58 protein-coding genes (1 of these 58 cut by a window edge) are annotated in these 55844 nt (G+C 64.3%); 29 read left to right on the forward strand and 29 right to left on the reverse strand.

The window, feature by feature from the left end; all coding sequences use genetic code 11:
• Positions 1-123: 123 nt before the first annotated feature.
• Positions 124-945 (reverse strand): phytanoyl-CoA dioxygenase family protein, encoded by an 822-nt coding sequence (locus FJ953_RS06000; RefSeq protein WP_140623538.1) that lies wholly within the window; start codon positions 943-945, stop codon positions 124-126.
• A gap of 91 nt (positions 946-1036) precedes the next feature.
• Between FJ953_RS06000 and FJ953_RS06005 the strand changes: the two genes are divergently transcribed.
• Together FJ953_RS06005 and ubiA are read left to right on the forward strand one after the other, a co-directional pair.
• On the forward strand, positions 1037-1948 hold the full coding sequence (locus tag FJ953_RS06005; RefSeq protein ID WP_140623540.1) for a LysR family transcriptional regulator: 912 nt from the start codon (positions 1037-1039) through the stop codon (positions 1946-1948).
• Positions 1949-2016: 68 nt separating this feature from the next.
• The gene (gene ubiA / locus FJ953_RS06010) at positions 2017-3000 is read left to right on the forward strand and encodes a 4-hydroxybenzoate octaprenyltransferase (RefSeq protein ID WP_181165178.1); all 984 of its coding nucleotides are present in this window, start codon (positions 2017-2019) and stop codon (positions 2998-3000) included.
• 75 nt (positions 3001-3075) lie between these two features.
• On the opposite strand, the gene FJ953_RS06015 is transcribed toward ubiA, so the two are convergent.
• The 3 genes from FJ953_RS06015 to FJ953_RS06025 all read right to left on the reverse strand — a co-directional run bounded on the left by FJ953_RS06015 (position 3076) and on the right by FJ953_RS06025 (position 6240).
• On the reverse strand, positions 3076-3642 hold the full coding sequence (locus FJ953_RS06015) for a DUF6101 family protein (RefSeq protein ID WP_140498020.1): 567 nt from the start codon (positions 3640-3642) through the stop codon (positions 3076-3078).
• Positions 3643-3824: 182 nt separating this feature from the next.
• Positions 3825-5255: an FAD-binding oxidoreductase gene (locus FJ953_RS06020; RefSeq protein ID WP_140623542.1), complete on the reverse strand. Its 1431-nt coding sequence runs from the start codon at positions 5253-5255 to the stop codon at positions 3825-3827.
• Between the two features lie 10 nt (positions 5256-5265).
• On the reverse strand, positions 5266-6240 hold the full coding sequence (locus FJ953_RS06025; RefSeq protein ID WP_181175004.1) for an L-threonylcarbamoyladenylate synthase: 975 nt from the start codon (positions 6238-6240) through the stop codon (positions 5266-5268).
• 161 nt (positions 6241-6401) lie between these two features.
• Here FJ953_RS06025 and FJ953_RS06030 point away from each other — a divergent pair, with 161 nt between their 5' ends.
• Entirely contained in the window at positions 6402-6851 is a 450-nt protein-coding gene (locus FJ953_RS06030) for a hypothetical protein (protein ID WP_140498011.1), read from the forward strand.
• Positions 6852-6939: 88 nt separating this feature from the next.
• Here the strand turns inward: FJ953_RS06030 and glyS are convergent, their stop codons facing one another.
• The 3 genes from glyS to FJ953_RS06050 all read right to left on the reverse strand — a co-directional run bounded on the left by glyS (position 6940) and on the right by FJ953_RS06050 (position 11278).
• A complete protein-coding gene (glyS, locus tag FJ953_RS06035) occupies positions 6940-9240 on the reverse strand; it encodes a glycine--tRNA ligase subunit beta (RefSeq protein ID WP_140623546.1) in 2301 nt (766 codons plus the stop codon).
• Between the two features lie 307 nt (positions 9241-9547).
• Positions 9548-10216 carry a DUF559 domain-containing protein gene (locus FJ953_RS30760; RefSeq protein ID WP_246674727.1) on the reverse strand — a complete coding sequence of 223 codons (669 nt, stop codon included), beginning with the start codon at positions 10214-10216 and terminating at the stop codon, positions 9548-9550.
• A gap of 141 nt (positions 10217-10357) precedes the next feature.
• A complete protein-coding gene (locus FJ953_RS06050; protein WP_181165179.1) occupies positions 10358-11278 on the reverse strand; it encodes a glycine--tRNA ligase subunit alpha in 921 nt (306 codons plus the stop codon).
• Positions 11279-11488: 210 nt separating this feature from the next.
• On the opposite strand from FJ953_RS06050, the gene FJ953_RS06055 reads away from it, so the two are divergent.
• Positions 11489-11950, forward strand: coding sequence for a GNAT family N-acetyltransferase (locus tag FJ953_RS06055; RefSeq protein WP_140498002.1), 462 nt, complete (start codon positions 11489-11491; stop codon positions 11948-11950).
• 62 nt (positions 11951-12012) lie between these two features.
• Here the strand turns inward: FJ953_RS06055 and FJ953_RS06060 are convergent, their stop codons facing one another.
• From FJ953_RS06060 to FJ953_RS06080, 5 genes are all read right to left on the reverse strand, one after another.
• Complete coding sequence (locus tag FJ953_RS06060; RefSeq protein WP_140580743.1) at positions 12013-13785, reverse strand: tetratricopeptide repeat protein; 1773 nt, start codon at positions 13783-13785, stop codon at positions 12013-12015.
• A gap of 159 nt (positions 13786-13944) precedes the next feature.
• Positions 13945-14412, reverse strand: a complete 468-nt coding sequence (locus tag FJ953_RS06065) for a DUF1284 domain-containing protein (RefSeq protein ID WP_140497994.1) — start codon at positions 14410-14412, stop codon at positions 13945-13947.
• 8 nt (positions 14413-14420) lie between these two features.
• A complete protein-coding gene (locus FJ953_RS06070) occupies positions 14421-15002 on the reverse strand; it encodes a biotin transporter BioY (protein ID WP_140497991.1) in 582 nt (193 codons plus the stop codon).
• A 105-nt stretch (positions 15003-15107) separates the two neighbouring features.
• Complete coding sequence (locus FJ953_RS06075; protein ID WP_140580741.1) at positions 15108-15776, reverse strand: GntR family transcriptional regulator; 669 nt, start codon at positions 15774-15776, stop codon at positions 15108-15110.
• A 106-nt stretch (positions 15777-15882) separates the two neighbouring features.
• On the reverse strand, positions 15883-16899 hold the full coding sequence (locus tag FJ953_RS06080; RefSeq protein ID WP_140497986.1) for a polyprenyl synthetase family protein: 1017 nt from the start codon (positions 16897-16899) through the stop codon (positions 15883-15885).
• Positions 16900-17064: 165 nt separating this feature from the next.
• Here FJ953_RS06080 and FJ953_RS06085 point away from each other — a divergent pair, with 165 nt between their 5' ends.
• The 7 genes from FJ953_RS06085 (at position 17065) to FJ953_RS06115 (ending at position 21401) form a co-directional block, all read left to right on the forward strand.
• On the forward strand, positions 17065-17289 hold the full coding sequence (locus FJ953_RS06085) for a DUF2007 domain-containing protein (protein ID WP_135901951.1): 225 nt from the start codon (positions 17065-17067) through the stop codon (positions 17287-17289).
• On the forward strand, positions 17289-18089 hold the full coding sequence (locus FJ953_RS06090; protein WP_140623550.1) for a methyltransferase: 801 nt from the start codon (positions 17289-17291) through the stop codon (positions 18087-18089). The genes FJ953_RS06085 and FJ953_RS06090 overlap by 1 nt, the downstream gene beginning before the upstream one ends.
• An 87-nt stretch (positions 18090-18176) precedes the next feature.
• On the forward strand, positions 18177-19040 hold the full coding sequence (locus tag FJ953_RS06095; RefSeq protein ID WP_140623552.1) for a S49 family peptidase: 864 nt from the start codon (positions 18177-18179) through the stop codon (positions 19038-19040).
• A gap of 137 nt (positions 19041-19177) precedes the next feature.
• The gene (locus FJ953_RS06100; protein ID WP_140623553.1) at positions 19178-19363 is read left to right on the forward strand and encodes a hypothetical protein; all 186 of its coding nucleotides are present in this window, start codon (positions 19178-19180) and stop codon (positions 19361-19363) included.
• A 50-nt stretch (positions 19364-19413) separates the two neighbouring features.
• Positions 19414-20292: a 4-(cytidine 5'-diphospho)-2-C-methyl-D-erythritol kinase gene (locus FJ953_RS06105; RefSeq protein ID WP_140623555.1), complete on the forward strand. Its 879-nt coding sequence runs from the start codon at positions 19414-19416 to the stop codon at positions 20290-20292.
• Positions 20279-20833 (forward strand): molybdenum cofactor biosynthesis protein B, encoded by a 555-nt coding sequence (moaB, locus tag FJ953_RS06110; protein ID WP_140564282.1) that lies wholly within the window; start codon positions 20279-20281, stop codon positions 20831-20833. Before FJ953_RS06105 ends, moaB begins: the two co-directional genes overlap by 14 nt.
• Before the next feature lie 211 nt (positions 20834-21044).
• Positions 21045-21401: a hypothetical protein gene (locus tag FJ953_RS06115; RefSeq protein ID WP_140623556.1), complete on the forward strand. Its 357-nt coding sequence runs from the start codon at positions 21045-21047 to the stop codon at positions 21399-21401.
• Positions 21402-21549: 148 nt separating this feature from the next.
• On the opposite strand, the gene FJ953_RS06120 is transcribed toward FJ953_RS06115, so the two are convergent.
• Positions 21550-22074 carry a glycosyltransferase gene (locus tag FJ953_RS06120; protein WP_140514953.1) on the reverse strand — a complete coding sequence of 175 codons (525 nt, stop codon included), beginning with the start codon at positions 22072-22074 and terminating at the stop codon, positions 21550-21552.
• Positions 22075-22224: 150 nt separating this feature from the next.
• Here FJ953_RS06120 and FJ953_RS06125 point away from each other — a divergent pair, with 150 nt between their 5' ends.
• Together FJ953_RS06125 and FJ953_RS06130 are read left to right on the forward strand one after the other, a co-directional pair.
• Positions 22225-23379 carry a PA0069 family radical SAM protein gene (locus tag FJ953_RS06125; RefSeq protein WP_140559479.1) on the forward strand — a complete coding sequence of 385 codons (1155 nt, stop codon included), beginning with the start codon at positions 22225-22227 and terminating at the stop codon, positions 23377-23379.
• A 142-nt stretch (positions 23380-23521) separates the two neighbouring features.
• Positions 23522-24217: a ribonuclease HII gene (locus FJ953_RS06130; RefSeq protein WP_140514759.1), complete on the forward strand. Its 696-nt coding sequence runs from the start codon at positions 23522-23524 to the stop codon at positions 24215-24217.
• Positions 24218-24468: 251 nt separating this feature from the next.
• Here FJ953_RS06130 and FJ953_RS06135 read toward each other — a convergent pair whose 3' ends face one another.
• The 7 genes from FJ953_RS06135 to FJ953_RS06165 form a co-directional block, all read right to left on the reverse strand.
• Positions 24469-24960, reverse strand: a complete 492-nt coding sequence (locus FJ953_RS06135; protein WP_140514758.1) for a F0F1 ATP synthase subunit B — start codon at positions 24958-24960, stop codon at positions 24469-24471.
• Positions 24961-24970: 10 nt separating this feature from the next.
• Positions 24971-25570: a F0F1 ATP synthase subunit B gene (locus tag FJ953_RS06140; protein WP_140497966.1), complete on the reverse strand. Its 600-nt coding sequence runs from the start codon at positions 25568-25570 to the stop codon at positions 24971-24973.
• Positions 25571-25664: 94 nt separating this feature from the next.
• The gene (locus FJ953_RS06145) at positions 25665-25889 is read right to left on the reverse strand and encodes a F0F1 ATP synthase subunit C (protein WP_140497964.1); all 225 of its coding nucleotides are present in this window, start codon (positions 25887-25889) and stop codon (positions 25665-25667) included.
• Positions 25890-25973: 84 nt separating this feature from the next.
• Entirely contained in the window at positions 25974-26732 is a 759-nt protein-coding gene (locus tag FJ953_RS06150) for a F0F1 ATP synthase subunit A (protein WP_140497962.1), read from the reverse strand.
• Between the two features lie 87 nt (positions 26733-26819).
• On the reverse strand, positions 26820-27218 hold the full coding sequence (locus tag FJ953_RS06155; RefSeq protein WP_140498124.1) for an AtpZ/AtpI family protein: 399 nt from the start codon (positions 27216-27218) through the stop codon (positions 26820-26822).
• A 256-nt stretch (positions 27219-27474) separates the two neighbouring features.
• A complete protein-coding gene (locus tag FJ953_RS06160; protein WP_140559353.1) occupies positions 27475-28656 on the reverse strand; it encodes a cell wall hydrolase in 1182 nt (393 codons plus the stop codon).
• 100 nt (positions 28657-28756) lie between these two features.
• Positions 28757-30085, reverse strand: coding sequence for an MFS transporter (locus FJ953_RS06165; protein ID WP_140559352.1), 1329 nt, complete (start codon positions 30083-30085; stop codon positions 28757-28759).
• Between the two features lie 115 nt (positions 30086-30200).
• Here FJ953_RS06165 and FJ953_RS06170 point away from each other — a divergent pair, with 115 nt between their 5' ends.
• Positions 30201-31121, forward strand: coding sequence for a LysR substrate-binding domain-containing protein (locus tag FJ953_RS06170; protein ID WP_140623558.1), 921 nt, complete (start codon positions 30201-30203; stop codon positions 31119-31121).
• Positions 31122-31197: 76 nt separating this feature from the next.
• On the opposite strand, the gene der is transcribed toward FJ953_RS06170, so the two are convergent.
• Both der and FJ953_RS06180 read right to left on the reverse strand, forming a co-directional pair.
• Positions 31198-32631, reverse strand: coding sequence for a ribosome biogenesis GTPase Der (gene der / locus FJ953_RS06175; RefSeq protein ID WP_140497954.1), 1434 nt, complete (start codon positions 32629-32631; stop codon positions 31198-31200).
• Between the two features lie 3 nt (positions 32632-32634).
• Positions 32635-33300 (reverse strand): tetratricopeptide repeat protein, encoded by a 666-nt coding sequence (locus FJ953_RS06180; RefSeq protein WP_140623560.1) that lies wholly within the window; start codon positions 33298-33300, stop codon positions 32635-32637.
• Between the two features lie 190 nt (positions 33301-33490).
• Between FJ953_RS06180 and FJ953_RS06185 the strand changes: the two genes are divergently transcribed.
• Positions 33491-34504 carry a polysaccharide deacetylase gene (locus FJ953_RS06185; protein WP_140624016.1) on the forward strand — a complete coding sequence of 338 codons (1014 nt, stop codon included), beginning with the start codon at positions 33491-33493 and terminating at the stop codon, positions 34502-34504.
• A 36-nt stretch (positions 34505-34540) separates the two neighbouring features.
• Here the strand turns inward: FJ953_RS06185 and sbmA are convergent, their stop codons facing one another.
• The 3 genes from sbmA to FJ953_RS06200 form a co-directional block, all read right to left on the reverse strand.
• Positions 34541-35800 carry a peptide antibiotic transporter SbmA gene (gene sbmA, locus FJ953_RS06190; RefSeq protein ID WP_140497950.1) on the reverse strand — a complete coding sequence of 420 codons (1260 nt, stop codon included), beginning with the start codon at positions 35798-35800 and terminating at the stop codon, positions 34541-34543.
• 115 nt (positions 35801-35915) lie between these two features.
• Complete coding sequence (locus tag FJ953_RS06195; RefSeq protein WP_140559351.1) at positions 35916-37076, reverse strand: YbfB/YjiJ family MFS transporter; 1161 nt, start codon at positions 37074-37076, stop codon at positions 35916-35918.
• A 76-nt stretch (positions 37077-37152) separates the two neighbouring features.
• Positions 37153-37353: a hypothetical protein gene (locus tag FJ953_RS06200; protein ID WP_140497946.1), complete on the reverse strand. Its 201-nt coding sequence runs from the start codon at positions 37351-37353 to the stop codon at positions 37153-37155.
• Between the two features lie 90 nt (positions 37354-37443).
• Between FJ953_RS06200 and FJ953_RS06205 the strand changes: the two genes are divergently transcribed.
• The 3 genes from FJ953_RS06205 to FJ953_RS06215 are packed head-to-tail and all read left to right on the forward strand — an operon-like array spanning position 37444 to position 40066.
• Positions 37444-38436, forward strand: a complete 993-nt coding sequence (locus FJ953_RS06205) for a LysR substrate-binding domain-containing protein (RefSeq protein WP_140623562.1) — start codon at positions 37444-37446, stop codon at positions 38434-38436.
• On the forward strand, positions 38433-39689 hold the full coding sequence (locus FJ953_RS06210) for an aminopeptidase (RefSeq protein ID WP_140623564.1): 1257 nt from the start codon (positions 38433-38435) through the stop codon (positions 39687-39689). Before FJ953_RS06205 ends, FJ953_RS06210 begins: the two co-directional genes overlap by 4 nt.
• Positions 39690-39712: 23 nt before the next feature.
• Complete coding sequence (locus tag FJ953_RS06215) at positions 39713-40066, forward strand: DUF488 domain-containing protein (protein WP_140514740.1); 354 nt, start codon at positions 39713-39715, stop codon at positions 40064-40066.
• A 186-nt stretch (positions 40067-40252) separates the two neighbouring features.
• Here FJ953_RS06215 and FJ953_RS06220 read toward each other — a convergent pair whose 3' ends face one another.
• From FJ953_RS06220 to FJ953_RS06230, 3 genes are all read right to left on the reverse strand, one after another.
• A complete protein-coding gene (locus tag FJ953_RS06220; protein WP_140623566.1) occupies positions 40253-40606 on the reverse strand; it encodes an ArsC family reductase in 354 nt (117 codons plus the stop codon).
• Between the two features lie 217 nt (positions 40607-40823).
• Positions 40824-41177, reverse strand: a complete 354-nt coding sequence (locus FJ953_RS06225; RefSeq protein WP_140497937.1) for a nuclear transport factor 2 family protein — start codon at positions 41175-41177, stop codon at positions 40824-40826.
• Positions 41178-41307: 130 nt separating this feature from the next.
• Entirely contained in the window at positions 41308-41793 is a 486-nt protein-coding gene (locus FJ953_RS06230) for a 2'-5' RNA ligase family protein (RefSeq protein WP_246674729.1), read from the reverse strand.
• Between the two features lie 420 nt (positions 41794-42213).
• Here FJ953_RS06230 and FJ953_RS06235 point away from each other — a divergent pair, with 420 nt between their 5' ends.
• From FJ953_RS06235 to FJ953_RS06255, 5 genes are all read left to right on the forward strand, one after another.
• Positions 42214-43371, forward strand: coding sequence for a fumarylacetoacetate hydrolase family protein (locus FJ953_RS06235; RefSeq protein ID WP_140623570.1), 1158 nt, complete (start codon positions 42214-42216; stop codon positions 43369-43371).
• A 271-nt stretch (positions 43372-43642) separates the two neighbouring features.
• On the forward strand, positions 43643-44578 hold the full coding sequence (locus FJ953_RS06240; protein WP_140497931.1) for a substrate-binding domain-containing protein: 936 nt from the start codon (positions 43643-43645) through the stop codon (positions 44576-44578).
• Between the two features lie 119 nt (positions 44579-44697).
• Entirely contained in the window at positions 44698-45684 is a 987-nt protein-coding gene (locus tag FJ953_RS06245) for an ABC transporter permease (RefSeq protein ID WP_140558252.1), read from the forward strand.
• Positions 45685-45687: 3 nt separating this feature from the next.
• The gene (locus FJ953_RS06250) at positions 45688-46479 is read left to right on the forward strand and encodes an ATP-binding cassette domain-containing protein (RefSeq protein ID WP_140497927.1); all 792 of its coding nucleotides are present in this window, start codon (positions 45688-45690) and stop codon (positions 46477-46479) included.
• A 116-nt stretch (positions 46480-46595) separates the two neighbouring features.
• Positions 46596-47618: a LacI family DNA-binding transcriptional regulator gene (locus FJ953_RS06255; protein ID WP_140623572.1), complete on the forward strand. Its 1023-nt coding sequence runs from the start codon at positions 46596-46598 to the stop codon at positions 47616-47618.
• Between the two features lie 335 nt (positions 47619-47953).
• Here the strand turns inward: FJ953_RS06255 and FJ953_RS06265 are convergent, their stop codons facing one another.
• Positions 47954-48547: a TetR/AcrR family transcriptional regulator gene (locus tag FJ953_RS06265; RefSeq protein WP_140497923.1), complete on the reverse strand. Its 594-nt coding sequence runs from the start codon at positions 48545-48547 to the stop codon at positions 47954-47956.
• Between the two features lie 246 nt (positions 48548-48793).
• Between FJ953_RS06265 and FJ953_RS06270 the strand changes: the two genes are divergently transcribed.
• From FJ953_RS06270 to FJ953_RS06295, 6 genes are all read left to right on the forward strand, one after another.
• A complete protein-coding gene (locus tag FJ953_RS06270) occupies positions 48794-49042 on the forward strand; it encodes a hypothetical protein (protein ID WP_140497921.1) in 249 nt (82 codons plus the stop codon).
• Positions 49036-52212, forward strand: a complete 3177-nt coding sequence (locus tag FJ953_RS06275; RefSeq protein WP_140624018.1) for a multidrug efflux RND transporter permease subunit — start codon at positions 49036-49038, stop codon at positions 52210-52212. The genes FJ953_RS06270 and FJ953_RS06275 overlap by 7 nt, the downstream gene beginning before the upstream one ends.
• Before the next feature lie 15 nt (positions 52213-52227).
• Positions 52228-53382, forward strand: coding sequence for an efflux RND transporter periplasmic adaptor subunit (locus tag FJ953_RS06280; RefSeq protein WP_140559343.1), 1155 nt, complete (start codon positions 52228-52230; stop codon positions 53380-53382).
• 175 nt (positions 53383-53557) lie between these two features.
• Positions 53558-54250, forward strand: coding sequence for a GntR family transcriptional regulator (locus tag FJ953_RS06285; protein ID WP_140623574.1), 693 nt, complete (start codon positions 53558-53560; stop codon positions 54248-54250).
• A 29-nt stretch (positions 54251-54279) separates the two neighbouring features.
• Positions 54280-55386, forward strand: a complete 1107-nt coding sequence (locus tag FJ953_RS06290; RefSeq protein ID WP_140623576.1) for a mandelate racemase/muconate lactonizing enzyme family protein — start codon at positions 54280-54282, stop codon at positions 55384-55386.
• On the forward strand, positions 55383-55844 hold the 5' end (the start) of the coding sequence (locus tag FJ953_RS06295; RefSeq protein WP_140623578.1) for a mandelate racemase/muconate lactonizing enzyme family protein. The gene runs 723 nt beyond the window's last position; 462 of the gene's 1185 nt are visible here — the first part of the coding sequence; it begins with the start codon at positions 55383-55385; the stop codon falls past the right edge of the window. The genes FJ953_RS06290 and FJ953_RS06295 overlap by 4 nt, the downstream gene beginning before the upstream one ends.

Raw genomic sequence — 55844 nt, forward strand, 5'->3', positions numbered from 1 at the left:
CCGCTATTGCTCTCTGGACGACGGGTCAAGGCATCCGGGCGCTTTGGTCGAAATTGCGCACGGGAACGTTACCCCTGCCCAAAAATCGGCGGCGGAGACCGTCGCCGATTTCTGGAAAGCGCTTCAGCCCTGGAAGACGACCGGGAACCAGTCCTCGCGCAGCTTCTGCCCCGGCTGCATGCCATGGCCATGATAGGGCGGGGAGGTGCGCCCCGGCCGTTCGACATAGTGGGCGTCGTCGCCGACCCAGCGTAGCGAAAGCGCCCGCCGCCGCGCCGCGGTCAGGTTGCCGCGCGCGCCATGCGCTGTCCTGAAATCGAACAGGATGGCATCGCCCGGCTCCATTTCCCATTCAAGCACCTCCAGCGAGGGGTCCGTGTCTGGATCCGGCACCGGCAGGTAGTCGCCCTCGTCGGCATAGAAATTGCTGTCGTCGAGCCAACGCACCGGCAGGATCATCTTGTCCCATTTGTGCGAGCCGGCAATCAGCCGCAGCGTTGCCTCCTTTACAGGGTCGATAGGGATCCAGAAGCTCACCGTCTGCCGGCCGTCGACGAAATAATAGGGGATGTCCTGATGCCAGGGCGTCGGCTTCTGCGTGCCCGGTTCCTTGACAAGGACATGATCGTGGAAGAACTGCGCCGTGCGCGACCGCATCACCGCGGCCGCCAGTTCGGCCGCCGGCGATTCGCGCACCAGCTTGACGAATTCTGGAATGCGTTCCCAGTTGCAGTAGTCGTCGAAGAAGCTGCCTCGCCCATTGGCGATATCCGACGCGGTGGCGCTGCGGTTTTGCATGTTCCGCTCGATGCCGGCGGCAATCGTATCTACCCAGTCCTTGAAAGCGCCGCGGATGCAGACGGCGCCGTCGCGCTGGTAATCCTCAATCGACTTCGCATCGATCAAGCCTGTGTCGATCGCGCGAGGTGCGGTCTGGAAAGCCATGGCGTTCTCCTTTCAGGGATCGATGCCACTATCGCAAGCCACATTCATTCAGTAAAATAATAACTTCTCATCCGTCATATAGGGTTACTCTATGAGCTTGACCCTCACGCAATTGCGCTACCTGGTTGCCGTCGCTCGCCACGGCAGCGTTACCGGCGCGGCCAGGGTATTGAACGTTTCACAGCCGTCCATTTCGGTGGCGATCGACGCGGTCGAACAGGATTTCGGCCAGAAACTCTTCGTGCGCCAGCGCGGAAGCGGCGTTTCGCTGACATCCTTCGGCCGCGCCGTGCTGGCCAAGGCGAAACAGGTCCTTGCCGAGACGGACGAGCTCATCGGTCTCGGCTCGCGCAAGTCGGCGCTCGGGGGCGAACTGGTGCTCGGATGCTTCGAAGATCTGGCGCCTTATTTCGCGCCGGCCCTGATCCGCGCCTTCTCGGAACGCCATCCTGAGGTTGCAGTGATCGTGCGCGACGAGACCTTCGAGACGCTCGGGCGGCGCCTCGGCGATGCCGCCGTCGACCTCGGGCTCACCTATGATCTTGGGCTGCCTTCGCATTTCGCCCGCATCCTGCTGCATGAGCTCAGGCCGCACGCGCTTTTGCCGGCTGGACACGCGCTGGCGGATCGTCCCGATGTCAGCCTGGCCGATCTGGCCGCCTATCCCCTGATCACGACGGACCAGCCGCATAGCTGGCAGCACATGCTGGACCTGTTCCGCAGCCGTGGCCTGTCGCCGGTCGCCGACAGGCAGACAAGCTCGTTCGAACTCCAGCGCAGCATGGTGGCCAACGGCTTCGGCGTCGCCGTCAGCTACACGAGGCCGCATGGCGACCGCAGCTATGACGGCTTGCCTCTCGTCTGCAAGCCGCTTTCCGATCCGCTGCCCATGCAGCGCATCATCCTCACCCATGACACGCACCAGCGCCTGCCCAATGCCGTGCTGGCCTTCGTCGACGTGGCAAAGAGCTGGTTCTCCACCCGCGACATCTTCGCCTCCTGAAGCGCTGACGAATGCCACTGCCCTGCTCGCCGCTTGACGGTTTGCGCGGCTGCTGCCACTCCATCGTCATGGAAACGGTTCAGTCGAAAGCAGCCCAGGGCCGCGTAGCCGACGCGCCGAACGGCCATTGGGTCTACCGCGTGCTGCCGCGGCCGATATGGCCCTATGCGCAACTTGCCCGATGGGACAGGCCGATCGGCTGGCAATTGCTTCTGTGGCCGTGCTGGTGGTCCGCGGCTCTCGCGGCCAGCGCCTATCCGCGCCCGGGCGATCCGCTGCTTTCGCTGCTGCCGGCGCCCTTGTATCTCGTGCTGTTCCTGGCCGGCGCCATCGCCATGCGCGGCGCCGGCTGCACCTACAACGACCTGGCCGACGAGGACATCGACAATCAGGTCGAGCGCACGCGCTCGCGGCCGCTTCCGTCGGGCAAGGTCACGCGGCGTGGGGCGTGGCTGTTTGTCATCCTGCAGGCACTGGTCGGACTTGCCGTGCTCTTGCAGTTCAACAGCTTCGCCGTCCTGCTCGGCGTCTGCTCGCTGGCCATCGTCGCCATCTATCCATTCATGAAGCGGATCACCAACTGGCCGCAACTGGTTCTCGGCCTTGCCTTTTCCTGGGGCGCGCTGATGGGATGGGCGGTTGAGTTCGGCGACCTCGACGGGCCGGCCGTCATGCTCTATCTCGGCTCGATCCTGTGGGTGATCGGCTACGACACGATCTATGCGCACCAGGACAAGGAAGACGACGCCATCGTCGGCGTACGCTCGACCGCGCGCCTGTTCGGCGACAATACCAAGTCGTGGCTGGCCGGGCTTTACGGCGGCGCGCTTGTCTGCTTCGCCATCGCCTTCGCGTCAGCGCAGGCCCCTGTCGTGGCTCTGGCCGGACTTATCGCCGCCGGCGCCCACATGGCGCGGCAGATCCTGGTGCTGGATATCGACAATCCGGATCAATGCCTGCGGCTGTTCAGGTCGAACAACCAGGTCGGCTGGCTGATCTTCCTCGGCCTCATCGGCGGCGCGCTGTGGGTGGCGCTGAAGCCACTGGTGTAGTTTTCTTTTCCTTCTCCCCGTTTACGGAGAGAAGGTGGCGCTAGCCGGCGCCAGCCTTCCAGACAGAATTTCAGCCTATTCGCGCGCGATGATCTCCTCGCCGCCGATCACCAGCCTGAGACCGAGGTCACCCGCCCTGCGGCGGGCGAGGAAGCGCGGGCGGCGCATGGTCGAAACGCGGCCCTTGCGGCGGTCCTGCGGCGGCAGCGTCTTGATGGCGGCGCCGAGCGATTCCTCCAGCGTGCGGGCGATGCCGTCCGATTCGATCAACAGCATCGGCAGGCGATAGGCGTCGGCCCAGGCGCGCCAGTCGGCGGCGACGTCGTCGAGATCGTCGGCCACCAGCAGCGGCACCGACAGCATCGGATCATTGTGCAGGAGTTCCAAAGTCACCGTGACGTTACCTTCCGGGTCCTCCATCGCGCGGGCGGCAACGCCGCGGAACGCATTGGCGGGCAGAGCGATGATCGCCGGTACGCCGCTCATCTCGAGCAGGCGGCGGATCACGGCGCCACGGTGGTCGATGGTGAAGGTCACGTCGCCATAGTCGTCGCGCGTGGCGTAGCTTACCACCTGCGGCAGGCGGAATGGGTCGAGGCGCATGTTGCGTCCCGCCCAGACTGGCTTCAGTCCAGTGTTCATTGAATGCCTTCCTGTTTCTCCTGAGAGCCGGTGTCCGGTTCTCTCCGGGCCAGTTTTCCCGGCCTCGTTATGGGGAAACAGTAGCGCGGCCTCCTTACCGCCGCGCTTAAGAAAGTCGGTTAAATTTTGCTGATCACGGGGATGGTTATCGGAATGCGACCGAGCGCTTGAATCCGAAAGGATCAGATAACCTTACCAGGATTCATGATGCCGGCCGGGTCGAAGGCCTGCTTGACCCTGCGCATCAGGTCGATCGCCATCGGCGGGGCGGTGGCGATCAGTTCGTCCCGCTTCAACTGGCCGATGCCGTGCTCGGCCGAGATCGAGCCGTGGAAGGAGCGCACGACGTCGTGCACGGCCTTGTTCATGGGGTGGTAGAGATCGAGAAACGCCTGGTCGTCGCCGTCGATGGGCCGCGAGATGTTATAGTGGAGATTGCCGTCGCCCATATGGCCGAAGCAGACCACGCGCGCTCCGGGGCTGACCGAAGCCACCGCGCCGGCGGCCTCTTCGATGAAACGTGGGATCGATGCCACCGGGACCGAAATGTCATGCTTGATCGAGGCGCCCTCGGGCTTCTGCGCGTCGGGCAGCACCTCGCGAAAATTCCAGAAGGCATCGCCTTGCGCAAGGCTGGCCGCGATCACCGCATCGCCGACGATTTCCTGTTCCAGCCCGGCCCCGAGCACGTCCTCGATCAAGGCCCTGGCATCTTCTGGTGAACGGCCGGACGAGATCTGCATCAGCACATACCACGGCCAATCCTGCGCCAGCGGCCGCACCACGCCCTGGGCATGCGCCAGCGTGAAATCGTAGGGCCGCTTGCCGATCAGTTCGAAGGCGGTGAGCGCGGCGCCGGCGCGGTCCGTCGCCAGGCTGAACAGCGACAGCGCCGCCTCGGCCGACGGCAGGCCGACGAACGCGACCTCGCGACCTTTCGGCTTCGGGAACAGTTTCAGCACGGCGGCGGTGATGATGCCGAGCGTGCCTTCGGCGCCGACGAACAGGTTCTTGAGGTCGTAGCCGGTATTGTCCTTCTTCAGCTTGCGCAGATCGTCGAACACTTCGCCGGTCGGCAACACCACCTCGACGCCGAGGCAGAGCTCGCGTGCATTGCCATAGGCCAGCACGCCGGTGCCGCCGGCATTGGAGGAAAGATTGCCGCCGATCTGGCAGGAGCCCTGCGCGGCCAGCGACAGCGGAAACAGCCGGTCTGCGGCATCGGCCGCTTCCTGCAACGTCTGCAAGATGACGCCGGCCTCCGCCGTCACGGTGTTGGACAAGACATCGATCTCGCGGATGCGGTTCAGCCGCGACAGGGACAGCACGATTTCGCGGCCGGACCTGTCCGGCACCTGGGCGCCGACCAACCCGGTATTGCCGCTTTGCGGCACGATTGGCGTTGCCGTCTCGGTCGCCAGCCGCATGATCCGGCTGACCTCCTCGACGCTGCCTGGCCGCAGCACGAGCGATGTCGCGCCATGCCATAGCCCGCGCCGTTCGGTGGTGTAGGGTGCTATATCGCGCTGGTCGCGCAACGCGTATTTTTCGCCTACGATCGCCGCGAAGCGGTCGATGAGAGCGGTGTCGGGAATCTCGGCGATGTCGGTCATGTGCGCGAAACTATGTTGGTGGCAAGCTGTTGTCACGCGGCGCGGCGGCACGTGAAAGCCGATCGTTGATCGCTTCGCCTAGCCCGTCGAAGGGAACGGGTTCGACGGCGATGATCCGCGCGCCGCTGCGATCGAGTTCCTGCATGTAGGCGAAAAGATTGCTCGCCGCTTCGCGCAGGTCGCCAGCCTCGGACAGATTGAGGCAGGCGGCCGCGTTTTGCCAGCCTTCAGCGCGACGTTTGCCGAAGGCCAGCAGCGCCTCGGCTTCGCCGACGGTCCCGGCGTTGAGCCGCACCGCGGCGCCAGGCGCATAGTGCGAGGCAAGCATGCCCGGCGCCTCGACACCGGCGTCGACGCCGCGCAACAACTCCATGCCGACGACCGCCTCGATTTCCTGGGCGGCAATCCCGCCGGGCCTCAGCAGACGCAATTTTCCCTCTTCGGCCTTGACGATGGTCGATTCCAGCCCGACCGGCGTCGCCCCGCCATCGACGACCAGCTTTATGCGTGCGCCGAGATCAGCCGCCACGGCTTGCGCCGTCGTCGCGCTGATCCTGCCGGAGGAATTGGCGCTGGGAGCCGCAAGCGGCCGGCCGAGCCTTGCAATCAGGTCGCCGCCAAAGCCCCTCGGCATGCGCAAGGCGATCGTGTCGAGCCCGGCGCTGACCAGCGGATGAATGCCGTTGCCGGGCCGCTGCGGCAGCACCAGCGTCAAAGGACCCGGCCAGAACGCAAGCGCCAATTTCCTCGACAGCGGATCGAACAAAGCAATGCGCTCGGCCATCGCCATATCGGTGACATGGGCGATCAGAGGGTTGAAGCGCGGCCGCCCCTTGGCCTCGAAGATGCGCGCCACGCCGATGCCGTTGGTGGCGTCGCCGGCGAGCCCATAGACGGTCTCGGTCGGAATGGCGACCACATCGCCGCTTTCAAGCAGCGCCAATGCCCGTTCCATCGCCTCGCCGACGGCAAGAATTTCAGCCACTCTGGTCACCTCACGAATGCCGGCTGCGTAGTACGATGGCGTCCAAGGGGCAAGCCCGGCCCTTGGCGATTTAACAATCCCTAAAATGCTACGGTTCCGCGAAAGCCGGCATCAATTCCGACCCGCTATCGTGCGGCTTCGGGTAATGGGGAGCTTTCATCGTGTCTGTGCGTATTTGGGGAACGCTTGCTATCACGCTGGCGGCGATGGCCGGCGGGGCCCAGGCCTCGTCACTGGTCTTTCCCGGCGCGCCGTCCGCAACGCCGTCCATTGTCACGCTGGAGGCAGCCGATGCTGCCAAGGCAGGCGATATGCGGTCGGTCACCGCGCTCGGTGAACCTGACGTCACCTATGAAAAAGTGGCAGCGATCCCGAACGCGCCTGAGGCGCGGCACGGCTTCCTGCAAAACCCGATGATCATTCGCGGCGGTATTGTCGGCAGCGCCTTCTCGACGCCCACGCAGGCCAAGGCGCCGGCCACTGCCCCTGCAACCGCCACCGCTTCAGCGGCACCAGCGGCGAATGGGCAGGAGACCCCGGCGACATCACCGGCAGCCGCGCCGGCGGCGGCAGCGCAGCAGCCCGTCCCTGGGGTCGGCAAGCTCAAGTAGCGGCTGTCTTGACGTCGGTCCGGCGCCCGGCACCATTGCCGGACGGCCGCTTTTGCGCCGTGGACGAGTGTCGCCGCCTGAAGTCCCTCTAGCCCGCGATCTTGGAGAAATCCGCGACCTGGTCGGTGGCCGCGCGGATGCGGGCGAGCAGCGCCAATCGATTGGCGCGCACGGCCTGATCCTCATCATTCACGAGAACGCGTTCAAAGAATGAATCAACCGGTTCGCGCAAAACGCTAAGCGCAAGCATGGCGGCGGAAAAGTCTTCGTTTTGAATCGCTTCGCCGGCTTGCTTCTCGGCCTGATTCACCGCCGCGAACAGCGATTTCTCGGCATCCTCGCGGAACAGCGCGGGCTCGACGGTTTCGGCGATCGCCGTTTTCTTCTTCTCCTCGGCAGCCAAAATATTGGCCGCGCGCTTGGTGCCGGCAAGCAGGTTCTTGCCGTTCTCGGTGTCGAGGAAAGTGCCGAGCGCCTCGACGCGGCGTACGATCTGCAGCAGGTCATCCGACTGCGGCGTGATGACAGCGTCGATCAGGTCGTGGCGAGCGCCCTGATCGCGTAGGTAGACTTTCAGGCGGTCGTGGAAGAAGGCGAGGAGGTCTCGGACCTGATCCGTACTGCCAACCGTGTAATTCATGGAGGCGCTGCCGAAGATCGTCGTCAGCCCCAGTCGAATGCGGTTCTCGACCAAAATCCTCACCACGCCGAGCGCAGCGCGACGTAGCGCGTAAGGATCCTTCGAGCCTGTCGGCTTTTCATCGATGGCCCAGAAACCGACAAGCGTATCCAGCTTGTCGGCGAGCGCGACGGCGATCGACACCGGATCGCTCGGCACGTAATCGGACGGCCCCTGAGGTTTGTAGTGTTCCTCGATGGCCGCAGCCACGGATGGGTTTTCGCCTTGCAGCAGCGCGTATTTGCGGCCCATGGCGCCCTGCAATTCCGGGAACTCTCCGACGACTTCGGTGGTCAGATCGGCCTTGGCGAGAACCGCGGCGCGAGCGGCGAGCGCGGGATCGGCGCCGACGAGCGGCGCCAGTTCCTCCGCCAATCGCCTGATCCGCACCACGCGCGCGCCCTGCGTGCCAAGCTTGGCGTGGAAGGTCACATTGAGGTGGTCGAGGCGCGCGGTGCGCTGGTCGAGCGGCTTCTTCAGGTCGAGCCCGAACTTTTTCGCCGACGCCTCGAGCTCGGCGAGATCAGGCAGATCGCCTTGGTCGGTCGTCCAGAAATAGAGCGCGTCGGAGAGGCGCGCGCGCACCACCTTGCCGTTGCCGTGGACGATCTCCTTGCCGTCGTCACTAGCCTCGATGTTGGCGGTGAGGATGAAGCGGTTGGAAAGTTCGCTGATCTCCCCCCTTGAGGGGGAGATGCCCGGCAGGGCAGAGGGGGTCGTCTCACGTTGAGCGCCGGCATCCTCTGTGCGCGAAAGGGAGTCGCGTCCCGTCGTGCCGACCCCCTCTGTCGGCTTCGCCGACATCTCCCCCTCGAGGGGGGAGATTGGGCGCGATGTCACAAAGCACTTCTGGTTGGCGCGGATGGTCAGGCGGATCACCTCGGCCGGAATGGCCAGGAAAGCCTCTTCGAACGCGCCCATCAGCACGACAGGCCATTCGACCAGCCCGGACACCTCTTCCAGAAGCCCCTCGTCCTCGACCAGATCCAGCCCGTTGGCGAAAGCGAGATTGCGGGCATCGGCAAGGATGATCTCCTTGCGCCGGTCTGCGTCGAGCACGACCTTGGCCGCTTCCAGCTTGCTTACATAGTCGTCGAAGCGGCGCACGGTGATTTCGCCGGGCGCGTGAAAGCGGTGGCCGTAAGTGACATTGCCCGAACGGATGCCGTCGATCTCGAAATCGACCACGACCGGCTCCTCGGTTTCCGGACCGAAGGTGCACAGGATCGATTGCAGCGGCCGCACCCAGCGCAGCGAGCCGGGCTTGGCCGAGGCCGGCCCCCAACGCATCGATTTCGGCCACGGGAAATTGCGGATGATGCCAGGCACCAGTCCGGCGATGATCTCTTCCGCCGCCCTGCCCGGCTTCGAGACATGGGCGACGTAGAAATCGCCTTTCTTCGGGTCGGAATGGACGTGTGCCTCGGCGACCGAGGAAAGCCCGGCCTTGCGCAGGAAGCCCTGGACCGCCTGTTCCGGCGCTGTCGTCGACGGCCCCTTGATCTCCTCGCTGATGTCCTTCGAGCGCGCGGTCAGGCCCCTGATGTCGAGCGCCAGTCGCCGCGGTGTCCAGTACTCGCGCGCCGCCTCGTAGGTCAGCCCTGCCTCGACCAGGCCGTCGGTCAGCATCTTCCTCAGATCGCCAGCCGCCTTGCGCTGCATGCGGGCCGGGATTTCCTCGGAGCGAAGTTCGAGCAAAAGGTCCGGCATCAGAGTGTCTCCGCCCGCATGCCATTTTCCTGTTCGCGCGACCTCGCGCCTCCGGCGCTGCGGGCGCGCGGCTGGGCCGGGATTTCCTCGGAGCGAAGTTCGAGCAAAAGGTCCGGCATCAGAGTGTCTCCGCCCGCATGCCATTTTCCTGTTCGCGCGTCCTCGCGCCTCCGGCGCTGCGGGCGCGCGGCTGGGCCGGGATTTCCTCGGAGCGAAGTTCTAGAAGCAGGTCAGGCATGGATAGCTCCTCACCCTCCCCTCGATGGGGAGGGTCGGCGCGTCAGCGCCGGGGTGGGGTGGCGGCGTCTCAATCTCTGGCGCCTTCGGCGTCTGGCGGGCGAAGGTCTGGTTTTCGTTCTTCCACCGCCGCATAGATCGTATCGAGCACGGAATCCAGTTCGTTTTTGATTTCGTGGTTCCAGAAACGGATGACACGATAGCCCTGACTTTCGAACCATTTTGTCCGAACTTCATCGTGTCGTTGCTGGCGATCGAAACTGTGGTGAGCGCCGTCCACCTCGATGATCAGCTTCAGGCGGTGCGAGATGAAATCAGGGAAGTAAATACCGACCGACGCCTGCTTGCGGAAATGAGTGCCTTCCACCGGGATGCGCCATAGGTGCCGCCACAAAATGCGTTCCTCGTCGGTCATTGCCGCACGAAGCCGTTGCGACGACCGCAGTTTGAACCGATCGAGTTTCGGCATGAGAAGTCGCGCTGTCACTCCCACCCGCCGCTTCGCGGCGACCTCCCCCATCCAGGGGGAGGTAAAGAGGCCATAGCAACTCGGCTGGCCGCTGTCACCCTTTCCAGAAATTTTGGGCGTCCTGTCGGGACGGGATGATCCCACTCGTCCTTGGATCAAAGATTTCCATGAACCGAACGCAGCGCTGAAGCGACCCACGCTCAGGCAGAGAGCTATTGGCTGAACGACCATGAAAACGGCATCCAGACTTTTGCAAATCCTGGCGCTCATCGCCTGCTTCACCGCTCAGGCCCATGGCGCCTTCTCGATGCCGGGCGTGCGCCAAGCATTGCGTATAATGGCCGGCCCGAGCGGCCAGATTCTATCGCCGATCAACGCTTCCCTCGATTTGATGAGGGAGGGTGCCTGAGATCAGGCCGCCAACCCGCCGGCCTGCGTCTTCAAGAACGCCTCGCCACAGGCTTTCGCCAGATTGCGCACGCGCAGGATGTAGCTCTGCCGCTCGGTGACGGAGATCACGCCGCGCGCGTCGAGCAGGTTGAAGACGTGACTGGCCTTGATGCACTGGTCGTAGGCGGGAAACACCATGCGGTGCACAGGCAGATTGTCGTTCGATGCGGGCGCACCGGCATCGAGCAGTGCCTTGCATTCGGCCTCGGCATCGTCGAAGTGGCGCAGCAGCATCGTCGTGTCGGCGTATTCGAAATTGTGACGCGAATATTCCTGCTCGGCCTGCAGGAAGACATCGCCGTAGGTGACCTTGTCGGCGCCGTCGCGGCCGTTGAAATTGAGGTCGTAGACATTGTCGACGCCCTGCACATACATGGCCAGCCGTTCCAGACCATAAGTGAGCTCGCCCGCAACCGGCGCGCATTCGATGCCGCAGACCTGCTGGAAGTAGGTGAACTGCGACACCTCCATGCCGTCGCACCAGCATTCCCAGCCAAGGCCCCAGGCGCCCAGCGTCGGGCTTTCCCAATCGTCTTCGACAAAGCGGATGTCATGCAGCAGCGGGTCGATGCCGATCGCCGCCAAAGAGCCGAGATAGAGCTCCTGCAGATTGGGCGGATTGGGCTTCAGGATCACCTGATACTGGTAGTAGTGCTGCAGCCGGTTCGGATTCTCTCCGTAGCGGCCGTCCTTGGGGCGGCGCGAAGGCTGGACGTAGGCGGCGTTCCAGCGCCTCGGTCCAAGCGCCCGCAGCGTCGTGGCCGGATGGAAGGTGCCGGCACCGACCTCCATGTCGTAGGGCTGGAGGATCACGCAGCCATAGTCCGCCCAGTAATTGTGCAGAGTCAGGATCAGCCCCTGAAAGGAGCGGCTGGGATGCATATGGGCGGGGATTTCAATCGTCACGGTGGCCTCGGCTGCAAGGGCTGACTTGCGGCCCCGTCCTAGAGACACGGCGGCGAAGCGTCAAGCAAGGCGCGGGCGTCGCGAGGCATGTCGAAAGCTTTGCGAGCGGCTGGCCCATTGCCGGCGATGAGCACGTGCCTTCTGGTGAACGCTCACAACTCCGCCTCGCCAGACAACAGGTCAGCCATGCCCAACTCCATCACCGTCCGCCCGGTCACGCGCCAGGATTTCGCGCAATGGCTGCCGCTGTGGGACGGCTACAACGCGTTTTACGGGCGCTCGGGCGAGACGGCGCTGGCAAGCGAGATCACCGCCATGACATGGTCGCGCTTCTTCGACGCCTATGAGCCGGTGCATGCGCTGGTTGCCGAAAGTGAAGGACGGCTCGTCGGCCTCGTGCACTACCTCTTCCACCGCAGCACCACGGCGGTCGCGCCGAACTGCTATCTGCAGGATCTTTTCACCGACGAGACCTTGCGCGGCAAGGGCATCGGCCGGGCTCTCATCGAGGGCGTCTACGAGCGGGCGCAGGCGGCCGGTTCGGGCCGGGTCTACTGGCTGACGCACGAGACCAATCACACCGCCATGAAGCTCTACGACAGGATCGGCGAACGCTCGGGCTTCGTCGTCTACCGCAAGCTGTTCTGACACGGCTGCCAACGAAAACGGAGCCCGACAAGGGCCCCGTTCGCGAGCAACATCATTTCATCTTAGCCCTTCGGCGCAGCCGGTGCCGGCTTGACCTTGGGGGTTTCCTGCGCCGTGTTGGACTCGATCGGCGGCAGTCCCTTCATCAGCTTCTGCTGCAAGGCGGCAAGCACGTCGGGATCCGGCTTCAGGTCGCGCGCCTGGTTCCACTGGAAGGTGGCTTCCAGCTTGCGGCCGACGCGCCAATAGGCGTCGCCGAGATGGTCGTTCAGCACCGGATCTTCCGGCTTCAGCGACACCGCGCGTTCCATTTCGCGCACCGCGTCATCGTACCTGCCGAGGCGGAAATAGGCCCAGCCCAGCGAGTCGACGATGTAACCGTCGCTCGGCCTGAGATCGACGGCCTTCTGTATCATCGCCAGGCCTTCCTTCAGGTTCATATTCATGTCGACCCAGGAATAGCCGAGATAGTTCAGCACCTGCGGCTGGTCGGGCTGCAATTCCAGCGCCTTGCGGAAATTCGGCTCGGCCTTCGGCCATTCCTTCAGCCGCTCATAGGCGATGCCCCGCTGGTAGAAGATATTCCAGTTGGCGGCGGTCGGCGTCTTCAGCGCCTCGACGGCCTTGTCGTAGAGATTGGCGGCGGAACGGAAATCCTCCTTCGACGAATAGACCCCACCAAGCGCCAGATAGGCGCGCATGTCGTTGGGATGCTTATCGACGAAGGCCTTCAGATGCGTGATCGCCTCGTCATGGCGATCGAGATCGGCCAGGTTGAGGCCAAGCTGTAAGTCCGAAAGCTCCTTCAGCGGCGAGGTATCCGGTATCCGTCGGTAGAGCGCGATGGCCCCCTCGCCGTCCTTCAGCTGTTCGGAAACGGCGGCAAGCTGCACCAGGGCGGCATCGCTGTCGGGTTTCAGCGCCAGCGCATATTGCAGATAGAGCCTGACGAAAGGCTCACCGCCGCCGCGATTGAGCGCGGTTGCCAGATCGAGCAATATCTCGGAGGCGCCGTCGGATGGGCCGGCTATGAAGGGCGGGATCTTGTCGCCCTTGCTGATCCTGTCGCGCAAGGCGACAATTTCCAGCTTGCCCGGCGAAAACGCCTCGGCCTGGTCGAGCACCGATACCGCCTTGGCCGTGTCGCCCTTGCGGGCCAGGAACGAGGCATAGGCCTGCGCATTGCGCATCCATGTTTCGGGAGCCGCGCTGCCGGCGGCGGTGTCCTGCATGGTCGCGGCATAGATCGCGTCGGCCTTCTCAGGCATGTTGGACACGTCGGCGATCAGCGCGCGGTGGAAGGATTTGAACAGGCCGAACCAGTCCGGGCCCTGCAGCTTGTCGATGGATGCCATCGCCTCGCTGGGGTCGCCGGCGCCCTCTTGGGCCCAGCCGGACATGACGCCGGAGATCAGCCGGTCGAGATCGGATTCCAGCGACAGCTTCAACCAATACTGCGCCTTGGAAAAATCCTTCTTGTGGAAGGAATCGACCGCCAGCGCCAGGCGCGAGAACCGTTCGACGTCGGGAACTTCCTTGAGCTTGTCGGCATAGACAAGGGATTCGTCGAAGCGGCCTTGCGCGATCAGCGACAGCATCAGGCTCTGCTGCAGGCCCGTATCGCTTGGATCGAAGGCCAGGGCCTGCTTGTAGTAGGCAATGGCATTATCCAGGTCGTTGTCACCCTCGGCGATCCGGGCAGCCAGATAGGCTCCCGAGAAAGATGTGATCTTCACCGGTTCGGTGGTCTGCTTGGCATAGGCCGGCAGCGCCGAAATCGCCATGCCCGTCACAAGTGCCAGCCTTGTCAGCCAGCGCGCACGTCCCTGCTGCATCGTATCCCTTTCAGCCAGGCGCCATCTCCGCGTCAGCGGGATCGACGTAGATTCGATCTTTCGGAGAAAAGCATGGCCTTTTTGGGGTCACGCTTCAATCCGCCTCGAATTCACAATCGGGTCACCCGATTAACAAACCATGCCGGCAAAGAACGGCTTTCAGCCCGAAACCGGCGCATCGGCGTCAGGAGTGCCCGGAAGACCGGAGGGCCGCAGGCGCGCGCCCTGATATCCGCCTGACGCCACCGCGCTGCACAGGCCGCTCCATTCACAGCCTCGGCAGGCCTCGCGCGTGAGGCCGGCCGAGAAGGCCTGCCGCATCCGCGCCAGCATGTCCGCACCGGGATCGAGGCGCGCACCGGCCCGGATTGGTCGCCCGAGCAAGGCGCCGGCATCGTGGGCGGCAAGCCGGTCCCGCTCGGCGGCGCTGTCCCGCAGGCAATGTGGCTCCTGTTCATCCAGCAACGGTGCGCAGATGTCGTCCGGGCCGGACACGACCAGTATGTCCTCGCCCCGGCCAAGGCGCTGCGCGATACCGTCGTAGTTGGCCGTGAATGCGGGGCTGTATCCCTTGCCCACATAGGTGAGCAGGCAAAGGAGGTGATGAGCGCGCAGCCTTATCGTCACGGCTGGCGCTATTTCGCCTTGCCGCGCGGGAGCGCCATCAGCGTGGCGGCGCCAAGCGCCGACTTGAGCAGGCCACCGAGGACAAACGGCAGGAAGCCGAAGGCAACAGCCTTTTCGGCGCCGATGATGACGGCGAGCCACGCCGTGCCAAGGGCTAGGCACAGCAGGTTGCCGAGCAGCATGGCGGCAAAGGCAAGCACGACCCTGCCGCCGTTCCAACCGCGCTCCGCCAGCCAGCCGACCAGTGCGCCGACAACCGGGAAGGCGAAGAGATAGCCGCCCGTCGGGCCAATAAAATGTTGTACGCCGGCAGCCCCGCCGGCCAGAACCGGGAAGCCGACCGCACCCTCGGCCAGCCAGGCGGCGATGGTGATCGCGCCCAGCCGCCAGCCGTAGAGCGCGCCGACCAGCGTCACGGCAAAGGTCTGCATCGTCACCGGAACCGGCACCATCGGCACCTCGATGTAGGAGGACAGCGCCAGGAACAGGGTGCCGAGCACGACGGCGCCCGCCTGCCAGCCGAGCGATCGCTCCTGAAGCCGGAGCGGGCTGAAGGACGGTTTTGCGGACGAGAACGCGATGTCGGTCATAGGGGCTCCCTTGGTCGATCCAAAATTATAGATAATTTTTGCCTTCGATCTATTATCGAAGCCACAATTTTCGGACGATGGCAAGGCACGCCTTGCGCAAGGCGGTTAGCCCACGATCGCGAAGGCCTCTCGCGTGGTGCCGGAGGCTGTCCTGACCGGCTTACGGCCAATCCATTGCACGTGCCGCCCCAATGTCGCCGCGGCCGATTCGGTGTTGCCCTGCCGCAAGGCGGCCAATATCGCCCGGTGGTCCTGGCCGGTACGGGTCTCCCATTCCGAGCGCCATGCGGCGAACAGGAAACGGGCGCTTGCGGCGTGCAGGTCATCGATGGTGGCGAGAAGACGCGACATGCCGCATGGCGTCAGGATCAACCGGTGAAAGGCGCGGTTGGCTTCTTCCCACGACCTGACGTCCCGGGATTTGTCGCCGGCCTTGCTGGCCTCCTCGGCCCGATCGAGAATAGCGGAGGTCAGATGCGGCGCCGCGTGGCGCAGCGCCAGCACTTCGAGCGCCGCCCGCATTTCGGCGACCTCCTTGACCTCGCCGAGGTCGAAAGCCGCCACGCGCACGCCGCGGCGCGGTTCGCTGACGGCGAGGCCTTGCGCCTCGAGGCGGCGAAAGGCCTCGCGCACGGGCACATGGCTGGTATTAAACTCCTCGGCGACATGGTCCTGCCGCAACCGGGCGCCCGGCTCGATCGCGCCCGAGATGATGCGATCCGCCAGAACCTTGCCGATGCGCACCGCGATGGTGTCGTCCGTGCCCTTTGCCATGTTTTATAGATAATTTGCAGCCGGGCAGCTTGTCGAGGCGGCGGAGAAGGATTCACGGATTTCTCCCCAGCACGAGCCAGAGGAGAGCTGCGTGAAAGGCAGCGGCTCAGTTCACCCGGCTGATGCAGAAGTCGATGACGTCGATCAGCGCCGATTTCTGCGGCGTCGCCTCCAGCGGCGCCAGCGCGTCGCGGGCGATCTCGCCGAAATGACGGGCGCGCCCGATCGTGTCGGCGATCGCGCCGTGGTGGGTCATCAGCCCGATCGCCTTTCCGAGGCCGGCGTCATCGGTGACATTGTCCTCGATGGCCCGCTTCCAGAAGGTGCGCTCGGCCTTGCTGCCGCGCCGGTAGGCGAGAATGACCGGCAGCGTCACCTTGCCCTCGCGAAAATCGTCGCCGACATTCTTGCCCAGATCCTTGCTGGTGCCGCCATAGTCCAGCGCATCGTCGATCAGCTGGAAGGCGAGCCCGAGATTCATGCCGTAGGAGCGCAAGGCGGCGCGGTCGTTGCGCGTCGCCTGGGCGATGACGGGGCCGACCTCGGCGGCAGCCGAGAAAAGGGCCGCGGTCTTGGCCTTGATGACGGCGAAATGCTCGTCCTCGGTGGTCTCCAGGTTCTTGGCGGCGGCAAGCTGCATGACCTCGCCCTCGGCGATGATCGAGGCCGCGCTCGACAGGATGTCGAGCGCCTCCAGCGAACCGACATCGACCATCATGCGGAATGCCTGGCCAAGCAGGAAGTCGCCGACCAGCACGCTCGCCTGGTTGCCCCAGATCATGCGGGCCGTCTTCTTGCCGCGTCGCATGCCGCTCTCGTCGACGACGTCGTCGTGGAGCAGCGTCGCCGTGTGCATGAACTCGACCGATGTAGCGAGCTTGACGTGGCCCTCGCCGGCATAGCCGAACATCTGTGCGGCGGCGAGCGTCAGCATTGGCCTGAGCCGCTTGCCGCCCGACGAGATCAAGTGGTTGGCGACCTCCGGGATCATCTCGACATCGGATCCGGCCTTCGACAGGATCAATTCGTTGACGCGCCCCATGTCAGCCGCCGTCAGGTCGATCAGATCCTTGATGGAGGCGGGTTCCCGCTTTCCGTTTTCGATGTTGAGAACGACACCCACGACAAACTCTCCCGTCTGATGTAACGCGTGCGACGGCACCCTTAGTTCCGTTACGGACTCTAGGGCGGCGAACGCGGCCACGGCAAGTGGCGAATTGGCGCGGCTTCTCTGGTTTCGGGCCTCGCATGCGTTTACATGAACGCGGCAAACTGAGAGTTTCGTCAGATGATAGAGCTCATTCGCACCAACGACGCGGTCATCATCTCCTTCGTCGAATCGCTGATGCGCGATGCCGGCATCGGCTGCTTCGTGGCCGACCAGAATATGAGCGTGCTCGACGGCTCGCTCGGCATCCTGCCGCGGCGCGTCATGGTCGACGCCGACAAGGCCGACGCGGCGCGGCGCATCCTGACGGATGCCGGCATCGCCAACGAGATCCGCCAAAAATAATGTCCGCCGCGCCAGCCGCCCTCGCCCCGGACACGCCAGCCCACACGGTCGATGCCTTCCATCGCGGCCGGTTCTGGCTGGTGCAGCCCAAGCATGGCGGCCATCGCGCCGGCATGGACGCCATGATGCTGGCGGCTGCCGTGCCGTCCTCCTTCGGCGGGCGTCTCGCCGATTTCGGCGCCGGCGCCGGTGCCGCGGCACTTGCCGTTCTGGCGCGCTGCCCGACGGCCCGGGCCGTGCTGGTCGAACGCGCGCCGGAAATGGCGGCTTTCGCCGCGGCCACGCTCGCGCATCCCGGCAACACTCACCTCGTCGACCGCGCTTCGGTGCTCGTCGCCAATGTCGCGCTTTCGGGCCGCGCCAGGACGGCGGCCGGCCTCGGCGACAATGATTTCGATTTCGTCATCATGAATCCGCCCTTCAACGCCGCGCAGGACCGCGCCACGCCCGAGCGCTTGAGAAAGGAAGCGCATGTCATGGAGGACGGGCTGTTAGAGGGCTGGATCCGCAGTGCCGCAGCAGTGGTCAGGCCGCGCGGCGGGCTTGCCGTCATCGCGCGGCCCGAGCAACTCGGTTCGCTTCTCGATGCGATCGCGGGCCGTTTCGGCGACGCCGAGATGCTGGCCGTGCATCCCCGCCCCGATGCCGCGGCGATCCGCATCATCGTCAGGGCAACGCTCGGGGCGCGCGGCAAACTCGCTATCCGGCCGCCTTTGATGCTTCACGCGCAGACGGGCGACGGCCCGTCGGAACGGACGGAGATGATCAACAACGGCCTCGCCTCCTTGTTCGGAGATTGAACACAACCTGGCCGCGATGGCCGCGGCATTGCCGTTGGCCTTGAAATTCCTACATGCTGGCAACCCATCGAGCGGAGATCGACCTCAGTGAAACGCCTTTTCAACCGCCTGCTGCCGAAATCCTGGCGTTCCACGGTCGTCACCATTCCGGTTATCCGGTTGCACGGCACCATCCTGGCGGGCGGCGGCCCGTTCCGTCCCAGCCTGTCGCTTGCCTCCACCGCCGGGCTGATCGAAAAGGCGTTTTCCTTCGATGCGCCTGCCATCGCCGTCTCCATCAATTCGCCCGGCGGCTCGCCGGTGCAGTCGCGGCTGATCTTCAAGCGTATCCGCGACCTGGCGATCGAGAAGAACAGAAAGGTGCTGGTCTTCGTCGAGGACGTCGCTGCCTCGGGCGGCTACATGATCGCGGTCGCCGGCGACGAGATTTTCGCCGATCCATCATCCATCGTCGGCTCGATCGGCGTGGTCTCGGCTTCGTTCGGCTTCCCGGAGCTGATGAAGAAGATCGGCGTCGAGCGCCGCGTCCATACGGCAGGGCAGAACAAGTCGGTGCTCGATCCGTTCAAGCCCGAGAAAAAGGAAGACATCGAACGGCTGAAGGCGCTGCAGCTCGAAGTGCACGAAACCTTCATCGATCTGGTCAAGGAGCGGCGCGGCACCAAGCTCAAGGACGATCCCGACCTGTTCACGGGCCTGTTCTGGACCGGCAAGCGCGGCCTGGAGCTTGGGCTTGTCGATGCGCTCGGCGACATGCGATCCGTGCTCAAGACGCGGTTCGGGGCGAAAACCCAACTCAAGCTGATCTCGGCGCCGCGCGGTTTGTTCGGCCGCTTCGGGCTGTTCGGCTCGAGCAAGGGATTTTCGGCGCCCGATATTGCCGCCGCTGTCACCGGGGGCGTGATCGATGCGGCGCAAGAGCGCGCTTTGTGGGCGCGCTTCGGGCTTTGAAAACCCGGCAAAACCGTCTAGCATGAACCTCGAAGTTCCATGCATGTCGTTTTTCTCCAGAAACCGCCTTTGGACGACATGCGCCAACCGACCCGACCGGCCGCCCTTCGCCGGCCCAGCGTGGGAGGAGTTTTGATATGCCGCAGATCATTTTCTTCGCCGCCGTCGGGATCGCCGCTTATTTTGGCTACCGCACCTTCATCCGCGAGGCCGAGCGCGTAACCGCCAAGGTGCGGCGCACCGAAAAGCAGACGGCAAACGGCGCGATGGGGACGCTGGTGAAGGATCCGAAGACCGGCGAGTACCGGCTGGCCAAGGACTGATCCTCATTTCACTCGCAATCGAGAGCCTGGAATCCGGCCAGCGCGTCCGGATGTGGCCGGCGCCCGCCAAGATAAACCTCGCTCTGCATGTCACCGGCAGGCGCGATGACGGGTATCATCTGATCGAAAGCCTGGCGGTGTTCACGCGCTTTGGCGACAGGATCGAGATCGCGCTTGCCGAGCGAGACGATTTCAGCGTGTCCGGCCGCTACGCTCCGGATGTTCCCGTCGACGGCAGCAATCTGGTGCTCAGGGCGCGTGACGCGCTGCGGCAGGCGGCCGGTCCTCGCGGCACGCCGCCGGTCTCCATCAAGCTCGAAAAGAACCTGCCCGTCGCTTCCGGCGTCGGCGGCGGGTCGAGCGATGCGGCAGCAGTTCTGCGCGGGCTTGCGGCAAGCTGGCAACTCGACATCGACGATGCCGCGCTGGCGCGGATCGGGCTTTCGCTCGGCGCCGACATTCCCATGTGTCTGGCAGCCAGGCCGCTGATTGCACGCGGCATCGGCGAGGAGTTGTCGATCGTGCCGGATTTCTCGGCGCTCGGACTGGTGCTGGTCAATCCCGGCAAGGCGGTCTCGACAGCCGACGTGTTCAACGCGCTGTCGCGGCGCGACAATGAAGCGCTTCCGCCGCTGCCGCGCGTGGTCGACTTCCACAGCCTGCGCAACTGGCTGGAGATTACGCGCAACGACCTTGAGCCGGCGGCCCGGGCCATCGAGCCCGCTATCGGCAAGGCACTTTCGGTGCTGAACAAGGCCGGGGCCGGTTTTGCCCGCATGTCGGGTTCCGGCGCCACCTGCTTCGGCCTGTTCGAGACCGGCAACGTCGCCAAACGCGCGGCCGCCGACATCCGTGCCCGGCAACCCGACTGGTTCGTCGCCGCGACCCGCAGCATGACGGCGGAGGCAGATGCCCATGGCCAGGACTGACGAGAGCCGTTCCTTCATTCCGGTCCGCATCGCGGTGCTGACCGTTTCCGACACGCGCAGCCTTGCCGACGACAGGTCCGGCCAGACGCTGGCCGACCGCATCGCGGAAGCCGGCCACATCCTTGCCGCCCGCGATATCGTCACCGACGATGGAGACAAGATCCGCAACAAGGTGCTCGGCTGGTCGAAGGATGATGGGATCGATGTGGTCATCACCACCGGCGGCACCGGCTTCACCGGGCGCGACGTGACGCCGGACGCGCTGGAGCCGATCTTCGAAAAGCGCATGGATGGTTTTTCCGAGGTGTTCCACCGCATTTCCTACGACAAGATCGGCACCTCCACGATCCAGAGCCGGGCGACCGGCGGCGTCGTCAACGCCACCTTCGTCTTCGTGCTGCCGGGCTCGCCCGGCGCCTGCAAGGATGCCTGGGACGGCATCTTGAAGGCGCAGCTCGACTACCGGCACATGCCCTGCAACTTCGTCGAGATCATGCCGCGCCTGGACGAGCACCTGCGGCGCGGCATGTCGGCTCCGTGAAAGCCGAGGCAAGGCGCTGGTTTCACGCCGCGTTTGCCAGGCAGAACACCGCCTTCGCCTTCGAAAGACCATTCCAAACCGGATGCGGCAGGACGTATCGTCTCGCGGCGGCGGCCATCGCCGTTGAAGACGGGCGGACGCGATGACAGTGCATAATGGCGGGTGCCATTGCGGCAACATACACCTTCGATTTTCAACCGAGCTCGATCCATTGACAATCGAGGTTCGCGCCTGCCAGTGCTCGTTCTGTACCAAGCATGGCTCGCGCGCCGTCGCCGATCCGGACGGCAGGCTGATCATCTCAGTCAAGGACATCCAGCGATTGAAGAAATACCGTTTTGGATTGGGGACGGCCGACTACCTGATCTGCGGTGAATGCGGTGTCTATACCGCCGCAATCGCCGGAGAGGACGATGCCAGGGCAATCGTCATCATCAACGCCCTGGACGATCAAAGGTCGTTCAGTCAGGAACCGATCCCGGTCGACTACGACGCGGAAAGCAAGGCAGAGCGTCAAGCCAGACGTCGTCTTCGCTGGATGCCTGTCGAGATGCGTTTTAGCGAATGACCGGCTCGCCGTGGAAGCACCGGCGCGAGGACCGCGAGACACCGAAACCACTTCCATCATCAGCCGCGGCCTGCGCGCCGGCACCCGCGTGATCGGAAACTGGCTGCGCGTCACATGTGCAACGCACGTAGACAGAGCAGCTGCAAAATCATTTGGACGGGCGGTGCTCTTGTTTTGCCGGAGCGGCCCAGATTTCGGCATCCAGCCGCTTGGTCGCCAGGCCGCGAGCGAGAGCCTCGGCGCTGCCGGCTCTTTTCGACAAGGATGTGGCCTGGCGCTTGCTGATCAGCAGCCCGTCGGCCAAGGCACGGTTTCCCGAGAAGATACGGGCCAGGAATGGCGCGCGGCCGGCGCGTGTGCGTGAAAACCGCGCCGCCATGGTTTGCCTCGCTGTATGCGCAACGACCTCGTCGATCCATCCGTCGACCAGCCGCGCGCCCGGTTCCAGCAGCAACAGCCAATCGCCTTTCGCGTGCCGGATGGCCGCCGCGACGCCGTCGGTCGCATACTGGCACCCGGCATGCTCGGCGACGCGATGGGTCTGGTCGGTGGAACCGGTGTCGCAAACGATGACCTCGCGCACCACGCCCTCGACCGCGCCGCCGATCAGCGTCGCCAGGGTGCGAGCGAGGCCCTCCTCGTCATTGTGGGTCTCTATGAGAACGGTGAGCATCATTTGCCGAATAGCGGAAAGCGGAACGCAGCGCCAGTTTTTGCGGCGCACCATAGAAAGTTCTTGCTTTGTTCTCGTTCGGCAAATAGGATTAAATTCATGAGCAGAGCGATTCGAAACAACATGGACAGTCCCTGGGAGCGGGCGAAGATGGAACCGATCATGCGCGCCGACATTGCCGCCTTCGGAGCAGGACGAGCCGAAATAGCCAATGCTATGATCGAGCAGAGCGGCATGCGCGTGCGTCCGGACCGCAACCGCGGCCGGTCGGCAGGCATCAACCCGTCCGGCCGGTTCGAGCCGGTCAGCCGGCATGTCTTCGACGATGGCTGGAACTCGCTGGAGGAACTGCCTCCCTTCAAGACCGAGGTGCAGGTCGAGAAGCCGCGTACCATAATCACCCGCAATGAATCGCCCGACATCTCCTTCGACCGCTCGATCAATCCCTATCGCGGCTGCGAGCATGGCTGCGTCTATTGCTTTGCGCGGCCGACGCACAGTTTCATGGGCCTGTCGCCGGGGCTGGATTTCGAATCCAAACTGTTCGCCAAGCCCGACGCGGCGCGCCTGCTCGACAAGGAACTGTCGAAGGACGGTTACCAGCCGCGAACCATCGCCATCGGCACCAATACCGATCCCTACCAGCCGATCGAGAAGCAGTACCGGATCATGCGCGAGATCCTCGAAGTGCTGGAGGCGCGCGGCCACCCGGTCGGCATCGTCACCAAATCCGCCCTGGTGACGCGCGATATCGACATCTTGTCACGCATGGCTGAACGGGGCCTCGCCAAGGTGGCGTTGTCGGTGACCACGCTCGACCGCATGCTGGCGCGCACCATGGAGCCACGGGCCTCGACGCCGGCCAAGCGGCTGGAGGCGATCAGGCAGCTTGCGGATGCCGGCATCCCTGCTTCGGTCATGGTCGCGCCGATCATCCCCGGGCTGACCGATCAGGAGATGGAACGCATCCTCGATTCGGCGCACCATGCCGGCGCACGCGAGGCGGGCTATGTCGTGCTGCGCCTGCCGCTCGAGGTCAGCCCGATCTTCAAGGACTGGCTGCTGCGCCACTATCCCGACCGCTATCGCCATGTGATGTCGCTGATCCGCTCGATGCGCGAGGGCAAGGATTACGATTCGGAATGGGGCAAGCGCATGAAGGGCGCGGGTCCTTACGCCTGGCAGATCGGCCGGCGCTTCGAAATCACCGCCAAGCGGCTCGGTCTCAATGCCGAGCGGCGCACGCTGCGGACCGACCAGTTCGTCGCCGCCGGCAAGGACCAGGAGCAGTTGATGCTGCTTTGAACGACCGCGGCTGTTTGCCGCCGTGGCGAAAAAATCCCGTCCGGCCTGCCCCGGCCTGCAGACGGTGCCCTCCCGGTCCGGCGCCCCACCCGACCCGGAGGGACTTGCGGAGAATCAGAGCCGATGCGAACCTCGCCGCAACATGGCTCGCGCGCGTTCTGATTCTCCGCCTCTCTTCGAAATCGTCGAGAAACCCGATTTCTCCTTCGAGACGAAGGCGATGGCCGAAGGCCTGTGGCCGGTCGCGGGGATGGACGAGGCCGGACGCGGCCCGCTGGCCGGACCGGTGGTGGCGGCTGCGGTCGTGCTCGACCCTGCCAACATCCCCGACGGCCTCGACGATTCCAAACGGCTCAGCCATTTGCAACGCGAGGCGCTGTTCGTGCGCATCATCGGCTCCGCGCTCGGCGTGTCGATGGCCTCGGTCAGCGCCGAGGGCATTGACGGCAGTAACATCCTCAAGGCGAGCCTGGAGGCGATGCGCCGTGCGGTCGCCGGCCTGCCGGTGCAGCCGAAGCTCGCGCTTGCCGATGGGCGCGACGTGCCGCCGGGCCTGCCTTGCACGGGGCGCGCGCTGATCAAGGGCGACCAGCGCTCGCAATCCATCGCCGCCGCCTCGATCGTCGCCAAGGTGATGCGCGACCGCATGATGTGCGGCTGCGGCAGCCATCACCAGCACTATGGCTTCGAAGTGCATATGGGCTATGCCACGGTCCGCCATCGCACCGCGATCGAGACGCACGGGCCGGTGGCGCGGCTGCACCGCGTGTCGTTCGCGCCATTCAGGCTTGAAGGTGCCGAGGTGGTGGAAGAAGAGAGCTTCGCCGGGCTGGATTAGGGCGAAAGCAGCCGAGCGCATATCTCCCCCCACGAGAAACCCTGGAGGGGCGAGATGGCCGACAGGCCAGAGGGGGTCGCCGCGCGTGAAGCGCCGACCTGCTCTTTCGCCGGACAGAAGGTCGCGCCAGGACGTACCGACCCCCTCTGTCGCCTTCGGCGACATCTCCCCCTCGAGGGGGGAGATTATCCCAGCCAACAAAAAAGCCGCCGGGTTTCCCAGGCAGCCTTTGATTGTTCGATGCGATCAACTCAGTTCAGCTTCGCCTTCACATCGGCGAGCGAGGTCTTGAACAGGTCGGCTCCCGCCTTGGCGTCGATCTTGCCGGCGAGCAGCGTGCGAGCGGCTTCGACGGCGATGTCGACGGCGCTGGCGCGCACTTCGCCGATCGCCTCGCGCTCGGCCTGGCCGATCTTCTGTTCGGCAAGAGCGGTGCGCCGCGCGACGTAGTCCTCGGTCTTCTTGTGCGCCTCGGCGGCGAGCAGTTCGGCTTCGCGCTTGGCCGCGGCGACGATGTCCGCGGCCTCCTGCTCGGCTTCCTTGCGCTTGCGCTGGTATTGGCCAAGCAACTGCTGGGCCTCCTCGCGCAGCCTGCGCGCCTCGTCAAGCTCGCTGCTGATCCTGGCGGCGCGGGCATCGAGCGCCTTGGCGATCAGGCGGGGCACCTTGATGTAGATGGCGATACCCAAAAAGATGACCAGGGCGATCGTGGCCCAGAGCGTTGCAAGAGATGTGGCGTCCATGATGCGCTCCTCACCCGGCCACGGACTTGACCGCGGCCGCAATCTCGGCCTTGCTGGCCTTGCCGCCGACCAGCGCCTCGACGATCGCCGAGGCAGTGTCCTCGGCGATGCTGCCGACTTCCTTCATGGCGTTGGCCTTGATGGAAGAAATGCGCGCCTCGGCCTCGCCGAGCTTCTCGTCGAGCGCGGCCTCGATCTTCTTGCGCGCGGTCTCGGCTTCCGCCTTGGCCGCGTCATTGGCCTGCTGGCCGATGGCGTTGGCGTTTTTCTTGGCTTCCGCCAGCTCCTGCTCGTAAGCAGCAACGGCGGCGTCGGCCTCGCCCTTCAACTTCGCGGCCTGATCGAGATCCTGGCTGATACGGTCGTTGCGGACATCGATGATGCCGCCGACGCGCGGCACCACCACCCTCTTCAGGAAGAGGTAGAAGAGCCCAAACGTGATCGCCAGCCAAAGAAGCTGCGACGGAAACGTCGCCGGATCGAATGGCGGAAACATGCCATGAGCCTCGGCAGGCACGCTGGTGCCGGAATGCGTGTCGCCTTCCGTCGCAGCGTGGCCAGCCTCGGTGGCAGGCGCGGACTCTTGCGCAAAGGCAGATGTCACGAACATGGACTATCCCCTGATATCAGACCCGCCGCTCTCGCGGCCGGCCTGTCCAATCTTCCCATAGCTTAGCCAAATAGCGGCTCAGCCAAACAGGGGCTCAGCCGAACAGGGCCAGCAGCGCGATGAGAAGCGAGAAGATGCCCAGAGCTTCGGTCACGGCGAAGCCGAAGATCAGACGGCCGAACTGGCCATCGGCGGCCGACGGGTTGCGCAGCGCGCCCGAGAGATAGCTGCCGAAGATGTTGCCGAGGCCAATGCCCGCGCCGCCCATGCCGAGGCAAGCGATGCCGGCGCCGATGTACTTTGCTGCTTCTACGTCCATTTGTTCAACTCCTTTGGATCTGAAATTCCGTTGCGATTCCATTCCGGCGGCAATGTTGAAAACTCTTGCGCCGGAAATTTTTTATCAGTGCCCCGGGTGCAGGGCGTCGTTGAGGTACATGCAGGTCAGCACCGCGAAGACATAGGCCTGAAGGAAGGCGACCAGCAGTTCGAGCGCGGTCAACGCCACGGCCATCGCCAGCGGCAGCACCGAGCCAGCGACGCCGACCGCGCCCAGCGCCGAGAGGCTGACCACGAAGCCGGAGAAGACCTTCAGCGTGATGTGCCCGGCGAGCATGTTGGCGAACAGACGAACCGAGAGGCTGACGGGGCGCGAGACGAAGGAGATCACTTCGATCAGCACCACCAGCGGCAGCAGGAACACCGGCACGCCTTGCGGCACGAACAGCTTGAGGAAACCAAGGCCGTGCTTGCCGAAACCGTAGACAATCACGGTGCCGATAACCAAGACGGCGAGGCCGAAGGTGACGATGATGTGGCTGGTGACGGTGAAGAAATACGGGAACAGGCCAAGCAGGTTGGCGACCAGCACGAACATGAACAGGGAAAACACGAAGGGAAAGAACTTCATGCCCTGCGTGCCGGCGGCGTCGCGCAACATGTTGCCGACGAATTCATAGGCCATTTCGGAGATCGATTGCAGCCGGCCGGGAACGAGGCTGCGGCTCGACGTCGTCAGAAACAGGAATGCCGCAGCGACGACAACGGTCGCGACCATGAACAGCGCCGAATTGGTAAAGGACAAGTCGTAGCCACCGATATCGATCGGTATCAGCTTGTTGATATGGAACTGGTGGATCGGATCGACCTTGTCAGCTGCCACGTTCAAACCCCGTCAGTGCCGCATGCGGCCTTGTTACCATGCCGCCCGTCGAAAGGCGGCTATTTCCAAATGCCGCCTGAAGAGCGGTCACTTGCTGTCGTCGCGGCCAGAGCGCGATTTGTCGCCCTGTCCGAATTCCGCCACAACGCCTGCCGAACGCATGACATTGAGCACGCCCGCGCCAAAACCAAGCAGCAGAAACACGATCAGACCCCATGGCGATGTCCCCGCCAGACGGTCGATGATCCAGCCGATGGCGGCACCGACCACCACCCCGGCGATGAACTCGCTGGACAGCTTGAGTGCCTGACCGTACCCGGTCACTGGTTTCGCATCTTTCCCCTCGAGCCGGTCCGGCCGCCTTGTCGCAAGCGATGCTTCAAGTTCACGCCGGCGGCGCTCAAGTTCGTCGTCGCGGATGGCGGCTTCGTGCTGCTTGCCGCGGCCGGTTTCTCCGGTTCCGCCTGGCCCAGTTTCATCGGCCATCGCAACCCCCCTGCCCGGGCAGACCGTCACCGTCCGTCCGCTTCTAAAGTCGCCGGCAACATAGTTAGAGGGTTTGCGCCCGTCAAGCCACGGGCGGAAGTTCGTTACCATGTATTTTATACAATGAAATCAATGCAGTATAGAGGTGCGACATCGTGCCCGCCATGGCGACGCGGACGCCTTGCGCGAATCCTCCGCGCGACGGCTCTTCGAGAGACCGCGCAGCCGCGCAAAAATATGGACGCCTATCGGGCGTTCAGCTCCAGCCGCCGCCATAGGTGCGATAGAAGATATGCAGGCCGATCTTGGTCATCTTCTGCATCGTGCGCGCCCAGTTGGGATGGACGTAATTGGCATAATAGTGGGTCGACGATCCGACTTCGGGAATGAAGACCTTGCCGGCGGTCACCGCCATGCCGACGTCCTGCGCAGTCTTGTAGGCGACCGGGTTGTCGATGCGCTTCTTCCTGCCGTCGCAGGCGAAGGAGAACTGGCAACGGTTGAACCAGCTGTCGTTCTGGTAGACGACGCCGCAGATCGAATTGGGATAGGCCGGATTGCGGACACGGTTGAGGATGACCTGGGCGACGGCGGCCTGGCCGCGCACGGATTCGCCCCGCGCCTCGAAATAGATGCCGTTGGCCAGGCATTTCTGCTCGGGCTTGGAGAAGACGCTCGCCGGAAGTGGATTCTGGATCCACGAATGGTCGCCCTTGGCCATCGGCGGGATGAAACGGCCGTTGTTGGGCTCCTCGTCCTGGAGCAGGGCCTCGAAGGGCGACGCCTTGGCATAATCGGGCGCGGCCTGCGCATAGGCCGTCGCCAGCACATCCGGATGATCGTTGTTGACCAGGGCGGCAAGCATGGGCGACACGCCGGGATCCGGCTTCTTGTCCTCACGCGCGTGGAATGCCGCGGCGATCTGGATTTCCTTGCCTTTGATCTCGGGTTTGGCGAAAGCCATCTTCAGGCCGCTGTCCATGCTGGGCCGCAGCAGGGATGAGGTGCGCTCGAAGATCGAGCCGGCGTTGAAGTTCTTCGGCGGGGCGACGGGAGAGATCTGGACGATGCGGCCCTTCTTGTCGGCGCGCACGATGCGGTCCTCATCAGGCGTCGTGCTGACCTTGCCGCCCTTGCCGCGAAAGGAGACGGCGCCGACGCCGGGCAGGCGCACCCCCGATCCGGAGAGCGAACCCGTCACAGCGTCGTCGACAAACGGCATCTCGGCGGCATGGACCGATCCGGCGACGGATTTCTCGACATAGGAATTCCAGCGGGTCGGCGCCTCGAGGCCGGAAACGAGGCTCGTCATATCCTGGTAGGCGGAAACCGTCGGAAATCCGATCCAGATGCCGAGGCCGACGATGAAAGGTGCCACGAGGCTGCGTTTCTTCTCACCGGCGACGGCAACAAGGCGCGTCAAGACACGTCGATGCACGGAACTCTCTCCAGGAACGCTACTGACCCCACTGGAGAGCAAAATGATGCATTAACCTTGATGGGACGTTAACAGCTTCGATCGGGTTTTCCCGGTCGGCTCAGGCTCGTGGTTGCGAAGTGGGGCGGTTTTGCGGCGGGACGGACATGGAGGCCGGCCGCAGGAAGATGGGCCACGCGATCAACGCGCACGCCGCCGCCGACAACCAGACGCCGGGCCAGGACCAGAGATGCAAGAGCCCGGGAATGGCCACCGGAACCAGGAAGAAACCTATGAAAACGAAGCTGTTGGCCAGGCTGAGCGCGGTGCCGACATGGCCAGCGCCGGCAAGCGTGGCAAGCTCGGTGTAGGCGACGCCATGCCAGGCGGAGACCAGGATGCCTGCGACAATCAGCATCACGGGAAGCGTGGCCATCACGACGGGTTGGCCGCCTGATATGGTCGGGCTGGCCAGGACCAGCAGCCAGAGCAGCGTGAAGGCAAGCGCGCTGAGCGCACTGCACAGGCGCAGGAACGGCCGGCGGTTGCCGTGGCGGTCGGTGAAGCGGCCGCTCCAGACGCGCATCGCCATGGCGCCGGTCTGCACGGCGGCGAGGCTTGCGCTGGTGGCCAGGGTCCCCATGCCGGCGAAGTCGTGTAGGAAGACCGATGCGAAGGTGAGTACGGCCACTTGCGGAAAGCACAGCAGGCCGATGGCCGCTGCGATGCGCCAGACCTCGACATTGCGCAGCGGCGGGGGCCCGGCCAGAACGGTCGGCGCGGCCGAACCCTGCGTCGGCGGTTCGTGCAGCCAGCGCCAGGCGAAGAAGGCGGAGATCACGGAGAAGGCGGCGAGCAGGCCATAGACCGCCGCGAAGCCATGCCTGGCGGCAAGCGAGGGCAGGACAAGAGCGCCCAGCCCGCCGCCAAGCGGCACCGCCGTCTGCCGGATGCTCATGGCGAATCCGCGCTCGCCTTCGCGGAACCAGCCCATGATGGCGCGGCCGCTCGAACCGTTGACGCTGCCGCCGAGCAGGCCGGTGACGAGCAAGGCAGCGGCCAGGACATGAACGCCCGGCTCGCCGGACGAGGATGGAACGATGAGCAACGCCATCAGGAACAGCCACGCCGCCGTGGCGCCGAGCCCGGTCAAAAGCACACGGCGATCGCCCCAGCGATCGGTGAGCAGGCCCCAGGGCAGTTCGCTGAGCGCAACGCCCAGACCGAGAAGGCCAAGCGCCAGGCCGAGCTGAGCATTGCCGAGATGATAGCCCTGCCGCATCAGCACCGCGGTTGCCGGTATGCCGGAGAAAGTAGCGGAAAAACCGGCATTGGCGGCGACGCCGATGCCCAGCACCTTCCAGCGGTGATTGGGCGTGAAGGTCCTGGAGCCGGAGCCTTCGGCCCGTGGCGTCGACTGACAATCGGTGCGGGTGACGATGGCGGACATGGTTTCATTCCCGTTTGCGGCCCGGTGACCGGCCTTGACGGCGCATGTCTATCGCCATAGCTTTGTCCATAAAATCAGGAAGTTTTTGACGCACAATCCTAAAAACGGGATTATCATGCGACGCGTGACATTCGACCTCGACGTCCTCAGAAGCTTCGTCACCGGAATGGAGCTTGGCAGCTTCGCCAAGGCGGCCGACCGGCTTGGCCGCTCGACCTCGGCGGTCAGCGCGCAGTTGAAGAAACTGGAGGAGCAGGCGGCGACGCCTATCTTCCGCAAGTCGGGACGCGGGCTGGCACTGACGGAAGCTGGCGAGACCATGCTCGGCTATGCGCGGCGGCTGGTCGAGCTCAATGACGAGGCGGCCGCCGCCATCCATGATGTCGAGCTGGAAGGCTGGGTGCGGCTCGGCCTGCAGGAGGATTTTGGCGAGGCGGTGCTACCTGACGTGCTCGGCCGCTTCGCCCGTGCCCATCCCAAAGTCAAGATCGAGGCCCGCATCGCGCGCAGCCATGAGCTCGCGGAGCGGATCATCTCGGGCAGCCTGGACATCGCACTTGCCTGGCACAGCGGCGCGACGCTGCCATACAGCCAGCATGTCGCCGACGTGCAGATGCGCTGGATCGGCCCGGCAAAGCGCATCGAGACCAGCCTGCGCCATGGCGAGCCGCTGCCACTGGTGGCGCTGGAAGCACCTTGCCTGTTGCGCACGGTCGCAACCGAAACGCTCGACCGCGCCGGCCTGCCTTGGCGCATGGCCTTCTCCAGCCCGAGCCTTGGCGGCATCTGGGCCGCGGTCGCAGCCGGGCTCGGGCTGACGATCCGCACCGACATCGGCCTGCCGGCCAGCGTCAGCGCGATGACGCCGGAGATTGCCAGGCTCCCGGCGCTGCCCAGGATGACGCTGTTCCTGCACCGCAGGGACGCCGAACCCGAACCGGTGGCCGCCCGCCTCGCCGATATCCTGCTGGAAGCGGCGCGGCAGGCGCTACCGGAAGGCGCGCGGACGGATGAGAACCTGCTGAAGGTCGCCTAGGCCCAGGTCGCAACCCCTCTTCGTCATTCCAGGATCTACGCCGCGTCGAAGGGTTGGCACCCTCCCCCCGGGGGCGTCAGCGCTTCTTGGCCCTGCCGGCAAAGGGATTGTCCGAAGTCCTCAACGCCATGCGGATCGGTACGCCCGGCATGTCGAAGGCTTCGCGCAGGCTGTTGGTGAGATAGCGGACATAGGATTGCGGCATCGCATCCGGGCGCGAGCACGAGACGACGAAGCCCGGCGGGCGCGTCTTGGCCTGCGTGACATATTTGACCTTCAGCCGGCGACCGGCAACCGCGGGCGGCGGATGATGCGCAAGAATGCCTTCCAGCCAGCGATTGAGCCTGCCGGTCGAGACGCGGCTGTTCCAGACCTTGTGCGTGCGGATGACGGCTTCCATGAGCTTGTCGAGGCCGCGCCCGGTCTCGGCCGAAACCGTCACAGCCTGCATGCCGCGCGCCTGCGGCAAAAGCCGTTCGGTCTTTTCGCGCAGTTCTGCCAACAGTTCCTGCGGATTGTCGATCAGGTCCCATTTGTTGAAGGCGATCACCGGCGCGCGGCCCTCGCGGATGATCAGGTCGGCGATCTGGAGATCCTGCTTCTCGAAAGGGATGGTGGCGTCGAGCACGATGATGACGATCTCGGCGAAGCGGATGGCGCGCAGGCCATCCTGCACCGACATGACCTCGAGCTTTTCATGGATCCTGGCCTTGCGGCGCATGCCGGCGGTGTCGAACAATTTTATACGGCGGCCGCGCCAGTCCCAATCGACCGAGATGGAATCGCGGGTGATGCCGGCTTCCGGTCCGGTCAAAAGCCGCTCCTCGCCGATCAGCGCGTTGATCAGCGTCGACTTGCCGGCATTGGGGCGGCCGACGACGGCAATGCGCATCGGCTTGGTGTCGTCATAGGCCGGCACCTCGTCGGCGTCGGGATCGGCGATATCCTCGCCGATCAGCACCTCGCTGGAGGCGATCTCCTCGTCGTCGTCCTCATCCTCGCCAAAGGCTCTCGCCTCGCCAAGTGCGGCGATCACCGCGTCGCGCAGGTCGGGCATGCCTTGGCCGTGTTCGGCCGAGACCGGAACCGGCTCGCCAAGCCCGAGCTCCCAGGCCTCCAGCATGCCGCCCTGCGCGCCCTTCGCCTCGGCCTTGTTGGCGACCAGCACGACCGGCTTGCCGGATTTGCGCACGATCTCGGCAAAGGTCCGGTCGTCCGGCAACAGGCCGGATTTGGCGTCGACGGTGAAGAAGATCAGGTCGGCCTCACGGATAGCGATCTCGGTCTGCGCACGCATGCGGCCGGGCAGCGTCGAGGCGGCGGCGTCCTCGAAACCCGCAGTGTCGATGACGTCGAAATGCAGGTCGTAAAGCTTTGCCGCATGGACGCGGCGGTCGCGGGTGACGCCCGGCGTGTCATCGACAAGCGCCAGCTTCCTTCCCACCAGCCGATTGAAAAGAGTCGATTTGCCGACGTTAGGCCGGCCGATGATGGCGACTTTGAAGCTCATATGTCACGACGCGCTGCCCGAGCCGCGGATCAGCTCGGACATCAGGGTCGCCCGTTCGCGGGTGTTGCGCGGGGCACCGTCATCGGCGGCGATCTGGTCGAACAGCTTCAGCGCATCCTGGGTCTTGCCTTCCTTCCAGGCGGCCAGCCCGAGCGCCTCGCGCGCGGTGTGGCGCAGCGTGTTGGTGTCCGAGGTCAGGGCCTCGACGCGGCTCGACACATCGGCGAAGGAGCCGTGATCGACCAGCAGCAGCGCCGCCCTCAACCGCGCCATGTCGCGAATGCCCTGGGGAATGGCGGCGTCGGCCGCCACCTCGTCGAAATCCTTGACGGCGGCATCGACGTCGCCCTTGTCGGCCTTGACGGTGGCAGCGCGCATGCGGGCGAGCAGCGGATAGGCGCCGTAGCCATCCTTCTCCAGTTGATCGAGCGCGGTCAGCGCCTCGTCGTTCTTGCCGTCATTGGCCAGCTTCAACGCTTGCGAGAAGGCATCGCCCGAACGGTTGGCGCGGGTCTCGTCCCAGTAGCGGTAGCCGACGAAGGCGGCGGTGCCGAGCACGACCAGCACCGCGACCACAAGCAGGGCCGGGCCGAAACGGTCCCACAGCTTCTGCGCCTGTTCGCGACGGATCTCGTCGTTGACTTCACGGATAAAACTGTCGTCGGACATCAATAAAACCATTCCTGCCCCGGGCCGGAGCGTTCGCGAGCCCGCGTTTTAGCGAAATTTTGTCGGCATGGAAGGGGTTCGACCGGAAAATCACCTATTCGCGGGGCAAACGGACGAAAAGGCCACCGCACCCACGCCACATTTGCGCTATAGCGGGGCCAAAACCGCCCGGGGTCAGTAGCTGTTGCCAATATCCTTTTCGTCTCGCATTGCCGCGTTCTGTCTCGCTTCGCTTGCCACGGCCGGTGCGGCTTTCGCCGATCCACCCGGCTCGTGGGCGCCTTTGCCGGCAAGGCCAAAGCAGGTCGTCATCATCTCCTTCGACAGCGCCCGCGACATCTCGCAATGGAAGCGCAGCCGGGCGCTGGCGAAGCGCACCGGAGCGCATTTCACCTATTTCCTCTCCTGTGTCTTCCTGCTGTCACCGGAAACGCGCAGCCAATACACCGCGCCGGGCAAGACATCGGGCAAATCCAACATCGGCTTCGCCGCCTCGACGCAGGAAGTGAGCCAGCGGCTGGAGCAGATCGGGCTTGCGGCATCGGAAGGCCATGACATCGCCAGTCATGGCTGCGGCCATTTCGACGGCAAGGACTGGAGCAAGGCCGACTGGCTGAAGGAGTTCGCCTCGTTCGAGCACATCCTCGAAAACGCCTATGCGATCAACGGCATCGAGCCCGAGCCGACCGGCTGGCGCGATTTCGCGCGGCATGCGGTGGTTGGCTTCCGCGCGCCCTATCTGTCGACGAGCAAGGCGCTCTACGAGGCGCTGCTCGCCGCCGGTTACCGGTTCGACGCCAGCGGCGTCTCGCGCGGCCCGGTCCAGCCGCCGACCACCGCCGGCCTCGCGCGCTTTTCACTGCCGCAGATCCCGGAAGGACCGAAATCGCGGCCGGTGATCGCCATGGACTACAATCTCTATGTCAGGCATTCCGGCGGCTTCGAGCGGCCGAGCAAGGCAGGCGAGTTCGCGGACCGCACCTACCAGGCTTTCCGCGCCGCCTTCGAGGATCAATACCGGGGCAAGCGCGTTCCGCTGCAACTCGGCTTCCATTTCGCGCTGATGAATGACGGCGCCTACTGGAACGCGCTGGAGCGTTTTGCCGGCGAGGTCTGCGTCAAATCAGACGTCGAATGCATCAGTTTTCGCGATTACATCTCGCGGCAGGGTTCTGGCCAGAAGCAGGCTTCCGTCGGCGGCTGAGCCGCCGACCCGTTTCGCACCCAGGTCTTTCCTGACTTAAGCGGGATCCTCGGCGCCTTGCCGCGCCAGATAGCGCTGGTCGATTTCCGGCAGCGGCTCGCCCTGCAGCGTCGCCTCGAAGGCGCGCAGGCGCTTATGCACCGATTGCAGTTCGACGATGGTCGACCAGGAGGTGAGCAGGAACTGCAAGGAACCTGTCACCTTGCCGAATGCATTCGAAATCTGGTTCAGCGCGCCGAACGTTATCTTGTGGGCGACCAGCGACGGCCCGAGGATCAGCAGCGAGAAAATATTGTCGGCCTGCAGGTAGGTGTACCGGACGACATTGAAATAGATGTAGTGGAAATACAGCCGGAAATAATTGTGGCGAACATTGGCGAACAGCGCGGCGGTGGTGGCGGGCTGGGCCCGGTCGGCATGATCCTCGCCGTAAACGAGCTCCTTGCGGTAGGCCGCCTCCACGCGCTGGTTGCGGAACTGCAGCCCTGGAAGCTTCATGCCGGCAATCATGACCGAAATCGTTCCGAACAGACACCAGGCCAGTGCCGCGACCACCAATGGCTGGGGGATCGCGCCGATGATCGGCAACTCGGTTATATGGGCCTGCAACTGGATCATGACCGGCAGGAAGGCGATCAGCGTCATGATCGACTGGACGAAGCTGGAACCCAGATCTTCCATGATCTGGGAAAACCGCATCGTGTCCTCCTGGATACGTTGCGAGGCGCCCTCGATGTGGCGCAGCCTGCCCCAGTTCTCGACGAAATAGTTGTTCATCGCCGTGCGCCAGCGGAAGATCCAGTGGCTGACGATGAAGGCGTTGACCACCTGCACGTTCATGCCGACCAGCGCAAGCCACGAGAAATCGGCCAGCCCAATGTAGAATTCGGCGTTGGTCGATTTTCCGGTGCCCGACATCAGCCCCTGCACATAGTCGAAGAAGGGGCCGTACCAGGCATTGACGGCGACGCTGACCTGCACATTGAAATAGATGAAGAACAGGATGACCGCCGTCATCAGGATAGACCAACGTTGCCACGGATGCGGCGAATACCAGCTCCAGAACGCATAGAAAGCGACCACGCAAAACGCGAAGTAGATGTAGAACCAGAGAAACGGCTTCGAGACGAGGACGGCGATGCCGATAATGGGCGGTGCACCGGCTGCTGCCGGCGGCAGGCCGAAGACGGCGCCCAGTTGCTCACCCCCGAAAAACCAGAACAGGATTGCCGCAAGGCTCCAGACGGCGGCCGAAGAGAAAAACAGCTTCGGCTGCGGGAAGAAGGATACGAACACTGTGGCGAATTCCTCGATTTTTGCGCAAATCAGCTGGGTTCAGCAGGCATAAAGTCACACATTAGGGGGAAAGAAAATGCCCATGCCCGATGCCCGGCACCGAGCAAACCCACAATCATGGCGATTTTGGCGCGGCCGACCATGTGATGACGCCGGAGGCGACCAGAACGGCCGCGGCGGCGATCGAGGCAAGGAAGAAATCGCCCGACGCCTGCGCCAGGAGCCCGGCGGCAATCGGGCCGATGATCTGGCCAAGACCGAACGAAGCCGTCATCAAGGCGAAGGTCCGCCGGGGAGCTTGTGGCGCCAGTTGCCGCGCGGTCTGCAGGCCGATCGCGGTGATGGCAATGAACGTGCCGCCAACGAGCAGCCCGCCGAGCAGCGGCCCGGTGCGCCCGCCCACCGCGACGCTTGCGACAATGCCGACGACCTCGACGAAACATCCCAGCGCATAGGTCGCGTAAAGGCCGATCCGTGCCGATATCTTCTGCCAGAGCCAGACCGAGGGAAAGCCGGCAAGACCGGTGACCATCCAGACCACCGCCTCGAACACGCGTCCGCCGCCGCCTTGCCGGACAATGGCGACAAGAAAGGTCGCCGTTACCACGTAGCCGAAGCCGAACAAGCCGTAAGCGACGATCACCTTGGTCAGCGAGCGGTCTTTTGGCAGCGCCGGCTCGCGGCCGGTATCGCCGCTGGCCAGCGGACCGCTGTCCACCAACAGCGCCACGACGACGAAGCCACAAGCCGAGATCGCCGCCGACCACAGCCAGCCCGCCGCCCAGCCGGCATGTTCGCTGACCAGGGCCGCCATCAGCACCGAGGACAGGGCGATGCCGAGGCCGACGCCGCCGAAATGCCACGCCTGCAGATCGCTGCGGCCGGCCGCAGCAAGATGGCTGAAAACAATGCTGGCCAGGAACACCATGACAAAGGCGCTGGCCAGGCCTGCAAGAAAGCGGATGACGAGAAACGCGGCGATCGTATCCGACAGCCCCATCAGCGCGGCAAGCAAGGCGCTGGCGCCGAGGCCGGCCAGCATCAGCAGGCGCTCGCGCCCATGCGCCCAGCCGCCCGCCGCGGCAAAGGCGCCGGCGAGGTAGCCGAGATAATTGGCCGACGCGATCCAGCCCGCATCGGCCGCCGACAGATGGAGTTCTTCCATCATGCCGGGCAGGATCGGCGTATAGACGAAACGACCAATGCCCATGGCGACAGCCATGGCGATCATGCCGGCGAAAGCGAACCGCAGCGCTGTTGAGGTGGCGGATGTCATCGCGGTGCACAATAAGTGCGAAGACCGGCGACACAACGTGCTTGCGTTGGGCCAGGCGCCGGACCGTCAGCACCAATCAGCGGCAGCCCGCTTGCGCCGTCTCGTGGGCGGTGCGTCGCGCCGTCAGCCGGAACGGTATGTCGCCGAGCTCACGCTCCGACATGGCGTCGAGCACGGGATGCGCAAGCGGATCGGCCAGCCAGGCGACCGCTTCGCCACCGTATGGCGGCTCGTGCACAGGGAATACTATCTTGAGCGACGATAACAGCCTCAACATGTCAGCCTCCGCAGGCCTGTCCCGTGAAAGTCTGCGTTTTCGGCATCACTTTCAATTGAGATTTCAGCCCCGCTGGTTTAGAAAAACTCAATGGCCATGCTCAACCGCGTCCACCTCAACGGCCTTCGCGCCGTGGAGACCGTTGCCCGCCTCGGTTCGCTCGCCGCGGCCGCCGGCGAACTCAACGTTTCGGCCAGCGCCGTCAGCCAGCAGATAAAGCGCGCGGAACAGCAGCTCGGCCAGGCCGTGTTCGAGCGAACGGCCAAGGGGCTGGTCCTGACGGAATTCGGCGCCATGTTCGCGATGCGCCTCGGCGCGGGTTTCCGCGAGCTCACCCAGGCCGTGGCGCTGGCCGACGAGGCGCGCCAATGCACGCTGGTGGTTTCCGTGGCGCCGGCATTCGCCTCGAAATGGCTGCTGCCGCGGCTGTCGCATCACTTCACCCGGCATCCCAACGTGCTGTTGCGCATCGACGCCTCGGTGCGGCTGGCCGACCTCGACCATTCCGATATCGATATCGCCATCCGGCTCGGCGACGGCAAATGGCCGGGCGGCAAGGCGGAGTTGCTTTTGGCACAAGAGGTGTTCCCGGTCTGCGCACCCTCGATAGCGAAGAAACTGAAATCGATCGAAGACCTTGCCCAGACCTGCGCGATCACCGACGAACGGGCGATGATCAACTGGGAAAGCTGGTTCGCCGCGGCCGGTGTCGAACCCGTCACCTTCCTGAAGGGCGCTCGCTTCACCGATCCGATGCTTTGCCTGGAATCGGCGATTGCCGGCCATGGCGTGATGCTGGGCTGGCAGTTGCTCGCCGCCGACGCGCTGGCCGACGGGCGGCTCGTCGCGCCGTTCGGGATCCGCGCCCAGAGCGGGCTTGGCTATTGGCTGGTGACCTCCGCCGCCAAGGCCGAAAGCCGCAAGGTCCGGGATTTCAAGCTCTGGATCCGGGAAGAGATCGAGGCGACGATGGCGCAGTTCGGCTCAGCGAAGGCGGGCACGAGCGACGCGATCACGGTGGAAAGCACCGTGGCGCCGGTCTATGTAGAGTCCGACATCAAACTACGGCAGGCAGGATCATGACCACACATTCGCGCGGCGTTTCCGCAACGATCGACCCGGTGAAGCTCGACAGGCTGGCCGAAGTCGCCATCAAAGTGGGGCTGCAATTGCAGCCTGGGCAGGACCTGGTGCTGACCTCCTCCATCGCCGCGCTGCCGCTGACCCGGCGCATCGTCGAGCATGCCTACAAGGCCGGCGCGGGGCTGGTGACGCCGATCTTCAACGATGACGAGATCACGCTGGCGCGCTTTCGTTATGGCGCGGACGCCGGCTTCGACCGCGCCGCCGGCTGGCTCTATGAAGGCATGGCCAAAGCCTTCTCCAACAATGCGGCGCGACTTGCCGTGCGCGGCGAGGATCCCTCGCTTTTGTCGGCGCAGGACCCGGCGAAAGTGGCGCGCGCCAACAAGGCCAATTCGATGGCCTACCAGCCGGCGTTGGAGAAGATCACCGGCTTCGACATCAACTGGAACATCGTCGCCTATCCCGATCTCGCCTGGGCCAAGCAGGTCTTCCCCGATGATGCCGACGACGTTGCGGTGGCCAAGCTCGCCGACGCCATCTTCGCCGCGTCGCGGGTGGACGTGGAAGATCCGATCGGCAACTGGAAGGCGCACAATGCGGCCCTACGCAGCCGCACCGAATGGCTCAACGGCCATAATTTCCATTCGCTTCATTTCACCGGGCCGGGCACCGACCTGACGGTCGGGCTGGCCGACGGCCATGAGTGGATGGGCGGCGCCTCCACCGCCAAGAACGGCGTCACCTGCAATCCCAACATCCCGACCGAGGAGGTCTTCACCACGCCACATGCGCGGCGGGTGGAAGGCCATGTTTCATCGACCAAGCCGCTCTCCTACCAGGGCACGCTGATCGACGAGATCTCGGTGCGTTTCGAGGGCGGCAGGATCGTCGAGGCGAAGGCTTCGAAGGGCGAGGACGTGCTGAAGAAAGTGCTGGACACCGACGAGGGCGCACGCCGGCTTGGCGAAGTGGCGCTGGTGCCGCATTCCTCACCGATCTCGGCGAGCGGCCTGTTGTTCTTCAACACGCTGTTCGACGAAAACGCCGCCTGTCACATCGCGCTCGGCCAATGCTATTCGAAGTGCTTCGTCGACGGCGCCTCGCTCAGCCAGGCCGAGATCGCGGAGCGCGGCGGCAACAAGAGCTTCATCCACATCGACTGGATGATCGGCTCGGACAAGATCGACATCGAAGGCGTCGGCAAGGACGGCAGCCGCGTGCCGGTCATGCGCAAGGGCGAGTGGGCCTGACGGGAGCGCACGAAGGAGAGCGGATGGCCTTCGAGATCGCGGTCAAGCGGGTGTATGAACCACCCTCGTTCGATGACGGGCAGCGGGTCCTGGTCGATCGAGTCTGGCCACGTGGCGTCAGCAAGGAGCATGCCGCGCTGGCGCTATGGCTGAAGGACATCGCGCCGAGCACCGACTTGCGCAAGTGGTTCGGGCACGAGCCCGAACGATGGGCCGAGTTCCAGAAGCGGTATCGTGCCGAACTGGAAGGCAATGGCGAGGCCGTGGCGCAACTGCGCGCCCTGCTCCGCGACGGCAAGGTGACGCTGCTCTACGGCGCCCATGACGAGGCGCACAACAATGCCGTGGCACTGGCGGGGTATCTGAGAGGACAGTGACCTGTCCCTTAGTCATCCTCGGGCTTGACCCGAGGATCCATGCCGTGACGTCCGTCCGGAAATGCAACGGAGCAGAATCAGCACGGCTGCGACGCCCAAAAGTCACGGCATGGATCCTAGGGTCTGCGCCGCGTCGCTTCGCTCCCTGCTCCGCCCTAGGATGACGAATTGAGAGTGTACCGCGCCCTACTTCCCGACCACCGCCGCCTCATAAACATCCGGCTTGAACCCGACCAGGATGCGGTCGCCAACCTCGAGCACAGGCCGTTTGATCATCGTCGGCTTGGCCAGCATCAGTGCCTTGGCCTTCTTTTCATCCAGGCCCTGCTTATCCTTGTCCGGCAACTCGCGGAACGTGGTGCTGCCCTTATTGAGCAGCTTTTCCCAGCCGAGCTTGCGGACCCAGCCATCCAGCCTGCCCGCCTCGATGCCTTCCGCCCGATAGTCGTGGAACCGGTAAGGCACGTCGTGGCCCTCCAGCCAGACGCGGGCCTTCCTGATCGTGTCGCAGGTGGTGATGCCGTACATGGTGATCGTCAAAACAGGTGCCTTCCGGACTTCGAATCTGGCCGCAGATTAAGCAGCCCCGGCGCGCTTTGCCAGCGGCCCGGCAGAACCATCGAAGAGTAAGTTTATTCAATGGCGGGCGCGCGGTCGCCCATCCGTGACGACGATGTGCATCAGGTCGGATAGCGGCCAGGACATGATCCTGGCCGCTTAGGATGCGGCGAAATGTGCCGACAGCCGAAAACCCGTCTCAATAATAGAAGCGCTCTTCGGCAATCTTGCCGTTCTTGACCGTGTACAGGCCAACCTCGTCCATGGTGACACGCTGGCCCGTGGCCTTGGGCGTTATGTCAAATGTAAAGCGTACGGCGAACTGGTCGCCGTTGACATAAGGGCCCTCGACCGAGCCGCCATGGACTTCGTTGTTTTCCTGCCACCACTGGCCTTTCTGCTTGACGGCGTCCTTGCCGCGGCAGACGGCCATCGGCCCCTCCATGGCCTCATAGCTGACGATGTCGTCGGCATTGTATTTCTCGGCAGCACTTTCGTAGTCACCGCGCTTGAGAAGCTCCGTGAAATCCTTGGCAATTTCCGTGTTGGTCATGTGTTCCTCCTGTTCAGACGCATTGCAAATAGGGAAAGGTTGGCGGCCTGCCATCGTCGTGCCGTCTGGTAGCTGACATGCCATGTCAGGATGATGGACCGCGCGGACTATGCGAGGACGATGCAGGCTCTCACATGGCGGGCAGTGCATCGTCCTGGCCGGTCAGCCGCCAACGTCCGGGCTGCTTGTAGGCGCCCTTCCCAATGAGACTGTGGATCAGCACAAAATCCCGGACAGTCCAGCCGATCGGGTCGATCGACCGCTCGCGAATGCTGGGGACGCCCACTTCATCACGAAGCAATGTAACATGCGGTTCGATGGACTTGGTGAGAAAGGGTTTTAGCGGGCTGTCCGAGATCACCGCCGTCAGGTCACGCCAGAACTTCTGCAGCGACGGATTGCCATCGCTGCCGCGCAGGACCAGTGCACCACCGCCAAAAGCCGACAGGCGATCGAACGAGACCTCGAAGGGCTTTGCAACGATCATCGATCCGATATGACAGGCGGCCTCTGCCAACTCCTGCGGGTACTCCTCATGGTCGCCGAGGCCGACAAGCGAGATGTGGATGTGATTTTCCGGAACCAGCCAGCCTTGCAATCCGAACTCACGGTTCAAGGCAATGGCCTTTCGCGCGAGACGACCAGCAATCGCGCTGCCGACGAGGATGGCAAAGAACAGCCGGTGGAAATGCTTCCCGGCCTGTTCCCATCGGAAAAAGGCCTGGCCGTTCTTCGCGGTTCCGAATGCGGGTTGCCCACTCACTGATTTCGTCCGCCCATTGACTCAGGTTGGGCATATTAGAACAAAACGAGAACATGTGCAAGCCGGAAAAATGACGCAGGCGTCGGGACTCCCGCACCGCCGCATGCATTCAACCCCCGAAGGAGTGCTTCCTTGCGGTACGCCAATCGCCGACGACGCCGGCAGACATGGCGCCTGGCTCACCACAAACGGGATAGACCTTTGACAGGAATCCGGTGAAAGTGCCGCGCCGAACCAGCGAGCCGCATTTTTGATGATCAGAGGACCGCACGCATGACAAACCCGATGCATCTGCCCGCCGAAGGCCTTTTTGTCGGGCGCGCCAGAAGCAGCGACGCCGCGCATCCCCTGGTGGTCACGGTGCGTGATGGCACCGTCTTCGACATCACGTCGAGCACGGCGCCGACCGTGCGCGATATCTGCGAGATGGCCGATCCGGCCGGTTATGTGCGCTCGGCCAAGGGCAAGCCGATCGGCTCGCTCGATGATATCGCGGCCAACAGTTTCGAGGCCGCGCGTGATCCGGCAAGGCCCTATCTCATCTCCCCCGTCGACCTGCAGGCGATCAAGGCCTCGGGCGTCACCTTCGTCGTCAGCCTGCTGGAACGCGTCATCGAGGAACAGGCGCGCGGTTCGGCGGAAAAGGCCGACGCCATCCGCGCCGACATTGCCGGGCTGATCGGCCACGATCTGTCCAAGCTCAAGCCCGGTTCGCCGGAAGCGATGGAGATCAAGGCCAAGCTCATCGCACGCGGCGCCTGGTCGCAATATCTGGAAGTGGGCATCGGCCCCGACGCCGAGATCTTCACCAAATGCCAGCCGATGGCCTCGGTCGGTTTCGGCGCCGATGTCGGCCTGCATCCCGTCTCTACCTGGAACAATCCGGAGCCGGAGATCGCCATGATCGCCGCCTCAAGCGGCAGGATCCTCGGCGCCACCATCGGCAACGACGTCAATCTGCGCGATGTCGAAGGGCGATCCGCGCTGCTGCTCGGCAAGGCCAAGGACAACAACGCCTCCGCCTCGCTCGGCCCCTTCATCCGCCTGTTCGACGGCACGTTCTCCATCGACGACGTAAAGCGGGCCGTGGTCCGGCTGAAAGTGGAAGGTGAGGACGGGTTCTCGCTGGAGGGCGCGAGCTCGATGGCCGAGATCAGCCGCTCTCCCGAAGAGCTCGTAGCGGCTGCCATGGGCGCGCATCACCAGTACCCGGACGGCCTGGCGCTCTATCTCGGCACCATGTTCGTGCCTTCGAAGGACCGCGGCGAGAAGGGCAAGGGTTTCACCCATAAGGTCGGCGACATCGTCACCATCTCGTCGGAGAAATTCGGCGCGCTGGTCAACCGGGTGCGACTGTCGCCGGACTGCCCGCACTGGACCTACGGCGCCAGCCATCTGATGCGCGATCTTGCCAGGGCCGGCCTCCTCTAGCTCTGGGTTCACCCGACGGCGGTCAATCATCGCTCCGGCGACCCTTGAGGCCGGTATCGCCTGCCGCGAAAATCATCCGAACTGATGCAATCTGATGGGACCGCTGATGGCGCCCCGTCAGGCGCCGACTACGACTGACAGGCGGAGGCTTGCCATTTGTCGAAAAAGAGGATGCTCTGATCATCCAACACGGCGTTGGCGGGGAGGACGCGGTCTTGCCCGATCAAGAGGGCGGTTTCGAACTGATCAGTTTCAAACGGGAGGAAATCAAATGCTGACACGGCTAAGAGTGGTTCTATACGGCCTGCTGGTCGCGCTGACGGTCATTCCGGCGGCGGCGCAGGCCAAGACGTTCTACTGGATTTCACATGGCGGCCCGGCCGATCCGGTCTGGACATACTTCCTTGCCGGCGCCAAGCAATGGGCCAAGGACACCGGCAATACCGTCAACACCTCGTTCCACAATGGCGACGTCGCCTCGCAGCAGGAGGCGGTGCGGGCCGCGATCTCGGCCAAGGCCGACGGCATCACCACCACCAGCCCCGATCCGGGCAGCCTTGTCGAGATCGTCAAGGAAGCCCGCGCGGCCAACATTCCGATCATCAATTTCAACACGCCCGATCCCAAGGCCAATTTCAACGCCTATGTCGGCGGCGACAATGTCACCTTCGGCAAGCACTGGGCGCAGTATCTGGTCGACAAGGGCCTGGTGAAGAAGGGCGACTTCGTCTGGATGCCTGTCGAGATTCCCGGCGCCACCTACGGCGTGCAGGAAGAGGAAGGCATCAAGAGCGTGTTCGAGCCGCTCGGCATCACCTATGAGGTGACCGAGGCGACGCTCGACCAGGCCGAGGTGATCAACCGCATGGTCGACTATCTCACCGCCAACAAGGCCAAGGTGAAGGCGATCATCGGCCTTGGCGACCTCGTCACCGGCTCGATCAAACGCGTGTTCGACCAAGTCGGCGTCAAGCCCGGCGAAATCCCCGTCGTCGGCTGGGGCAACTCGCTCGACACCACCCAGGAAGTGCTGAACGGCTACGTCAATGCCGGCCAGTGGCAGGATCCGCAGGCGACCAGCTATGTCGCGCTGTCGCTCGCCAACATGGCCGCCAGCGGCATTCCCCCGGGCTTCAACGTCATCACCGGCGCGCTCTATGAGAAAGATACCGCCGAGATCTACGACAAAATCCTGTCCGGCAAATAGCCCCTGATCTCCAGCGCCGCGCGTCCACCGGGCGTGCGGCGTCCCGCCCTTTCGCCTGGTATCGAGCCGTTTGATGCGGCCCGATGGTCCGGCCCATTCCAACCAGTCGCGGGTTACACGTGGAAAATCGTTCGCTTGTCCAAGGCCTGATCGCGCGGCCGGAATTCGGCCCCTTCGTGCTGCTCGTCGTCGAGATCGCCGTCTTCTGGGGTTTCAACCACGACTTCCTGTCACCCCAGAACATCTCCAACACGTTGGCCTTCACGGTCGAGCTCGGGCTGATCGCGCTGGCGATGACGTTGCTGATGACGTCGGGCGAATTCGACCTTTCCGTCGGCTCGCTGTTCGGCTTCTCGCCGGTGCTGATGTGGACGCTGTTCAACAGCGGCCTCACCTCGCTGGAGATGGGCTTCGTTGTCGCGCTGCTGGTCGCCGCCTTCATCGGCCTGGTCAATGGCTGGTTCGTCACGCAGCTCAAGATCCCGTCCTTTCTGGTCACGCTCGGCATGCTCCTGGTGGTGCGCGGCACCGCGCTGTTCGTCACCGACGGCTTTCCGCAGCGCACCTGGAGCGCCGAGGGCAGTTGGCTGGCGGAGGCGCTGGTCGGCGATTTCTTCATCGGCCCGTTCCGCATCTACATGTCGCTGTTCTGGTTCATCGCCGCGGCCATCGCGCTGGGCTATGTGCTGACGCAAAGCCGCACCGGCAACTGGATCCAGGCCGCCGGCGGCAACCCGAACGCTGCGAGGGCGCGCGGCGTCAATGTCAGCCGCGTCAAGATCGGCCTGTTCGTGCTGTCCTCGGTCATGGCCTCGCTTGCAGGCGTCATCTCCTCGCTGCGCACCTCGGCGGCCAACCCCAACAGCGGCACCGGCTACGAACTCGAGGTCATCGCCATGGTGGTGATCGGCGGCACGGCGCTGACGGGCGGGCGCGGCACCATCATCGGCACCGTGCTCGGCATCCTGATCCTGCGCGTCATGCGCAACGGCATCGTGCTGATCGGCGTGCCCGGCCTTGCCTACAACATCTTCATCGGCGCGATCATCCTTGGCATGATGGCGCTTCATTCATGGCTGGAACGCCGGCATCAGGCAGGGACGTGAACCATGGCCGAGCCACTGATCCGCATGCAGAACATCCGCAAGTCCTACGGGCGCGTGCAGGCGCTGGTGGACGCCAATTTCCATGTCAACGAGCGCGAGATCGTCGGCCTGCTCGGCGACAATGGCGCCGGCAAGTCGACGCTGATCAAAGTGCTGTCGGGCGCGGTGCCGCTGACCAGCGGCGACATCTTCATCCGCGGCAAGAAGGTGAACCTGCGCAACACCAGCGACGCCATCGCCAACGGCATAGAGACCATCTACCAGGATTCGGCGCTGGTCACCCAACTGTCGATCGCCCGCAATTTGTTCCTCGGGCGCGAGCCGATCAAGCCGCCGCGCTTCCTCAACCGCATGGACCAGGAGGCGATGAACACGGTCGCCCGCGACCTGCTCAAGCAGGTCGGCATTTCCAAGAACATTCCGCCGACGACGCCGATCGGCTCGCTCTCCGGCGGCGAGCGCCAGGCCGTGGCGATCGCGCGCGCCATGCATTTCGACAGCGATCTCATCATCCTCGACGAACCGACCAACAATCTTGGCGTCGCCGAAACCCAGGGCGTGCTGAGCTTCGTGCGCAGCGCGCGCGATTCCGGCCATTCCTGCATCTTCATCGCGCACAACATCCACCATGTCTTCCAGGTGGTGGACCGCATCGTCGTCATGCGGCGCGGCAAGGTGGTGGCCGGCGACATCGACCCCAAGACGACCAGCGTGGCGGAGGTTGAACGCGTCATCACCGGCATGTCGGACAAGGAGATCCGCGACGCCATCGCCGATGGCAAGGGGTCGCATTGAGGACGAGCGCAACATCCCTGGCGAAACAGCAGAATGGGCATCCGGGCGATGGGCGCGATCGGCGCCGCTCAAATCGCCCGTCTGGCGTGCCATCGCATCGGCAATAGGGTTGCGGCATGAAAGCCACCGTCTCTGACATCGCCAGGAACTGCGAACTGTCGACGGCGACGGTCGACAGGGTGCTCAACAACCGGAAGGGGGTCAGCGCGGCCAACCGGCAGCGCGTCATGGAGGCCGCCAAGCAACTCGGCTATCTGCCGGTCGCCGACCAGGTAACGCTCCCCTCGCGGCCGGCCAATCTGGAATTCTTCCTGCCGATCGGCAGCAACGCCTTCATGCAGGATCTGGCCAGGCATATCGAGGATTATGCCTCGCGCCTGCCGCTCGTTGCCTCGTGCCGGATCCACAACCTCGCCGGAATCTCGCCGAACGCCTTGCAGACCGCCGTCGAAAACCTGTCGCTGAAAGCCAACGGTGTCGGCGTCATCGCCGTCGATCATCCCAGGACGCGCAACATCCTGCGCGACATCGTCGAGGCCGGCATTCGCCTGGTGACGCTGGTGTCCGATATTCCGGCCGCACCACGCTCGGCCTATGTCGGCATAGACAACCGGGTGGCGGGACGGACTGCCGCACTCCTGATGGGACGCTTCCTCGGCGACCGCGAGGGCCAACTGGCGATGGTGGTCGGCTCGCGCTCCTATCGCGGCCATGAGGAACGCGAGATGGGTTTCCGCTCCGTGCTCGGCGAGGAGTTCCCCAACCTGAGCGTCAGCAGCGCCGTCGAGATCAACGACGAGACCGATGCCAGCTACGCCGAAACCATGAAGGCGCTGCGCAACGAGCCGGAACTGCTCGGCATCTATTGCATTGGAGCCGGACGCTCCGGCATTGCCAAAGCCATCCGGGAGGCCAGGCCCAACCGCAAACCGGTATTCATCTGTCACGACCTGACGAGGGAAACGCGCGGCTATCTCGTCGACGATCTAGCCGACGTCGTCATCGACCAGAATGCCAGGCTGATCGCCGAGCAATCGGTCATCCGCCTGCTTGGCTCGATCGCATCATCGGCGCCCTACCTGACGCGGAAATTCATCGAGCCGCGGCTGATCTTCCGGGAAAACGTCCCGGTGCAGTGACGCGGCCCGCGAGGTCTTCCGGTCACTGTGTTCGCGAGCGATACGGCGAATCTGCACAGCTGCTATGCACGATTCACGATTGCCGAATCATTGGGCAACCCATAGCTTCTGGTTGTCGGCCATCTACTCCTCCCAGATGCGATGCCGACGCTGAGTGGGGTGCACCTCCTCCGCACCACATTCGAAATCGAGCCCGCTGCCACCTCCTCCCGGCAGCGGGCTTTTTTATTGCATGCCGGACATTTCCGGGAACGGCAGGGAATCCACGCAACATCAAAGCCACGGCAAACCGGAAGCGCACGCGCTGTCCGGCGCCAATGAGCCTTGCCGATGGATCAGCCCGCGGCGGCTCCGCCCCTGAAGGACTGGATCAACCCTTCCGCCATGCGCACCAATTGCGCGCTGGGACCTTCGGTGCCAACGGTCTGCACGCTCACGCGCGCGCCTTCGCACAGCAGCGAAAGCGTATCGGCCAGAAGTTCGGCCTGGCCGATGCCGGCGCCCCGGCAGAGCGCCACCAGGCGCTCGCGCTGGGCTTCCTTGAGTTCCTTGATCACGCGCCTGGCCGGATGGTCGGGTTCAGTCAGCTCAACCGCGGCGTTGGCCATGTCGCAGCCCCGGCAATCGGCCGTAAGCATCTCGGCCGCCTTGCGAACCCAGGCATGCAGTTGCGCGAGCTTGTCGCCCGGGTGCTCGGCTTCGAATGCGTCCCACATCGCGCCGGCCTTTGATGCGGTGGCGCGCAGGCATTCGATGATCAGATCGTCCTTGGATTCGAAATGACGGTAGAGCGTCATCTTGTTCGTGCCGGCAGCCTCGGTGATGGCGTCGACGCCGACGCCCTTGATGCCGTGCTTGTGGAACATGTCGCGCGCCGTCTCCAGGATCCGATCCCGGGGACGAGGACGCTCCACGACGCCGTCTGTCATCATTGATCTCCTTTCGTTTCCAAAAATCCCTCGGCCACCTCTTGACTAGGGTGTTACCGGTCTGTAACTTCCAGAATGTTACTTACTGGTAACACCTATGGCGTCCGCCGTCAATAACAAGACCGTGATCTGGTCCGGCCAGATCGGGGCGGGCGAAAAATTGCATTTCATGCGGCTCCGGCCGGTGAAGAGATGAAAAACGGTTCGCGAGCATGGGCTGCGAATCGACAGACAAGGAGCCGGCCAATGCCACAGCGCCGCGATCTTACCATAGATGAAGCCGTCCGGGATCCGATGATCCGGCTGGTCATGAAAGCCGACGGGGTCGATCCGCGCGCTTTCGAAACAATGCTGCGCACGCTTGCCGGTTCGCAGCGCGGCGAGGTGCCGTTGCTCCGTTCGTCGGAAGAGTTCGGACGCGGCCAGAGGCTGTCCAGGGTTGCCACTGCGTTCGGCAGGGCAAGAGCAGCCGGAGAGGCGTGCGTGTCGTGGTAAACTTCTTCATTCACCGCCCGATCTTCGCCTCGGCGATCGCCATCATCATGGTGCTCGCCGGGACGATTTGTTATTTCCTGCTGCCCGTCTCGCAGTTTCCCGACATCACACCGCCGCAGGTCGTGGTCAGCGCCCACTATCCGGGAGCCAGCGCGCAGGTGGTCGCCGACACTGTGACGACGCCGCTGGAGCAGCAGATCAACGGCGTGCAAGGCATGACCTACATGTCGTCGACCAGCTCCAATGACGGTTCCTCGACGATCACCATCACCTTCGATGTCGGCTATTCCCTGAGCACCGCCGCCGTCGACGTCCAGAACCGCGTCTCGCAGGCTGCCTCGTCGCTGCCGGCGATCGTCAATCAGGGCGGCGTGACTATCAAGAAGCAGAATCCGAACTTTGTCCTCATCGTCAACCTCACCTCGCCCGACGGCTCCGTCGACCCGGTGGCGCTGTCGAACCTTGCCTATCTGCAAGTGGTCGACCCGCTGAAGCGGCTGCCCGGTGTCGGTGACGTGCAGATCTTCGGCGAGCGGCGCTATTCGATGCGCGTCTGGCTCGATCCGGACAAGCTCGCCAATCTCGGCATCACCGCCGTCGACGTCCAGAACGCCATTGCCGAGCAGAACGTCCAGGTGGCCGCCGGCAAGATCGGCCAGTCTCCGGCGCCTGCCGGCACCGCTTTCGAGATGCAGGTCAATGCCGTCGGCCGGTTGAGCGATCCCAAGGAGTTCGGCGACATCGTGGTGCGCGCCAACACCACCACCGGCTCGCTGGTGCGGCTGCGCGACGTCGCCCGCATCGAGCTCGGCGCCCTGCAATATTCGTCGTCGGCCTTTTTCGGCAAGGACCCGACCGTGGTGCTCGCCGTCTACCAGATGCCCGGCTCCAACGCGCTCGATCTGCAGCAGCGCGTCAAGGACAAGATGCAGGAGCTGTCCGCCCGCTTCCCCAAGGGCGTCAGCTATGCCATGCACTACGACACGACGCGCTTCGTCTCGGCCTCCATGCATGACGTGCTGATCACGCTCGGCGAGGCTCTGGTCCTCGTCGTCGCCGTGGTTTTCATCTTCCTGCAAAGCTGGCGCACCACAATCATTCCGACGATCGCCATCCCGGTGTCGCTGGTAGCGACGCTCGTCGTCATGGAGATGATGGGCTTCTCGCTCAACATGCTCTCCCTGCTCGGCATGGTGCTGGCGATCGGCCTTGTCGTCGACGACGCCATCGTGGTGGTCGAGAATGTCGAACGACAGCTCGAGGCCGGGCTGAAACCGTTGGCGGCTACCAAGGCCGCCATGGCCGAAGTCACCGGTCCGATCATCGCCACGACAGCGGTGCTGATGGCCGTCTTCGTGCCGGTCGCCTTCATCCCCGGCGTTTCGGGACGCCTCTACAACCAGTTCGCGCTGACGGTGGCGATCTCGGTCGGCATTTCCGCCTTCAATTCGCTGACCCTGAGCCCGGCGCTGAGCGCCGCCTTCCTGCGCCATCGCCAAGGCACGCAATTCGTGCTGTTCCGCTGGTTCAATACGGGCTTTGACAGGCTGTCGCATGCCTATGCCAATGGCGTGCGTATCCTCATCCGTTTGCGCTGGATCATGCTCGGCCTGTTCGCGGCCGGGCTGGTCGCCACCTATTTCGTCTGGGCAAAGCTTCCCTCGACCTTCCTTCCGGTCGAGGACCAGGGCTATTTCTTCGTCGTCATCCAATTGCCCGACGGCGCTTCGCTGGAACGCACCGACGATGTGGCGCAGAAGGCGCGCGACATCCTGCAGGCGACGCCCGGCGTCGACATCGTCGGCTCGATCAGCGGCCTGAACTTCCTGACCAGCGCGGCGCAGTCGAATTCCGCGGTCGAATTCGCCATCCTCAAGCCGTGGGAGGAGCGCGGTCCCGACCAGAGCGCCTCCAAGCTCGTCGCCGACGTGCGCGGCAAGCTGATGCAGATCCCGGAGGCGTTCGCGCTCTCCTTCGATCCGCCCTCGATCCCGGGTATCGGCACCACGGGCGGCTTCGAATTCGTCGTCGAGGACCTTACCGGCCGCGGCAGCACCGCGCTCAACGACGCGACGCAAGCCGTGATCGCCGAGGCGCGCAAGCAGCCGGAAATCAACCCCCAGCAGCTTTTCTCGCCATTCTCGACCTCGACGCCGCAGTTCAACTACGACCTCGACCGCGCCAAGGCGAAGCTGCTCGGGCTCAACCTGCCTGACGTCTTCAACACGCTGCAGATCTATCTCGGCTCGCTCTACGTCAACGACTTCAACCTGTTCGGCCGCACCTTCCGGGTGACCATCCAGGCCGACAAGGATGCACGCGCGGGTGCGGCCGACATTTCGCGGCTCTATGTGCGCAATGCCTCCGGCGGCATGGTGCCGCTCAGCACGCTGGGCAAGCTGGTGCCGTTCGTCGGCCCGGAAACGGTGCCGCACTACAACAACAACGCCTCGGCCTCGATCAATGGCGGCGCCGCGCCCGACTATTCGTCGGGCCAGGCGGTCGCCGCCATGGAACGGGCCGCCGCCACGGCTCTACCAAGGGATTTCGGCTTCGAATGGACCGGCATCACCTTCCAGGAGCTCAAGGCGGGATCGATTGCGTCGGTCGTCTTCGGCCTCGCCATCGTCTTCGTCTTCCTGATCCTGGCGGCGCAATATGAGAGCTGGGCGATGCCGTTCATGGTGCTGCTGGCAGTGCCGCTCGCCTTGTTCGGCGCGTTCGTGGTGCTGTGGGTGCGCGGCATGCAGATCGACGTCTACTCGCAGATCGGCTTCGTCATGCTGATCGGCCTGGCGGCGAAGAACGCCATCCTGATCGTCGAGTTCGCCCGGCGACGGCGCGAAGAAGGGCTCAGCATCGTCGAAGCGGCGATGGAAGCGGCACGGCTGAGGCTGCGGCCGATCCTGATGACGGCCTTCGCCTTCATCCTGGGCGTGCTGCCGCTGATGTTCGCGACCGGCGCCGGTGCTGCCAGCCGTCAATCGATCGGCACCACCGTCTTCGGCGGCATGGTGGCGGCGACCATCCTGTCGCTGGTGTTCGTGCCGGTCTTCTATGCGGTCATCGAACAGCTGCGCGAACGGCGCGGCGGCGACGAGCCCGCTTCCCTGCATTCCGAACCAACTGCCGAACCCGCCTTGCCGCCCATGGCGCAAGCGGCCGAATAAGATTGGAGACTGAACATGCGTAAATGGAAAATCGCTTTGGGCGCCGCTGTCGCGCTGGGCGCAATCTCGGTGGCGAGCGTTCACCTGCTCGATATGGGCAGCCTCAGCCTCAATGCCGGCACGGCCGGAGCGGCAACGCCCGCTCCCGCGGCATTCGTCATGCCGGTGCCGGTGACCAGCGTGGTGAAGAAAACGATCCCGATCTATCTCGACTATGCCGCCCGCACCGAACCGATCCGCAGCGTCACGCTGCAGGCCAGAGTGCCGGGCTACCTGGAAGAGCAGGCCGCCGAAGACGGCGCCGACGTCAAGAAGGGCGACCTCCTCTACAGGATCGCGCCGCAGGACTTCCAGGCGGCGCTCGACCAGGCGAAGGCGCAGGTGCAGCGTGATACAGCGACGCTCGACTATGCCCGCTCCAATCTCGGCCGCGGCACCGAGCTCGCCAAGAGCGGCTATTTGGCCAAGGACAGCTTCGACCAGCGCACCAGCACCTTGCGCGAGGCGCAGGCGTCGCTGGCGCTCAACCAGGCGGCGGTCCGCTCGGCCGAGCTCAATTTGAGCTATTCGGAGATTCGCGCTCCCTTCGCAGGCCGCATCGGCCGTAACCAGGCCTCGATCGGCACGCTGGTCAGCGTCGCCGGCACGGTGCTCAACACGCTGGTGCAGCTCGACCCGATCTATGTAACCTTCAATCCGAGCGAGAGCGATCTGGCGCAGATCGAGGAAGCTCGTGCCGCCGGCCCGATCGAGGTCGAGGTGCTGCTCCCGGGCGAGACCGAAGCCCATCAGAAGGGCGAACTCACCTTCATCGACAACACGATCGACCATTCGACCGGCACCATCACCGCGCGCGCCACCATCGGCAACGCCAAGTTCGCGCTGCTGCCTGGCCAATATGTTCGCGTCCGGCTGCACGTCAAACAGCAGCCCGATGCGCTGATGGTGCCGCAGGTCGCACTGGGTTCGAGCCAGCTCGGCAAATATCTTTACGTCGTCGGCAAGGGCAACACCGTCGACCAGCGGCTGGTTTCGACCGGGCCGACCAGCGGCGACCTGGTCGCCATCCTGAGCGGAGTCACGGAAGGCGACCAGGTGATAACAGGCAATCTGCAGAAGATCGGCCCTGGAATGCCGATTTCGCCACTGCCACAGAAACCGGCCACCTGACTCCCCCGCAGGCCCGGTTTCAGCGCGGCGCCCCGGCCTTCCCACAGGTCGCGGGCGCCGCTTTTGCGAGCAGCTCAGCCCGGCCAGTACCGGCGATGTGAAAAAACCGCAAAAGTCCTTGTTAGATTGTCGACAATCTGCTTGTCTTGCCCTTGTTTCGTCGGGAGTGGCCGGGATGGCAAAGGCGGATTTCAGTCCAATCGCGGATACGACCCGACGCGCGGAGATCGTGGCGCTGCTGCGACGGGCAATCCTGACCGGCCGGTTGGAGCCGGGCCAGAAGCTCAACGAGCTGCGGATTTCCGAGCAGATGCGCGTCAGCCGCGCGCCTTTGCGCGAAGCGATGCGCGAGCTGGTGCAGGAAGGCATCCTGACCAGCATCCCCTATGCCGGCACCTTCGTCATCAATGTCACCGCCAAGGACATCGACGATGTCTACTCGCTCAACAAGGTGCTCGACGAATTCGCCATCGAGCGGACATGGGAGCTGCGCGATCGGCGCTTTTTCGATGAGCTCGACCGGCGCCATGAGGCGGTGAAGCAGGCGACGCGCGACCGCGACACCACAAGGCAGATCGAAACCGCGCTGCAACTGCATGGCCTGATTCACGAATGGGCCGACAATTCCGTTCTTTTGGAAACATGGCAACGGCTGACCAGCCGGTTGCAGATGTATTTTGCCCTGCACCAGCAGGCACGCAACGAAGCGGTGCCTGCCGAGAACGTTCACGAGACTTACGTGCGGCTGCTCAAGGGCGACGACATGCGCGCTGCCCAGCGCCACGCCCGCGAGCATATAGACCACGACTTCGAAGAGCTTCTTGCCTACGCGCGCGCTCTCGAACGTCGCCCGTCGAAAGGCGCTTGATACTTCCCCAGCGGACAACGGACATCAACGTGCAGATCGCAACCATCAAAGCCTACCATGTCGTGCAGCCCTTCGTGGACGGCCCCTACCGCATGTCCAAGGGGCGCGTCGCCGACGCCTTCGACGCGGTGATCGTCGCCATCACCTCGAACGATGGCATCACCGGTTGGGGCGAGATGGCGCCGCTCGGCAATTTCTATTCGGCCGCCTTCCCGGCGGGCGCCCGTGCCGGCGTTATGGAGATCGCCCCGCACCTCATCGGCCACGACCCGCGTGGCCTCGCCGGCATCGGCCGGCTGATGGACATCGTGTTCAAAGGGCATCCCTACATCAAGTCGGCGCTCGACATGGCCTGCTGGGATCTCGCCGCGCGCGCCGCCGACGTGCCGCTGGTGACGATGCTGGGCGGCAAGGAGAGCGATACGGCCGAGCTTTACAAGGTCGTCACCCATGGCAGCGTCGATGCCATGGCCGCACTTGCGAAGCGCATCGTCCAGGACGGCTTCCACCGGCTGCAGGTCAAGGTCGGCGGCAACGTTCGCGACGACATCGAACGCGTCACGGCGGTCGCCGCCTCAGTGCCGAAAGACACTGTCATCTTCTGCGATGCCAATGCCGGCTGGACGCACTACCAGGCGCGCCAGTTCGCTGATGCGACGCGCTCGATCGATTACACATTCGAGCAACCCTGCACGACGATCGAGGAAAACATGTCGGTGCGCCGCATGCTCGACAAGCCGATGGTGCTCGACGAATCCGTCACCTCGCTGGAGGACATGCTGGAAATTCATCGCCGGGGCGCGGCCGACGGGCTGACGCTGAAGATCTCGCGGCTCGGCGGCGTCGGCAGGACCCGGCTGATCCGCGATGTCGCCGTCGACCTCGGCTTCATGATCACCGTCGAGGATACCGGCGGCGCCGAGATCGACACGGCGGCTATGGCGCATCTGTCGCTGTCGACGCCGCAGGAGCGCCGCCTGCACGCCATCGCCTTCCACGAATGGGTGACGGTGCGCACGGCGTCGAACAAGCCGCCGGTCACCGGCAGCCGCATGGGCGTTCCGGATGGTCCGGGCCTCGGCATCGACGTCGTCCCGGATCTGCTCGGCAAGCCCTTCTTCGAGGTCGGCCGGTGAAAATCCGCGGCATCAACGCGACGCCGATCAACCTCAGGCTCGAGGCGCCTTATGCCTGGGTGTTCGGTGAACTCGACGGCTTCTCGCCGACCATTGTCGAAGTGGAGACCGAAGATGGCCTGATCGGCCTCGGCGAAGCACCGATGCCGGCAGCAGCCGCGATCATCAACGACATCCTGGCACCCCGGCTCGTGGGCCGCGACGCCTTCGACATCGCCGGCGCCGAGCATGTCTGCCTGCCCTACTGGACCGGCGTGCAGTCGATCAACGACCGCACCCGCATCATGGCCTTCGGCGCGATCGAGATGGCGCTCTGGGACCTGCGCGGCAAGGCGTGGAACCAGCCGCTCTACCAATTGCTCGGCGGCGCCGTGCGCAAGGAGATCCCGTTCACCGATTACTTTTCGCTACGCGGCAACGGGCCAAGCGTGAAAGGCGAGACGACAGCGGAGGAAGTC

It is taken from the genome of Mesorhizobium sp. B2-3-6 (genome assembly GCF_006442305.1).
Classification (GTDB): Bacteria; Pseudomonadota; Alphaproteobacteria; order Rhizobiales; family Rhizobiaceae; genus Mesorhizobium.

What these genes read in the sequence shown, in the direction of transcription:
- FJ953_RS06000 (WP_140623538.1), bottom strand. Translation starts at nt 945, where the DNA reads ATGGCTTTCCAGACCGCACCTCGCGCGATCGACACAGGCTTGATCGAT.
- FJ953_RS06005 (WP_140623540.1), top strand. Translation starts at nt 1,037, where the DNA reads ATGAGCTTGACCCTCACGCAATTGCGCTACCTGGTTGCCGTCGCTCGC.
- ubiA (WP_181165178.1), top strand. Translation starts at nt 2,017, where the DNA reads ATGGAAACGGTTCAGTCGAAAGCAGCCCAGGGCCGCGTAGCCGACGCG.
- FJ953_RS06015 (WP_140498020.1), bottom strand. Translation starts at nt 3,642, where the DNA reads ATGAACACTGGACTGAAGCCAGTCTGGGCGGGACGCAACATGCGCCTC.
- FJ953_RS06020 (WP_140623542.1), bottom strand. Translation starts at nt 5,255, where the DNA reads ATGACCGACATCGCCGAGATTCCCGACACCGCTCTCATCGACCGCTTC.
- glyS (WP_140623546.1), bottom strand. Translation starts at nt 9,240, where the DNA reads ATGCCGGACCTTTTGCTCGAACTTCGCTCCGAGGAAATCCCGGCCCGC.
- FJ953_RS30760 (WP_246674727.1), bottom strand. Translation starts at nt 10,216, where the DNA reads ATGAGCGCCAGGATTTGCAAAAGTCTGGATGCCGTTTTCATGGTCGTT.
- FJ953_RS06050 (WP_181165179.1), bottom strand. Translation starts at nt 11,278, where the DNA reads ATGCATCCCAGCCGCTCCTTTCAGGGGCTGATCCTGACTCTGCACAAT.
- FJ953_RS06055 (WP_140498002.1), top strand. Translation starts at nt 11,489, where the DNA reads ATGCCCAACTCCATCACCGTCCGCCCGGTCACGCGCCAGGATTTCGCG.
- FJ953_RS06060 (WP_140580743.1), bottom strand. Translation starts at nt 13,785, where the DNA reads ATGCAGCAGGGACGTGCGCGCTGGCTGACAAGGCTGGCACTTGTGACG.
- FJ953_RS06070 (WP_140497991.1), bottom strand. Translation starts at nt 15,002, where the DNA reads ATGACCGACATCGCGTTCTCGTCCGCAAAACCGTCCTTCAGCCCGCTC.
- FJ953_RS06075 (WP_140580741.1), bottom strand. Translation starts at nt 15,776, where the DNA reads ATGGCAAAGGGCACGGACGACACCATCGCGGTGCGCATCGGCAAGGTT.
- FJ953_RS06085 (WP_135901951.1), top strand. Translation starts at nt 17,065, where the DNA reads ATGATAGAGCTCATTCGCACCAACGACGCGGTCATCATCTCCTTCGTC.
- FJ953_RS06090 (WP_140623550.1), top strand. Translation starts at nt 17,289, where the DNA reads ATGTCCGCCGCGCCAGCCGCCCTCGCCCCGGACACGCCAGCCCACACG.
- FJ953_RS06100 (WP_140623553.1), top strand. Translation starts at nt 19,178, where the DNA reads ATGCCGCAGATCATTTTCTTCGCCGCCGTCGGGATCGCCGCTTATTTT.
- FJ953_RS06105 (WP_140623555.1), top strand. Translation starts at nt 19,414, where the DNA reads ATGTGGCCGGCGCCCGCCAAGATAAACCTCGCTCTGCATGTCACCGGC.
- moaB (WP_140564282.1), top strand. Translation starts at nt 20,279, where the DNA reads ATGGCCAGGACTGACGAGAGCCGTTCCTTCATTCCGGTCCGCATCGCG.
- FJ953_RS06120 (WP_140514953.1), bottom strand. Translation starts at nt 22,074, where the DNA reads ATGCTCACCGTTCTCATAGAGACCCACAATGACGAGGAGGGCCTCGCT.
- FJ953_RS06125 (WP_140559479.1), top strand. Translation starts at nt 22,225, where the DNA reads ATGGAACCGATCATGCGCGCCGACATTGCCGCCTTCGGAGCAGGACGA.
- FJ953_RS06130 (WP_140514759.1), top strand. Translation starts at nt 23,522, where the DNA reads ATGGCTCGCGCGCGTTCTGATTCTCCGCCTCTCTTCGAAATCGTCGAG.
- FJ953_RS06135 (WP_140514758.1), bottom strand. Translation starts at nt 24,960, where the DNA reads ATGGACGCCACATCTCTTGCAACGCTCTGGGCCACGATCGCCCTGGTC.
- FJ953_RS06140 (WP_140497966.1), bottom strand. Translation starts at nt 25,570, where the DNA reads ATGTTCGTGACATCTGCCTTTGCGCAAGAGTCCGCGCCTGCCACCGAG.
- FJ953_RS06145 (WP_140497964.1), bottom strand. Translation starts at nt 25,889, where the DNA reads ATGGACGTAGAAGCAGCAAAGTACATCGGCGCCGGCATCGCTTGCCTC.
- FJ953_RS06155 (WP_140498124.1), bottom strand. Translation starts at nt 27,218, where the DNA reads ATGGCCGATGAAACTGGGCCAGGCGGAACCGGAGAAACCGGCCGCGGC.
- FJ953_RS06165 (WP_140559352.1), bottom strand. Translation starts at nt 30,085, where the DNA reads ATGTCCGCCATCGTCACCCGCACCGATTGTCAGTCGACGCCACGGGCC.
- FJ953_RS06170 (WP_140623558.1), top strand. Translation starts at nt 30,201, where the DNA reads ATGCGACGCGTGACATTCGACCTCGACGTCCTCAGAAGCTTCGTCACC.
- der (WP_140497954.1), bottom strand. Translation starts at nt 32,631, where the DNA reads ATGAGCTTCAAAGTCGCCATCATCGGCCGGCCTAACGTCGGCAAATCG.
- FJ953_RS06180 (WP_140623560.1), bottom strand. Translation starts at nt 33,300, where the DNA reads ATGTCCGACGACAGTTTTATCCGTGAAGTCAACGACGAGATCCGTCGC.
- FJ953_RS06195 (WP_140559351.1), bottom strand. Translation starts at nt 37,076, where the DNA reads ATGACATCCGCCACCTCAACAGCGCTGCGGTTCGCTTTCGCCGGCATG.
- FJ953_RS06200 (WP_140497946.1), bottom strand. Translation starts at nt 37,353, where the DNA reads ATGTTGAGGCTGTTATCGTCGCTCAAGATAGTATTCCCTGTGCACGAG.
- FJ953_RS06205 (WP_140623562.1), top strand. Translation starts at nt 37,444, where the DNA reads ATGGCCATGCTCAACCGCGTCCACCTCAACGGCCTTCGCGCCGTGGAG.
- FJ953_RS06210 (WP_140623564.1), top strand. Translation starts at nt 38,433, where the DNA reads ATGACCACACATTCGCGCGGCGTTTCCGCAACGATCGACCCGGTGAAG.
- FJ953_RS06215 (WP_140514740.1), top strand. Translation starts at nt 39,713, where the DNA reads ATGGCCTTCGAGATCGCGGTCAAGCGGGTGTATGAACCACCCTCGTTC.
- FJ953_RS06225 (WP_140497937.1), bottom strand. Translation starts at nt 41,177, where the DNA reads ATGACCAACACGGAAATTGCCAAGGATTTCACGGAGCTTCTCAAGCGC.
- FJ953_RS06235 (WP_140623570.1), top strand. Translation starts at nt 42,214, where the DNA reads ATGACAAACCCGATGCATCTGCCCGCCGAAGGCCTTTTTGTCGGGCGC.
- FJ953_RS06240 (WP_140497931.1), top strand. Translation starts at nt 43,643, where the DNA reads ATGCTGACACGGCTAAGAGTGGTTCTATACGGCCTGCTGGTCGCGCTG.
- FJ953_RS06250 (WP_140497927.1), top strand. Translation starts at nt 45,688, where the DNA reads ATGGCCGAGCCACTGATCCGCATGCAGAACATCCGCAAGTCCTACGGG.
- FJ953_RS06255 (WP_140623572.1), top strand. Translation starts at nt 46,596, where the DNA reads ATGAAAGCCACCGTCTCTGACATCGCCAGGAACTGCGAACTGTCGACG.
- FJ953_RS06265 (WP_140497923.1), bottom strand. Translation starts at nt 48,547, where the DNA reads ATGACAGACGGCGTCGTGGAGCGTCCTCGTCCCCGGGATCGGATCCTG.
- FJ953_RS06270 (WP_140497921.1), top strand. Translation starts at nt 48,794, where the DNA reads ATGCCACAGCGCCGCGATCTTACCATAGATGAAGCCGTCCGGGATCCG.
- FJ953_RS06280 (WP_140559343.1), top strand. Translation starts at nt 52,228, where the DNA reads ATGCGTAAATGGAAAATCGCTTTGGGCGCCGCTGTCGCGCTGGGCGCA.
- FJ953_RS06285 (WP_140623574.1), top strand. Translation starts at nt 53,558, where the DNA reads ATGGCAAAGGCGGATTTCAGTCCAATCGCGGATACGACCCGACGCGCG.